48 protein-coding genes (2 of these 48 running past the window's edge) are annotated in these 57,671 nt (G+C 72.5%); 15 read left to right on the top strand and 33 right to left on the bottom strand.

What is annotated here, in order from left to right; genetic code table 11:
- On the top strand, positions 1–198 hold the 3' end of the coding sequence (locus CTZ28_RS02705) for a pyridoxamine 5'-phosphate oxidase family protein (RefSeq protein ID WP_121887539.1). 267 nt of this gene lie to the left of the window's left edge; only the last 198 of its 465 coding nucleotides appear in the window; its start codon lies beyond the left edge, outside the window; the stop codon is at positions 196–198.
- Positions 199–297: 99 nt separating this feature from the next.
- On the opposite strand, the gene guaA is transcribed toward CTZ28_RS02705, so the two are convergent.
- Positions 298–1,878: a glutamine-hydrolyzing GMP synthase gene (gene guaA / locus CTZ28_RS02710; protein WP_121887540.1), complete on the bottom strand. Its 1,581-nt coding sequence runs from the start codon at positions 1,876–1,878 to the stop codon at positions 298–300.
- 285 nt (positions 1,879–2,163) lie between these two features.
- Between guaA and CTZ28_RS02715 the strand changes: the two genes are divergently transcribed.
- Positions 2,164–2,484, top strand: coding sequence for a chorismate mutase (locus CTZ28_RS02715; RefSeq protein ID WP_259471443.1), 321 nt, complete (start codon positions 2,164–2,166; stop codon positions 2,482–2,484).
- Positions 2,485–3,303: 819 nt separating this feature from the next.
- Positions 3,304–4,332, top strand: coding sequence for an LAETG motif-containing sortase-dependent surface protein (locus tag CTZ28_RS02725; protein ID WP_183154221.1), 1,029 nt, complete (start codon positions 3,304–3,306; stop codon positions 4,330–4,332).
- A gap of 102 nt (positions 4,333–4,434) precedes the next feature.
- On the opposite strand, the gene CTZ28_RS02730 is transcribed toward CTZ28_RS02725, so the two are convergent.
- The 9 genes from CTZ28_RS02730 to CTZ28_RS02770 form a co-directional block, all read right to left on the bottom strand.
- Complete coding sequence (locus tag CTZ28_RS02730) at positions 4,435–6,213, bottom strand: GMC family oxidoreductase N-terminal domain-containing protein (RefSeq protein ID WP_121887544.1); 1,779 nt, start codon at positions 6,211–6,213, stop codon at positions 4,435–4,437.
- Positions 6,214–6,261: 48 nt separating this feature from the next.
- Positions 6,262–7,905 (bottom strand): succinic semialdehyde dehydrogenase, encoded by a 1,644-nt coding sequence (locus CTZ28_RS02735; protein ID WP_121887545.1) that lies wholly within the window; start codon positions 7,903–7,905, stop codon positions 6,262–6,264.
- Positions 7,906–8,009: 104 nt separating this feature from the next.
- Positions 8,010–8,963, bottom strand: a complete 954-nt coding sequence (locus CTZ28_RS02740) for a serine/threonine-protein kinase (RefSeq protein ID WP_121887546.1) — start codon at positions 8,961–8,963, stop codon at positions 8,010–8,012.
- Between the two features lie 86 nt (positions 8,964–9,049).
- Complete coding sequence (locus CTZ28_RS02745) at positions 9,050–10,699, bottom strand: serine/threonine-protein kinase (protein WP_183154222.1); 1,650 nt, start codon at positions 10,697–10,699, stop codon at positions 9,050–9,052.
- 143 nt (positions 10,700–10,842) lie between these two features.
- A complete protein-coding gene (locus CTZ28_RS02750) occupies positions 10,843–12,459 on the bottom strand; it encodes a serine/threonine-protein kinase (RefSeq protein WP_121887548.1) in 1,617 nt (538 codons plus the stop codon).
- A 58-nt stretch (positions 12,460–12,517) separates the two neighbouring features.
- Complete coding sequence (locus tag CTZ28_RS02755; RefSeq protein WP_121887549.1) at positions 12,518–14,173, bottom strand: serine/threonine-protein kinase; 1,656 nt, start codon at positions 14,171–14,173, stop codon at positions 12,518–12,520.
- Between the two features lie 143 nt (positions 14,174–14,316).
- Complete coding sequence (locus tag CTZ28_RS02760) at positions 14,317–16,953, bottom strand: protein kinase (protein ID WP_121887550.1); 2,637 nt, start codon at positions 16,951–16,953, stop codon at positions 14,317–14,319.
- Positions 16,954–17,119: 166 nt separating this feature from the next.
- Positions 17,120–19,192, bottom strand: coding sequence for a serine/threonine-protein kinase (locus tag CTZ28_RS02765; protein WP_121887551.1), 2,073 nt, complete (start codon positions 19,190–19,192; stop codon positions 17,120–17,122).
- Between the two features lie 315 nt (positions 19,193–19,507).
- The gene (locus CTZ28_RS02770; protein WP_121887638.1) at positions 19,508–21,214 is read right to left on the bottom strand and encodes a glycerol-3-phosphate dehydrogenase/oxidase; all 1,707 of its coding nucleotides are present in this window, start codon (positions 21,212–21,214) and stop codon (positions 19,508–19,510) included.
- A 283-nt stretch (positions 21,215–21,497) separates the two neighbouring features.
- Here CTZ28_RS02770 and CTZ28_RS02775 point away from each other — a divergent pair, with 283 nt between their 5' ends.
- On the top strand, positions 21,498–22,706 hold the full coding sequence (locus tag CTZ28_RS02775) for a nucleotide sugar dehydrogenase (protein ID WP_121887552.1): 1,209 nt from the start codon (positions 21,498–21,500) through the stop codon (positions 22,704–22,706).
- Positions 22,707–23,692: 986 nt separating this feature from the next.
- Here the strand turns inward: CTZ28_RS02775 and CTZ28_RS02780 are convergent.
- From CTZ28_RS02780 to CTZ28_RS02800, 4 genes are all read right to left on the bottom strand, one after another.
- Entirely contained in the window at positions 23,693–24,817 is a 1,125-nt protein-coding gene (locus CTZ28_RS02780; protein WP_121887553.1) for a GuaB3 family IMP dehydrogenase-related protein, read from the bottom strand.
- 197 nt (positions 24,818–25,014) lie between these two features.
- A complete protein-coding gene (guaB, locus tag CTZ28_RS02785) occupies positions 25,015–26,520 on the bottom strand; it encodes an IMP dehydrogenase (RefSeq protein ID WP_121887554.1) in 1,506 nt (501 codons plus the stop codon).
- Between the two features lie 155 nt (positions 26,521–26,675).
- Positions 26,676–27,263, bottom strand: coding sequence for a sigma-70 family RNA polymerase sigma factor (locus CTZ28_RS02790; protein WP_030641278.1), 588 nt, complete (start codon positions 27,261–27,263; stop codon positions 26,676–26,678).
- A gap of 495 nt (positions 27,264–27,758) precedes the next feature.
- Positions 27,759–28,370, bottom strand: a complete 612-nt coding sequence (locus CTZ28_RS02800; RefSeq protein WP_003948568.1) for a response regulator transcription factor — start codon at positions 28,368–28,370, stop codon at positions 27,759–27,761.
- Between the two features lie 381 nt (positions 28,371–28,751).
- Between CTZ28_RS02800 and CTZ28_RS02805 the strand changes: the two genes are divergently transcribed.
- The gene (locus CTZ28_RS02805; RefSeq protein ID WP_121887556.1) at positions 28,752–29,081 is read left to right on the top strand and encodes a WhiB family transcriptional regulator; all 330 of its coding nucleotides are present in this window, start codon (positions 28,752–28,754) and stop codon (positions 29,079–29,081) included.
- A 77-nt stretch (positions 29,082–29,158) separates the two neighbouring features.
- Here CTZ28_RS02805 and CTZ28_RS02810 read toward each other — a convergent pair whose 3' ends face one another.
- Positions 29,159–30,058, bottom strand: coding sequence for a LysR family transcriptional regulator (locus CTZ28_RS02810; RefSeq protein WP_121887557.1), 900 nt, complete (start codon positions 30,056–30,058; stop codon positions 29,159–29,161).
- An 80-nt stretch (positions 30,059–30,138) separates the two neighbouring features.
- On the opposite strand from CTZ28_RS02810, the gene CTZ28_RS02815 reads away from it, so the two are divergent.
- The 3 genes from CTZ28_RS02815 (at position 30,139) to CTZ28_RS02825 (ending at position 32,494) form a co-directional block, all read left to right on the top strand.
- Complete coding sequence (locus CTZ28_RS02815) at positions 30,139–30,819, top strand: MOSC domain-containing protein (protein ID WP_121887558.1); 681 nt, start codon at positions 30,139–30,141, stop codon at positions 30,817–30,819.
- A gap of 97 nt (positions 30,820–30,916) precedes the next feature.
- The gene (locus CTZ28_RS02820) at positions 30,917–31,690 is read left to right on the top strand and encodes an SDR family NAD(P)-dependent oxidoreductase (protein ID WP_121887559.1); all 774 of its coding nucleotides are present in this window, start codon (positions 30,917–30,919) and stop codon (positions 31,688–31,690) included.
- Between the two features lie 96 nt (positions 31,691–31,786).
- Entirely contained in the window at positions 31,787–32,494 is a 708-nt protein-coding gene (locus CTZ28_RS02825) for an ester cyclase (RefSeq protein ID WP_121887560.1), read from the top strand.
- A gap of 66 nt (positions 32,495–32,560) precedes the next feature.
- Here the strand turns inward: CTZ28_RS02825 and groL are convergent, their stop codons facing one another.
- From groL to CTZ28_RS02845, 4 genes are all read right to left on the bottom strand, one after another.
- The gene (gene groL / locus CTZ28_RS02830) at positions 32,561–34,186 is read right to left on the bottom strand and encodes a chaperonin GroEL (protein ID WP_121887561.1); all 1,626 of its coding nucleotides are present in this window, start codon (positions 34,184–34,186) and stop codon (positions 32,561–32,563) included.
- 117 nt (positions 34,187–34,303) lie between these two features.
- Positions 34,304–34,612 carry a co-chaperone GroES gene (groES, locus tag CTZ28_RS02835; RefSeq protein ID WP_121887562.1) on the bottom strand — a complete coding sequence of 103 codons (309 nt, stop codon included), beginning with the start codon at positions 34,610–34,612 and terminating at the stop codon, positions 34,304–34,306.
- A gap of 210 nt (positions 34,613–34,822) precedes the next feature.
- Complete coding sequence (locus CTZ28_RS02840) at positions 34,823–35,620, bottom strand: polysaccharide deacetylase family protein (protein WP_183154242.1); 798 nt, start codon at positions 35,618–35,620, stop codon at positions 34,823–34,825.
- Positions 35,621–35,763: 143 nt separating this feature from the next.
- Positions 35,764–36,699 (bottom strand): polysaccharide deacetylase family protein, encoded by a 936-nt coding sequence (locus CTZ28_RS02845; RefSeq protein ID WP_121887641.1) that lies wholly within the window; start codon positions 36,697–36,699, stop codon positions 35,764–35,766.
- A 90-nt stretch (positions 36,700–36,789) separates the two neighbouring features.
- Between CTZ28_RS02845 and CTZ28_RS02850 the strand changes: the two genes are divergently transcribed.
- The gene (locus CTZ28_RS02850; protein WP_259471427.1) at positions 36,790–37,983 is read left to right on the top strand and encodes a THUMP-like domain-containing protein; all 1,194 of its coding nucleotides are present in this window, start codon (positions 36,790–36,792) and stop codon (positions 37,981–37,983) included.
- 389 nt (positions 37,984–38,372) lie between these two features.
- Here the strand turns inward: CTZ28_RS02850 and CTZ28_RS02855 are convergent, their stop codons facing one another.
- From CTZ28_RS02855 to CTZ28_RS02865, 3 genes are all read right to left on the bottom strand, one after another.
- Positions 38,373–39,428 carry an LCP family protein gene (locus CTZ28_RS02855; RefSeq protein ID WP_183154223.1) on the bottom strand — a complete coding sequence of 352 codons (1,056 nt, stop codon included), beginning with the start codon at positions 39,426–39,428 and terminating at the stop codon, positions 38,373–38,375.
- Between the two features lie 116 nt (positions 39,429–39,544).
- Entirely contained in the window at positions 39,545–40,906 is a 1,362-nt protein-coding gene (locus CTZ28_RS02860; protein WP_121887563.1) for a glycoside hydrolase family 10 protein, read from the bottom strand.
- Between the two features lie 203 nt (positions 40,907–41,109).
- Positions 41,110–42,141: a LacI family DNA-binding transcriptional regulator gene (locus CTZ28_RS02865; RefSeq protein WP_121887564.1), complete on the bottom strand. Its 1,032-nt coding sequence runs from the start codon at positions 42,139–42,141 to the stop codon at positions 41,110–41,112.
- Positions 42,142–42,249: 108 nt separating this feature from the next.
- Here CTZ28_RS02865 and CTZ28_RS02870 point away from each other — a divergent pair, with 108 nt between their 5' ends.
- Genes CTZ28_RS02870 through CTZ28_RS02885 form a run of 4 tightly spaced genes read left to right on the top strand, consistent with a single transcriptional unit; the run spans position 42,250 to position 47,719 of the window.
- Positions 42,250–43,581: an ABC transporter substrate-binding protein gene (locus CTZ28_RS02870; RefSeq protein ID WP_121887565.1), complete on the top strand. Its 1,332-nt coding sequence runs from the start codon at positions 42,250–42,252 to the stop codon at positions 43,579–43,581.
- Positions 43,578–44,459, top strand: a complete 882-nt coding sequence (locus tag CTZ28_RS02875; protein WP_121887566.1) for a carbohydrate ABC transporter permease — start codon at positions 43,578–43,580, stop codon at positions 44,457–44,459. The genes CTZ28_RS02870 and CTZ28_RS02875 overlap by 4 nt, the downstream gene beginning before the upstream one ends.
- 4 nt (positions 44,460–44,463) lie before the next feature.
- Positions 44,464–45,363: a carbohydrate ABC transporter permease gene (locus CTZ28_RS02880; protein WP_183154224.1), complete on the top strand. Its 900-nt coding sequence runs from the start codon at positions 44,464–44,466 to the stop codon at positions 45,361–45,363.
- Between the two features lie 49 nt (positions 45,364–45,412).
- Positions 45,413–47,719: a beta-xylosidase/alpha-l-arabinosidase gene (locus CTZ28_RS02885; protein ID WP_121887567.1), complete on the top strand. Its 2,307-nt coding sequence runs from the start codon at positions 45,413–45,415 to the stop codon at positions 47,717–47,719.
- A gap of 24 nt (positions 47,720–47,743) precedes the next feature.
- On the opposite strand, the gene CTZ28_RS02890 is transcribed toward CTZ28_RS02885, so the two are convergent.
- The 4 genes from CTZ28_RS02890 to tsaB are packed head-to-tail and all read right to left on the bottom strand — an operon-like array spanning position 47,744 to position 50,286.
- Positions 47,744–48,010, bottom strand: a complete 267-nt coding sequence (locus CTZ28_RS02890; RefSeq protein ID WP_121887568.1) for a hypothetical protein — start codon at positions 48,008–48,010, stop codon at positions 47,744–47,746.
- The gene (gene tsaD, locus CTZ28_RS02895) at positions 48,007–49,128 is read right to left on the bottom strand and encodes a tRNA (adenosine(37)-N6)-threonylcarbamoyltransferase complex transferase subunit TsaD (RefSeq protein WP_121887569.1); all 1,122 of its coding nucleotides are present in this window, start codon (positions 49,126–49,128) and stop codon (positions 48,007–48,009) included. The genes CTZ28_RS02890 and tsaD overlap by 4 nt, the downstream gene beginning before the upstream one ends.
- Positions 49,121–49,633: a ribosomal protein S18-alanine N-acetyltransferase gene (gene rimI, locus CTZ28_RS02900; RefSeq protein WP_259471428.1), complete on the bottom strand. Its 513-nt coding sequence runs from the start codon at positions 49,631–49,633 to the stop codon at positions 49,121–49,123. The genes tsaD and rimI overlap by 8 nt, the downstream gene beginning before the upstream one ends.
- Complete coding sequence (gene tsaB, locus CTZ28_RS02905) at positions 49,630–50,286, bottom strand: tRNA (adenosine(37)-N6)-threonylcarbamoyltransferase complex dimerization subunit type 1 TsaB (protein ID WP_121887570.1); 657 nt, start codon at positions 50,284–50,286, stop codon at positions 49,630–49,632. The genes rimI and tsaB overlap by 4 nt, the downstream gene beginning before the upstream one ends.
- A gap of 114 nt (positions 50,287–50,400) precedes the next feature.
- On the opposite strand from tsaB, the gene CTZ28_RS02910 reads away from it, so the two are divergent.
- The gene (locus tag CTZ28_RS02910; RefSeq protein ID WP_183154225.1) at positions 50,401–50,958 is read left to right on the top strand and encodes a hypothetical protein; all 558 of its coding nucleotides are present in this window, start codon (positions 50,401–50,403) and stop codon (positions 50,956–50,958) included.
- A 416-nt stretch (positions 50,959–51,374) separates the two neighbouring features.
- Here CTZ28_RS02910 and CTZ28_RS46810 read toward each other — a convergent pair whose 3' ends face one another.
- The 6 genes from CTZ28_RS46810 to CTZ28_RS02935 all read right to left on the bottom strand — a co-directional run bounded on the left by CTZ28_RS46810 (position 51,375) and on the right by CTZ28_RS02935 (position 56,796).
- On the bottom strand, positions 51,375–51,548 hold the full coding sequence (locus CTZ28_RS46810) for a hypothetical protein (RefSeq protein WP_183154226.1): 174 nt from the start codon (positions 51,546–51,548) through the stop codon (positions 51,375–51,377).
- A 175-nt stretch (positions 51,549–51,723) separates the two neighbouring features.
- Positions 51,724–52,245, bottom strand: coding sequence for a tRNA (adenosine(37)-N6)-threonylcarbamoyltransferase complex ATPase subunit type 1 TsaE (gene tsaE, locus CTZ28_RS02915; RefSeq protein ID WP_121887571.1), 522 nt, complete (start codon positions 52,243–52,245; stop codon positions 51,724–51,726).
- A complete protein-coding gene (locus CTZ28_RS02920) occupies positions 52,211–53,461 on the bottom strand; it encodes an alpha/beta fold hydrolase (protein ID WP_121887572.1) in 1,251 nt (416 codons plus the stop codon). The genes tsaE and CTZ28_RS02920 overlap by 35 nt, the downstream gene beginning before the upstream one ends.
- A 123-nt stretch (positions 53,462–53,584) precedes the next feature.
- On the bottom strand, positions 53,585–54,751 hold the full coding sequence (gene alr, locus CTZ28_RS02925; RefSeq protein ID WP_121887573.1) for an alanine racemase: 1,167 nt from the start codon (positions 54,749–54,751) through the stop codon (positions 53,585–53,587).
- A gap of 171 nt (positions 54,752–54,922) precedes the next feature.
- Positions 54,923–56,362: an NAD(P)H-hydrate dehydratase gene (locus tag CTZ28_RS02930; RefSeq protein WP_121887574.1), complete on the bottom strand. Its 1,440-nt coding sequence runs from the start codon at positions 56,360–56,362 to the stop codon at positions 54,923–54,925.
- A 62-nt stretch (positions 56,363–56,424) separates the two neighbouring features.
- Positions 56,425–56,796 (bottom strand): holo-ACP synthase, encoded by a 372-nt coding sequence (locus CTZ28_RS02935; RefSeq protein ID WP_121887646.1) that lies wholly within the window; start codon positions 56,794–56,796, stop codon positions 56,425–56,427.
- Between the two features lie 204 nt (positions 56,797–57,000).
- Between CTZ28_RS02935 and CTZ28_RS02940 the strand changes: the two genes are divergently transcribed.
- A complete protein-coding gene (locus CTZ28_RS02940) occupies positions 57,001–57,315 on the top strand; it encodes a hypothetical protein (RefSeq protein WP_121887575.1) in 315 nt (104 codons plus the stop codon).
- Positions 57,316–57,370: 55 nt separating this feature from the next.
- Here the strand turns inward: CTZ28_RS02940 and glmS are convergent, their stop codons facing one another.
- Positions 57,371–57,671, bottom strand: the end of a protein-coding gene (glmS, locus tag CTZ28_RS02945) for a glutamine--fructose-6-phosphate transaminase (isomerizing) (RefSeq protein WP_121887576.1). The gene runs 1,547 nt beyond the window's last position; 301 of the gene's 1,848 nt are visible here — the last part of the coding sequence; the start codon falls outside the window, past its right edge; its stop codon occupies positions 57,371–57,373.

The following is a 57,671-nucleotide window of genomic DNA, read 5'->3' on the forward strand; positions in this document are numbered from 1 at the left end:
CGGGTCGGCGGACGCGCCGTCGAGGTGGAGGAGCCGGAACTGAAGGGGGCGTACGTGAAAGAGGTGGAGCCGCCGCAGCCGTTCCACCTCTTCCGCGCCGAGCTGACCGAGGTCGTCCGGACCTACATCGAGGACGACACGTATCTGGTCACCGAGATCTGGCAGCCCGGTCGGCCCCTGCGCACGCTCAGGCGCTGAACGCTCCGCCGGACGGGCGTGCCGCGCCGTCGGTCAGCTGCGGCGCCGTCGTGGCCGGTCGCGCTGTTCCCCGCGCCCCCTCGGGCGCTGCCCCGGGGCTCACTCCCACTCGATGGTGCCCGGCGGCTTCGAGGTCACGTCGAGGACGACGCGGTTGACGTCGCGGACCTCGTTGGTGATGCGGGTCGAGATCCTCGCGAGGACGTCGTACGGCAGCCGCGACCAGTCGGCGGTCATGGCGTCCTCGGAGGAGACCGGCCGGAGCACGATCGGGTGGCCGTAGGTACGGCCGTCGCCCTGGACGCCGACGCTGCGGACGTCCGCAAGCAGCACCACCGGGCACTGCCAGATGTCCCGGTCGAGGCCGGCCGCGGTCAGCTCCTCGCGGGCGATGGCGTCGGCCTCGCGGAGCAGGTCGAGACGCTCCTTGGTGACCTCGCCGACGATACGGATGCCGAGGCCCGGGCCCGGGAAGGGCTGGCGCTGGACGATCTCCGCGGGCAGCCCCAGCTCCTGGCCGACCATCCGGACCTCGTCCTTGAACAGCTTGCGCAGCGGCTCGATGAGCCGGAACTCCAGGTCCTCGGGGAGGCCGCCAACGTTGTGGTGGGACTTGATGTTGGCGGTGCCGGTGCCGCCGCCGGACTCGACCACGTCCGGGTAGAGGGTGCCCTGCACCAGGAACTCCACGGCCGGGCCCGCGTCGGCGATGATCTCCGCCTGGGCCTGCTCGAAGACCCGGATGAACTCACGGCCGATGATCTTCCGCTTCTCCTCGGGGTCCGAGACCCCCTGGAGAGCGGTGAGGAAGCGTTCCTCGGCGTAGACGACCTTCAGCTGGACGCCGGTGACGGCCACGAAGTCCTTCTCGACCTGCTCGGTCTCGCCCTTGCGCATCAGGCCGTGGTCGACATAGACGCAGGTCAGCTGGGAGCCGATGGCCCGCTGCACGAGCGCGGCGGCCACCGCGGAGTCCACGCCGCCGGACAGGCCGCAGATCGCGCGCTTGTCGCCGACCTGCTCGCGGATCGCGGCGATCTGCTCCTCGATCACATTGCCGGTGGTCCAGGACGGGGTGAGGCCCGCGCCGCGGTACAGGAAGTGCTCCAGCACCTGCTGGCCGTACGTGGAGTGCATCACCTCGGGGTGGTGCTGGACGCCGTACAGCCGCTTCTCGTCGTTCTCGAAGGCGGCGACCGGGACGACGTCCGTGGCGGCCGTGACCGAGAAGCCGGCCGGGGCGGCGGAGCAGGCGTCGCCGTGCGACATCCATACGGCCTGCTCGGCGGGGGTGCCCTCGAACAGGGTGGAGGACGGCCTGGAGACGTGCAGGTCGGTGCGGCCGTACTCACGGGCACCGGTGTTGTCCACCGTGCCGCCAAGGGCCTGGGCCATCAGCTGGAAGCCGTAGCACATGCCGAACACGGGGACGCCCGCCTCGAACAGTGCGCGGTCCACGGTCGGGGCGCCCTCCTCGTACACCGACGAGGGGCCGCCGGAGAGGATGATCGCCGCGGGGTTCTTGGCGAGCATCTCGGCGACCGGCATGCTGCTGGGCACGATCTCGCTGTAGACCCGCGCCTCGCGGACACGACGGGCGATGAGCTGGGCGTACTGCGCGCCGAAATCGACGACCAGAACGGTGTCGGTGATGGCGGCAGCGGGAGTCGCTGATGACACGGGGTGCCTTCCGGCGGGTCGGGCGGGGGTCTGTGGTCTCCGATTCTAACGGGGTGGCCGTGGGACACCTCGCCGCGTACGGGCCCCCTGCCTGGGGGCCCGGGCGGCCCGGGGCCGAGCCCGCCGGCCGTGGCATACTGGACGCATGCTCGCGCACTCGACGTTCGTCTTTACCTATGGCATCCGGCCCACCGGCTGCCATGGTCGTGCTGCTTGAGCAACTGACAAGCGACTTCCCAGGCGCCCCGGGCCGACAAGGTCCGGTGCGCCTGGCGTTTCCGGAGCCTGCCGGGCCGGGGCACACCGACAAGGAGCCCCGACATGACCGCCGCCACCGAGAAGACCGGCGCCCGTACCGCCGCTGCCGCCGACACCATCACCGACGCCCGCGAGCGCATCGACGCGCTCGACGACCGGATCATCGGGCTCGTCCAGGAACGCATGGCCGTGTCCGCCGTGATCCAGGAGGCGCGGATCGCCTCCGGCGGGCGGCGCGTGAACCTCTCCCGGGAGATGGAGATCCTCGGCCGCTACCGGCAGGAGCTGGGCAAGCCCGGTACCGCGCTCGCCATGACGCTCCTCGAACTGTGCCGGGGTCGCATCTGAGTTCGGTCCCCCTCTCACTCGTACGGAGCGTGACCGCTCCGCGCACCGCTTCGTTGGTCCCGGTGTCCGTGCCAGCCAGGGGCGGGCCCGAAGGACCACGCGTGGCTCGCTGGGGCGATGAGGCGTACGGATCGTGCCGTGCGTCGTGGGACCTCGCTCCAGGGAAGTGACCGGACTGCAGAGGACAGCGGCCCGGTCACCCAAGAGAACCGGTCGGCTCCGGGGACGCCCGGGGCCGACCGGCGGGAAACTCCACGATGCGCAGGGGTGGACCGGACGGTTGCGGTGGCCGTGTCCGTCCGGCTCGATGCGAGGAGCGTCCCCTAGGTCCCCGGCCGGACAACCGCATTGCGCGGATCCCCGCCGAGCCCACATCACCCGTCGTCCGCCTGCGACGCCGTCGTGGCCGGTCGCGCAGTTCCCCGCGCCCCCTGCGGGGCGCAACCGCACGGCGCAGGCGGTCACGCGCCGTCGTCCGTCTGCGGCGCCGCCTTGGCGGATCGCGCAGATCCCCGCCGAGCCCACATCACCCGTCGTCCGTCTGCGACGCCGTCGTGGCTGATCGCGCAGTTCCCCGCGCCCCCTTCGGGGGGCAGCCGGGAAGAATGGTGTGAGGTAGGCCACATAAGAATTCTGTGAGAGCCGGTGCAACCATTCGGTGGGCTCGCTGATCAAACCTGCTGACATCAACGAGATCAAAGGGTTCACCAAAACCCAGCGACACCAGCACGACCCAGGGACACACCCCGCGCCCCACACGCGGAGCCCGCCGGCCACAAGGTGCTGCCCGCCGCGGCACCCGGACTCCACGAGGTCTTCATGAATCTTCGCCGTGCCATGGCGGCAGCGGCCGCGACGGCTGTCATAGCGCCGCTGGCCCTGCTGTCCGCGCCCGCCGCGTTCGCGGACGAGTCGCCGTCGACATCGCCGGCCCCCACCGAGAGCGTGACGACCGGGCCGACCGACGAGGCACCGAGCGAATCCACCTCGCCGTCCGACACGGCGCTGCCGACCGACACCGCCCAGCCGAGCGAGAGCACGTCGCCGAGCGACACGCCCGCCCCGAGCGACAGCGCGAGCCCGACGGCCTCGCCCGAGCCCTCCGGGCCGGCCGGGCCGACCGAGACCCCGTCGGACCCCGAGGCGCCGTACTGCGAGGACCTCGACGACCACTACGGCGACGCCAAGGTGTCCGCGGACATCAAGGGCCTGCCGGGCAAGATCGTCGCGGGGGACGGCTTCCACCAGTTCAAGCTGGTCGTCACGAACGACTCCAAGACCGATGTCGAGGACGTCTACTTCTACGCCGAGATCGAGAACTACGAGTTCGACGACGAGGCGAAGTACCTGAGCCCGTACGTCGACCTGCAGTTCAAGAACCCCACGGACGGCTCCTGGGACCGGATCGGCGACAAGGAGTGGGCCGGTGACGTCTTCTTCCGCGCGGAGCAGCTGAAGGCCGGCGCCAGCAGGTCGATCGACCTGCGCGTCAGCATCGACGCCAAGGCCCCCGCGGGCGACGCCTACTCCTTCGGCTCCGGCGCCTACTTCGACAACGTCGACGGCAAGTCCTGCGTCGCCGAGGGCTGGGCGATGTACGACTTCGAGGTTCTGAAGGCCGGTTCCCCGAACCCCGACCCGGGTTCCGCCACCCCGAGCGACAAGGGCGGCAAGAGCTCGGTGAAGAAGCCGCAGGGCGACCTTTCCTCCGTGCCGACCGGCAACCTCGCCGACACCGGCGCCGACTCCGCGCTGCCCGTGATCGGGCTCGTCGCCGGCATCGCCGTCGTCGCCGGTGCGGGTGCGGTGTTCGCGGTGCGCCGGCGCAAGGCCGACGCGAACGCGTAAGAACGCGTAAGGCCGACACGGAAAGAGACCACGGAAGAGAGGGAGCTGCGCTCGGAGGGGGGCGCAGGTCCTTCTCTTTCGTCTTTTCCGGCCCGCTCCCGCCTACGGCTCGGGCGGCACCGCCGGCATCCCCAGGAACGGCAGGCGCAGGGCGCCGAAGGCATCCGCGGGGACCACGGGGGTGCGCGGCTCCACCGGCGTCAGCCGCTCGTAGGCCGCCCCCTGCGCCGGACGCGGATCCGCCTCGCCCTTGTTGGGCCAGTACGACATCGCCCGCTCGGCCTGCGCGGTGATGGTGAGCGAGGGGTTGACGCCCAGGTTCGCCGACACCGCCGCACCGTCCACCACCGAGATGCCGGGGTGTCCGTACAGCCGGTGGTACGGGTCGATCACACCCGTCTCGCGCGAGTCGCCGATCGGGCAGCCGCCGAGGAAGTGGGCGGTGAGCGGAGTGCCCATCAACTCGCCCACATTGCTGCCGGGGAAGCCGTTGATCTCCTGGGCGAGCGCGGACGCCGCCTCCGAAGCCGCCCTGATCTGCTGGGGGTTGGGCGCGCCGTGCCCCTGCCGGGCGGTGAGCAGCCCCTTGCCGAGCCCGTCCGGTTTCAGGTACGTCGTCAGGGAGTTGTCCAGGGACTGCATCACCAGGCCGATGATGGTCCGCTCCGACCAGCGCCGGTTGGACAGGGACCGGACCAGCAGCCACGGGTGCCGGGCGGCATTGGCCAGCCAGGCCAGGACGCGCGAGGAGCCCTCGGCGTAGGGGATCTGGAGGATCGACAGGCCGCCCATCGCGTTCGAGCCCTTGCCGTAGCGGACCGGCTCGATGTGGGTGGCGGCGTCCGGGTGGATCGAGGACGTGATCGCCACGCCCTGGGTGAAGTCGGCCTTCGCGGTGCCGTGCGCCTTGCGATAGCGGCGGTCGTCGGTCTGCGCGCCCACCAGCGCCTCCGAGTTGGTGCGGGTCAGCTCGCCCAACCGGTCGGAGAGATACGGCAGTTGCCCGTTCGCCCGCATGCGGTGCAGCAGGGTCTGGGTGCCGTAGGTGCCGGCGGCCAGCACCACCCGATGGGCCGTGAACGTCCGGCCCGCGCCCTTCCTGCGGCCGTCGGTCGGCAGGGTGGCCACCGCGTGGCCGCCCCGCGAGTCGTCGGTGACGGACACGACCGTCGTCATGGGATGCACCACCGCGCCGGCCCGCTCGGCGAGGTGGAGGTAGTTCTCGTTGAGGGTGTTCTTCGCCCCGTGCCGGCAGCCCGTCATGCACTCGCCGCACTCGGTGCAGGCCCTGCGGGCCGGTCCCGTGCCGCCGAAGTAGGGGTCCGCCACCTGCTCCCCGGGGCGGGCCTTCGCCGTCCCGTCCGCGTCCTCGCCGTCGCCGAAGAACACCCCGACCGGGGCCGGATGGAAGGTGTCGCCGACGCCCATCCGCTGCGCCGCGGCCTTGAGGTGCACGTCGGAGGGGGTCATGGTCGGGTTGAGCCGTACGCCGAGCATGCGCCGCGCCTGGTCGTAGTACGGCTTCAGCTCCTCCTGCCAGTCGGTGATGCCCTTCCACTGCGGGTCGTCGAAGAAGCTCTGCGGCGGCACGTAGAGGGTGTTGGCGTAGTTCAGCGAGCCGCCGCCCACGCCCGCGCCGGCGAGGACCATGACGTTGCCGAGCAGGTGGATGCGCTGGATGCCGTACATGCCGAACGTGGGCGCCCAGAGGTAGTTCTTGAGGTCCCAGGAGTTCTTGGGGAGCGTGTCGCGGGTGAAGCGGCGGCCGGCTTCGAGGACGCCGACGCGGTACCCCTTCTCGGTCAGGCGCAGGGCGGTCACGGCACCGCCGAAGCCGGAACCGACGACGATGACGTCGTAGTCGTAGCTGTCCTGGGGCACGAGTTCTCCTCATCGAGTGGTGCGTGCGGGCCGTCCGCGGCCGGTCGGCTAACGGAACCGGAATGCCTTCATGAGCCGCAGGCTCCTGCTCATGAACCGGGCGTACCGCTCGTCGTCCATCCCCAGCGAGGGAGCCAGCGGGAGCAGCCGCTGCTGGGCCACCGTCTGGGCCTCGGTGTACTTGAGGATGCCCTCGGAGCCGTGCCGCCGGCCGAGGCCGGAGTCCTTCATGCCGCCCATCGGGGACTGGACGCTGCCGTACGCGGACACATAGCCCTCGTTGACGTTGACCGTGCCCGTGCGCAGGCGCGCGGCGACGGCCCGGCCGCGCCGGCCGTCCTTCGTCCACACCGACGAGTTCAGGCCGTAGGGCGAGGAGTTGGCGCGCTCGACCGCCTCGTCCTCGGTCGTGAAGCGGTAGACCGACACGACCGGCCCGAAGGTCTCCTCGGCGCAGACGGCCATGGACGCCTCGACGCCGTCGAGGATGGTGGGTTCGAAGAAGTACGGGCCGATGTCCGGGCGGGCCACGCCGCCGGCGATCACCTTCGCGCCCTTGGCGACGGCCTCCGTCACATGCCGTCGTACGGTCTCCAGCTGGCGTTCCCCGACGAGCGACCCCATGTCGGCGCCGTAGGCGAGGGACCTGCCGAGCCGCATCGCCTTGGTGCGGGCGGCGAACCGTGCGAGGAAGGCGTCGGCGATCGACTCGTGGACGTACAACCGCTCGATGGAGACGCAGAGTTGGCCGGCGGAGGAGAAGCAGGCGCGGACGGCACCGGCCGCGGCCTTCTCGATGTCGGCGTCGGCGAGCACCAGCATGGCGTTCTTGCCGCCGAGTTCGAGGGAGACGCCGACCAGCCGGGCGGCGGCGCTCTGTGCCACCTCGCGCCCGGTGCGGGTGGAGCCGGTGAAGGAGACGTAGTCGGCGTGCCCGACGACCTCGGGGCCGACGACCGGGCCGTCGCCGAGGACCACCTGGAAGACGCCGGCGGGCAGCCCGGCCTCGATGAGCAGGTCGCGCGCCCACAGGGCGGTGAGGCAGGTCTCGGTGTCCGGCTTCATCACGACCGCGTTGCCGGCGACGAAGGCGGGCAGCGCGTCGCCGACCGACAGCTCCAGGGGATAGTTCCAGGGGGCGATCTGGCCCACGACCCCGCGCGGGTGGCGCAGTTCGGTGACCTTGGTGAGGGTGGGCATCGCGCCCGTGTGCCGCTGGGGCCTGAGACAGGCGGGCGCCTTGCGGCCGTAGTGGCGGGCGGTGACGGCGACGGACTGGACCTCCTCGTGGGCGTGCAGCCGCGCCTTGCCGGTCTCCAGCTGGATCAGGTCGAGCACCTCGGCCTGCCGTTCCAGCACCAGGTCGTGGAAGCGCAGCAGCACGGCGGCCCGCTGCCGCACCGGGGTCCGCTCCCATACGGCCTGGGCGGCGCGGGCGGCCCGGAACGCCTCGAGTACGTCCGCGGGCGTGGACTGCGGCAGGTCGGCGAGCTTCTCACCGGTGAACGGCGTGTGGTTGGCGGTGCGGCCGGAGCCGATGACGCCCTTGGTGAGCTGGGCGACCAGTTCCGGCGTGACCACGTCGGCGGCGGTCCGCGCGCCCTCGGGAGCGGGGGCGAGGGGGTTGGTGCCGGTGCCGGGCACGTCCGTGGTGGGTGCCGGAACCTGTTCCTGGGCCTGCGAGTCGGTCATGAGCCGCAGGGTATTCCGGAGCGGAACCTTTGGGTACCCGTCGGTAACAGGCATTCACCGGGTACTCACACGACGCCAGTGAACACTGGCGGTGAATGTGCTGATCAGGGCGTTGTGCCCAGGTGCGGGGCCGGACGGAGAAGCGGGGCGGACGACACGCGCGACCGTGTCACCCCCACCCCGTACCCCTCGCCCTCCCCCTCGCGCACCCCTTCGGCGAGGGCACGCAGCGCGGCGGCCACCTCGTCGGGCTCCGGCCGGTCCGCCGGTTCGCGGGCCAGCAGCCCGGTGAGCAGGGGACCGAGCGGACCGGCGCGATCGTAGGCGGGGGCCGTGGGCCCGGTGGGGCCGGACCCGGCTCCGGGCGCATGGCGGAAGGGTGAGCGGCCTTCTACGGCGACGTACAGCAGCACGCCCAGGGACCACAGGTCGGAGGCGGGTCCGGCGCCCGGCCGCGAGAGCTGCTCGGGGGCGAGGAAGTCGCGCGGGCCGAGCGGGTCGGCCGGACCGGCGGACGGGCCGGGGGGATCCGCGGGGCCGCCGTGGCCGGTGCCGAAGTCGGTGACGACGACGCGTCCCGTGCCCGACTCGATCAGGACGTTGGCCGGCTTGACGTCACGGTGCACGATGCCGACGGCGTGCGCGGCGCGCAGCGCGCCGAGGACGGCGAGCGCGATACGAGCGGCTTCGGCGGGCGGGACGGGGCCCCGGCGCAGCGCCGTGCGGAGCGACTCGCCGTGGACCAACTCCATGACGACCCAGGGGAGTCCGTCGTCGAGCAGCACGTCCAGGATGGCGACGGCGGACGGGTGGTCCACGCGCGCGGCAGCCCGGGCCTCGTGGTGCAGCCGGTTGGCGACCCGCGGATCCAGCGGCTGCGACGGCGGCAACAGCGGTTGTTTGACGGCGACTTCACGGCCGGTCGCCTCGTCGACGGCCCGCCACACCCGGCCGGTGGCGACGCCGTCGGCCGTGGCATCGGCGCCGATGCGCGCTGCCAGCCGGTACCGGCCGCCTATCAGACGCCCGTCGGCCGCGGGTGCACCGTCTCCACTCATGCACCATCAGTACCGCGTCGGGAACGTCCTTGTCGACGCGGGTACTCGCCGTGTCCCGATGCGGCCGGCCCTCAACACCCCTCGGTTCAGGGCTTGTCGACGCTCAGATGCTCGATGGCCGTCCTGGCCACCTCCCGGCCCCGGGCGGTGAAATCGCCCTTGCCCGGATAGCTGACGGTGAGCCGGTACATGTCCCCGGCCTGTGTCCGGTAGTAGAAGACCCGCACTTCGCGGGGGCTGGGACGCCGGCTGTCGGTGGTGGTGTACGTCACCGTGTTCTGGGCCGCAGGCCTGCCGTGAAACTCGGCGTTGTCATCGGGAGACGTCCTCGGACCCTCGGGCATGGCGAGGCCGTAGTCGCCGTTGTCCTTGAACTTCTCGTTCTCGGCGTACATCTGGGAGGCCGCGGAGTCCTTGATCCGGCGCAGGGAGTCGTCGGACTTCCTGGACAGGTTCAGGCCGATCCAGATGGCGCCGCTCGGATCGGAGTACGTGACCCAGTCCTGGTCCGTGTCGCTCTTGTCCGGGTGGGCGGCCTCGTACGCCGCCGGAACCGCCAGCGTCGCGCCCAGTCCCTTGTCCGCCTTCGTCTCCCAGTCCCCCGGCAGGGAACCCGCGAACGGGTCGGCGAGCAGCAGGTACCCCGCCACCGCCGCGGCGGCCACGGCCGCGCCCAGCCCCCACCAGGTCCCGCGGCCCGGCCGGAAGCCGCGGCCGGCCGGGACGGCGGGTGACGACGGCCCGGCGGGCACCGGAGCCGGAGGGCGGGCGGCCGCCTCCAGCAGGGCGCGGACCCGGGCCGCGTCCGGGCGGTGCGCGGGGTCTTTCTGCAGCAACCCGTTGACGGCCTCGGCGAGCGGGCCGTGCGCGGCGGCGGGCGGGGCGGGGGTCGCGTTGAGGACCGACTGGAGCGTGGCGGCCGTGTTGCTGCGGCGGAAGGGCGAGACGCCCTCCGTGGCCGCGTACAGGACCACGCCGAGTGACCACAGGTCCGAGGCGGGTCCTGGCCGTCTGCCCAGCACCCGTTCCGGCGCGATGTACTCGGGCGATCCGACGAAGCCGCCCGTGTCGGTCAGATTCGTCTCGCCCTCGATCTGCGCGATGCCGAAGTCGGTGAGGACGACCCGGTCGTGCCGGCCGAGCAGGACGTTGTCGGGCTTGACGTCACGGTGCAGAACGCCGGCCGCGTGCGCGGCCTCCAGCGCGCCGAGCACCTGGAGGCCGACCCGGGCCGCCTCGCGCGTGTCCAGGGTGCCCTCCTGGAGGGCGCTGCCCAGCGAACGCCCCTGCACCAACTCCATCACGATCCACGGCCGGCCGTCGACGACCGCCACGTCATGGACGTTCACCACCGCCGGGTGGTCGAGACGGGCCGCCGCGCGCGCCTCGCGCCGCATCCGCTCGAAGGCGTTCGCGCGTTCGTGCTCGGGAAAGTGGTCGGGAATCCGCGGCTCCTTCACCGCGACCTCGCGGTCCACCGTCTCGTCCTTGGCCCGCCACACCGTGCCCATGCCGCCGTCGCCGAGCCGGGACAGCAGCCGGTAACGCCCGCCGATCAGACGCCCGGCGCCCGGGTCCGGCGCGGGCCGCGGGGACTCGGGCGGTGTCGGCACCGTTTGGGTCGGCATCGCGTACGGATTGTCCGGATGCGGCACGTGCGCGGGTGGGTTGGGCGGTCGCAGACCAAAACTCGTCGGCTCGCCGGTGCGGTGGTGGGCTCCCCCGTTGCTGCTCATGCGTCCATCCATATCGCGCCATGCGCCGACACAGCCACACTCGGTGCGAACCGGTCACAGACCCGTGACCCGGCCGGATCCACGTACCCGTCCCGGGGGTGCGCGAAGTACGGCGAGCGGAGCGCAGGAGGCGGGGCGCGTCGTCAGTGCCGCAGGAACGTGCCGAGTGCCACGTCGAAGTGTTCCCGGGCCTCCCGGGCCATCCCCACCGGCGCCGACACCCATACGTCGTACAGCCGCCCGTCCTCCTCCCAGCACAGGTCGTAGGTGTGCCGGGGTCCCTCCACCGCGCTGAAGCCGCTCCAGCTGAACTCCCAGAGCGCGGCGGGTCGTCCGCGGTGCGTGGCCTCGGTGACCCGGCCGTCGCGGTACCCGGGGTTGGTGCGCGGGCCCTCGGCCGCCGCCCGGCGCATCACCCCGAGCGGGCCGCCAGGTCCGGGTGCGGTGACCTTGATGCCGAGCCGGAAGGTCTCCCCCGGCGACAGATAGAAGACGCGCTCGCCCTGCGGCTCGCGGGTGAAGCCCGCGGGCACGGCGAGAGAGAAGCCCGCCGGGTCCCGGGCGGTGCGATAGCCCGAGGGTGCCGGGCGGGTGCCGGAGGCGGGGGCGGTGGACGCGGTGGGCGACGGGACCGTGCTCGCCGGCCCGCCCGGCGCGGGACTCGTCGACGTGCCGGGCGCCCGACTCGCCGACGTGCCCGGTGCCGGGCTCGTCGGTGCGCCGCCGCCGTCCCCGTCGCGGTTGATCAGCAGCGCCGCAGCCGAGATGCCCGCCCCGGCCGTCGCCGCGACCAGCAGCACCGTCACCAGCACGGCCCGCCGGGACGGCCGTGACGACCGCCGGGCGGCCGGCACCGGCCGCGGCACGTCCCGCTGGGTCGGCGTGTACGGTGCGGCCGGCCGTGACACGCCGGCCGGCTGCGGCGTACGGCCGGTGTCCAGGAACGCGCGCAGCATCCGCTCCGCCTCGGCCGCCCCCAGCCGCCGGTCCGGATCCCGTTCCAGCAGGCCCCGGACGACCGGCAGCAGCGGCTCGGCCTGGACGGGCGGCCGGATCTCGGCGGCGACGACGGCGTGCAGGATGCCGCCGAGCGAGTCGCGCCGGAACGGCGACTCACCGCTGAGCGCCGCGCACAGCAGCGCACCGAGCGACCACAGATCGGACTCGGGCCCGGTCCGGGTCCCGGACATCCGCTCGGGCGCGGTGTATTCGGGCGAGCCGACGAAGGAGCCGGTCTCGGTGAGCGTGGTGGCGCCCTCGACCTGCGCGATGCCGAAGTCGGTGAGGACGACCCGGTCGGTACCGGACTCGATCAGGACGTTGGCGGGTTTGATGTCCCGGTGCAGGACACCGGCCTCGTGCGCGGTGCGCAGCGCGCCGAGCAGGGCGATGCCGATGCGGGCTGCCTCGGCGGCGCCGACCGGTCCGCGCTCCGCGATCCGGTCGGCGAGCGAGCGGCCGTCGATCAGCTCCATGACGATGCAGGAGCGTTCGTCGTGCTCCACGACGTCGTGCACGACGATGATGTGCGGATGGTGCAGCTGGGCCACCGCACGGGCCTCCCGCAGGGTGCGGTCGCGCTGCTGCCGGGCGTCGTCGTCCGGGAGGGAGCCGTCCTGGGTGAGTTCCTTGACCGCCACCCGGCGCCCCAGCAACTGGTCGGCCGCCCGCCACACGACGCCCATCCCGCCGCGCCCGAGCCGGGCCTCCAGGCGGTAACGGCCCGCGATCACACGGAAGGCGTCCCCCTCGGTCCCCATGGGGCCCATCATGCCGCACCGGACCCTTCCCTTCCGGGGCGCCGACCGGCCAAGCGTGTCAGCCCTCCGGCGGCTGCCAGCTCTGCAGCACCCAGGTGAACTGCCTGCTCGTCGTCGCCCAGTCCGCTGCGGGCGACGACATGTAGATCGCGTACTCGGCGCCGTTACGGCCGATGTACGTCTCCTCGATGGCGTGGCGCGGCCCTGGGACGTACGGCGGGTCCTTCTTCAGCGCGGTCCAGGTGTACTCCCACAGCGCGCCCTGGCGGTCGCGGTAGGTGTTCTCCTTCATCGTCACGCGCTCGTAGTCGACCAGCCGCTGCAACTGCTGTTCCAGGTCCTGCTGGTGCTGGAACGGGTCGGCGAAGTCCGGTGAGCCGTCGATGGAGACACGGACGAAGTGCAGGCCGCCGTCGGGCGTGTAGTCGACCTGCTTGAGGTCGCCCTCCATGCCGTACACCTGCCGTTTCCAGTCCTTCGGCAGGGACAGGGTGAAGCCCAGCGGGTCGTTGACGGTCTGCCAGTCGGCGGGGAGGGTCGCGTCCTCCGTGGGCGTGACGCTGGGGGTGGCGGTGGGAGTGGCGGTGGCCGAGTCCGTGGGGTCGGGGGTGGTCACGGTCGCGCCGTCGTTGTGCCGCCCGGTGCCCCACTGCTGCAGTGCCACCGCGGCGGCGCCGCCCGCGAGCGCGGCCACGACGACCACGAGCGCGAGGGTACGCAGCCGGCGGCGCGGGGGACGGGCGGGCGGCACGGCCGGCGTCGGCACCGTGGGCCCCGTGAGCGGCGGGGTCGCCGGGTCCGTCCCGTACGGGGCCCCGGTGGCGGAGCCGTACTCGATGTGCTCCGGCGGGTGGGACGCCACGTTCCGCGTCGGCACGAACGCCTGCGCCGCGCCGGGCCGCCGTCCCTCCGCCGCCTCGGCGAGCATCTGCTCCGCCGCCGCGGCGTCCGGCCGGTCCTCCGGGTCCTTGCGCAGCAGGGCGGTGATGACGGGGCCGAGCGGACCCGCGTACCGGGGTTCGGCGGCCTCGTCCTCGACGACCGCCTGCATGGTGCTCAGCGGTGAGGTGCGGCGGAACGGCGACCGGCCCTCCACCGCCGTGTACAGCGTGGCGCCCAGCGCCCACAGGTCGGAGGCGGGGCCCGGGTCGTGGCCGCGCACCCGTTCCGGGGCGAGATAGTCGACCGAGCCGACGACCTCTCCGGTGCGGGTGATGGTGGAGTCGCCCTCGATCTGGGCGATGCCGAAGTCGGTGAGCAGGACCCGGTTGTCCCGCCCGAGCAGCACGTTGCCCGGCTTGACGTCGCGGTGCAGGACGCCGGCGGCGTGCGCGGCGCGCAGCGCCCGCAGCACCCACAGCCCGATGCGTGCGGCCTCCTGCGGCTCGACCCGGTCCCGCTCCTTGACCGTGTCGGCCAGCGAGCTGCCCTCGACCAGCTCCATCACGATCCACGGGCGGCCGTCGTGTTCCAGTACGTCGTGCACGGTGACGACGGCGGAGTGGTTGATGCGGGCCGCCGCACGGGCCTCGGCCCGGGTGCGGGCGAGCAGGACGGCCTGGTCGCTGTCGGACACGTAGAGCGCGGCGGTCAACTCCTTGATGGCGACCGACCGGTGCAGCACCTCGTCGTGCGCGCGCCACACCCGGCCCATGCCCCCGCTGCCGATGGAGTCGACGAGCCGGTAGCGGCCCGCTATGAGCAGGCCCTGCATCTGATTCACGTTGCCCCGCAATGTTCTTGACAGGGTCAGCGTAGGGACCGTCAGTCGCTCATGGAACCGAAGGGGTGCCAAGGAGACCGCACTGTGACGGTTTTCGCTTCCGCAAGCCGACGGGAACCGAATGCGGCGGGGCGTCAGCGGGTGAATCGGTACGTCTGCGACGCCTGCTCGTACAGCCGTGTCACCTCGTCCCGTTCGGCCTCCGGGCCACGCACCTGCACCACGTGGTAGCGGCCGTCGAGGAGCATTGCGATGTTGCGGACGAACAGATCGCGCCCCTGGTCGTCGGTCCAGGTGAACTGCCCCTCCGCCATGGTCCGGCCGCCCACCTCGATGGTCCGCAGCCCGGTGGCGGTGGCCCAGCTGGAGTCGCGGTAGGGCTGCAACTCGCTCTCCCTGTCCCGCTGGTACGCCATGGGATCGCTGCCGTACTTGGCCGCGCCGTCCCGGCCCGGTACGACGATGAGCTGGAAGCCGCCGTGTGTGTAGAGCACCTGTCCGAGGCCGTTGCGGGGGGTGCGGTCCCAGCCCTTGGCGACGGCGATCCGGAAACCCTCGGGGTCCTTGCTCAGGGTGAAGCCGTCGGCGACGGCGGGTCCTTCGGTGGTCTGCGTCTCGGTGGAGGGCGCCGACGAGGACTCCTCGGAGGCGCCCGCCGAGGGCGTGGTGCTCGCCTTGTCCGAGGGCGCGGGCACCTGGCTCACCTGGCCGGCGGCCCCGGTCCGCTCGCCGCCCGCCGCGTCGGTGCTGTCCGCCTTCGGCAGGAACAGCATCGCGTACGCGATCGCGCCCGCCATCAGGAGCAGGACCAGCAGGAGCAGGGTGCGGCCCAGGCGGCGCGGGGAGGCGGTCTCCTGCCGGGCCCGCTTGTGCCGCCCGTGCGCGCTGTTCGCGGGCAGTCCTGCGCGCCGTCTGCGCACCAGTTCGCCGCGGCGCCGCACGATCGGCAGCCGCTTCGGGTCGGTGGGCGGCGCGGCGACCACATGTGTGCCGGCGTCCGGCTCGGGCGCGGACCGCACCAGGGAGCGCAGCCAGCCACGCAGCTCCTCGAAGTCCGGCCGTTCGGTGGGGTCCTGCCGCAGCAGCGACTCGACGACCGGGCGCAGCGGCCCGCACTCCTCAGCGAAGGCGGGCGGCTCCGCGCACACCAGCTGGACCAGTTCGGCCGTCGACTCCTCCGGGTACGGCGCGTGTCCCTGTACGGCCCTGAAGAGCAGCGCGCCGAGCGCCCACAGGTCGGTCGCGGGACCGATCGGGGCGGCCAGCTGCCAGTTCTCGTGCACCGGCCCGGCCTGCTCGGGTGCCCAGCGCTCGGTCACCGGTCCCACCACGGTCATCCGCACCTGCCGTGCCCGCTCCGCGGCAAGCGCGGTGGCGGGGCCCCGCCGGGCGGGGGCGCCGGCGGCCGGCTCACCCCAGCGGGCGGGCGGCAGCGGGGAGTCGGCCGGGGGCAGCGCACCGGCGGGCGGCAGCGGTGCACGACCGCCCGGCGAGGGCGCGCCGACGGCCGGGAGCGACCGTCCGTCCGCGGCGCCGGCCGGCGGCAGGGCGGGGGCCGGGCCGCCCTCCGCACCGGGAGCGTACGGGGTCGCGCGGGTGGCGCCGCCCGGCGGGAGCGCCGTCCGCTGCCGGTCCTCGCCCGGGGTGTTCCGGGGGGACGCCCCGTGCCACGGGGTGGCGCGCACGCCGTAGGGGTCGGCTATCTGACCGGGGGGTGCGCCGCCAGGGCGCTGCTCCGCGCCCTGGCCGTGGGCGTACGGCACCGGGGCGAAGCCGTTGGCCCGGGCGGCGGCGCCGGGGTCGCCCTCGACGGGCGGCTGGGCGCCGGGCAGCGCGGCCCGCCCGTTCTGCTGTGTCTCCTGCACCCGGGCGGCGGCGCGGGCGCCCGCCCGGTACGCGGCGATCGCCCCCGCGCGGGCGGCCCGGATGTCCCCGCCGCTCTCCAGCGCGGGGCGGCCCGGCGCGCCCTGGGTCCCGGCCCCGTCCGCCCCGCCCGTGGCCCGCGCCTGGATCGCGGCACGCCGTGCGGACTCGGGATCCGCACTCCCCGGCGCGCCGCCGACGGCGCCGCCGGACGGGCCGGGTGCCTCGGGCCCGCCCGGACCGCCGGGCCCGGCGAGCCCCTGCGGACCGGCGCCCTCCGGCTCCTCCGGAGCCGGTACCGGGTCGTAGCCGGACAGTGCCTCCTCGGCCGCGCCGACCGCGAGGCCGCTCAGCATCACGCGGCCGTCGTCGCAGACGAGGACCGTACGGGCGGTGATGTTGCGGTGCACCCAGCCGTGCGCGTGCAGCACCCGCAGCGCCATCAGGACGTCGGAGGCGACCTCGGCGGCCCGGTACGGCGTCAGCGGTTGCTCGGCCAGCAGCGCGGACAACGGGCGCGCCGCCACGCACTCGCTGACGATCCACAGCGAGCCGCCCTCGGCGAACACGTCGAAGACCTGGTCGAGCCGCGGGTGGTCGGGGACGCGGGCGGCGGCCTGCGCCGCCTCGACGGCGCGCCGCACCGCCGGATCCGTGGGCCGCCGCGTCGCCGCCCGGCCCGCCGGGGGCCGCCGGGAGCCGCGGTCACGGGCGGTGAAACCGTCGGGCAGCCCGTCCGCGTCGAGCACCTCCGCCTCGACGACCTCGGGCAACGGCACCTGCCGGACCAGGACTTCCTGCCCGCTGTAGGTGTCGAAGGCACGGGTCTCGGTGAGTTCGTACTCGTCGGAGGGCGGCAGCGGCAGCCGGTAGCGGTCGGCCAGCACCCGACCCGCATAGTCGTCCACGTTGCCTCCCCCGGCTGCCCTGTCGGTCAATTCCGTTCGCCTTACGGCCCGTTCGGTATGCGTTCCCGGATGCGTACGGTCCGCAACCACTCACGATACGTGCCGGAGGCAACCCGCATTGAGGGCTTGACCGGATTGTCACGCCCCAAAACCCGGACCGCTCACCTCACGCCTTGGGTTCGAAGGACTCCGTCAGCGTCTTCCAGGTACCCGAGCGCAACTCGCCGTCCCACTCGGCGGACTTCGCGGTGTACATCAGCGCGTAACCGACCCGCCCGTCGATGACGAACCCGCGGTCGACGGTCCGGTACTTCGTGCCGCCCTCGGTGTAGGTGAACTCCCAGTCGGCCGTGTTCCAGCCGCGGTAGTCCACCTTCTCGATCCGGATCCGCTGGTACTGCGAACGCGCCATGGAGCGCTCCTGGTTCTTCCAGTCCGCCACCGGGTCGTCCTTGGGCGTGCTGGTCCAGGCGACGAGGAGCTTCTGCCCGTCGGGCCCGGTGTACCGGTCCCCCGCGGAGTCCGAGGACCCGTACTTCCAGCCCTCGGGCAGCCCGATCGAGTACCCCTGGGCCCCCTTGCGGGTCTGCGCCACGGGCACACCGCCGCTGCCACTGGAGTTCGACTCGCCGGAACCGCCGTCGCCGGAACCGCTCGGCTCGCTCCCCGCCCCGGCGGTGGAGCCCGTCGTGGCATCCGCGGCCGCGTCCTTACCGGAGGATGCCGAGGCCTCGCCGTCCGTGCGGGTGCCGCCGCTGTCCTTGTTCTGCTTGGTGCCGGCGCTCGCGCCCGCGCTCGCCACCGGCTTGCCACCGTCGTCCTTGGCGCCGTTGGAGCCGTTGCCGTCACCGAGGGTGAGGGCCAGCACCGTGCCGACCACCGCGAGCACCAGCACCACCGCGATGATCACCAGCGTCCGCTTCGGCACCACGTCCGTGAGCGACGCCCGGGGCGCCGGCCGCGACGGCAGATCCGGCGGCGGCACCACGGGCCACCCGGAACTCGGCTTCGCCGCACCCGACTTGGTACCCGTCTCCGCTGCCGCCGAGCCCGCCGCAGCCGACGCGGAAGCAGTCCCGGCCGCCCCCGCGGAGCCGGCACCGGCGGCTCCCTTCCCGTTTCCGCCCGCGCCTGCGGAAGCCGCACCGCCGGAGGCCGGTGCGGACGCGCCCGCACCCGCCGCGGTGCCCTCGGTGCTCCCCGCCGTCCGGCCCGCCGCCCCGGCCGCGGCCGCCCCCGCGGCCTTGCGCACGGAACGCAGCGCCCCGCGCAGCTTCTCCCCGGCCTCCTCGCCCCGCTTGCCGGCGCCCGCAGCGGCCCGGTCCGCGGACCCGTCGGGCTGCGACGGAAGCGGCACGACCCGTGTGGCGTCCATCGCCTCCCGCTCGGGCGCGCGGATCACGGCGTCGAGCAGGGCCCGGGCGCCCGCGTCGTCCAGTCGCTTGGCCGCGTCCTTGGTGAGCAGCCCGTGGATGACGTCCTTGAGGGGGCCCGCGTTCTTGGGCTCCTCCAGGGGCTCGGTCATCACCGCGGTCAGCGTCGCGATGGCCGACCCCTTGTCGTACGGCGGGACGCCCTCGACCGCCGCGTACAGCAGGCCGCCGAGGGACCAGAGGTCGGCCGCCGGGCCCGGCTTGTGCCCGCGGGCCCGCTCCGGGGAGATGTAGGAGGGCGCGCCGACGAGCATGCCGGTGGAGGTGATGGACGGGTCGCCCTCGACCTGGGCGATGCCGAAGTCGGTGAGCACGACCCGGCCGTCCTCGGCGATCAGCACGTTGGACGGCTTCACGTCGCGGTGCAGGATGCCCTCGCGATGTGCCGAACGCAGCACGTCGAGGATCGCGAGCCCGACCTGCGCCGCGCGCTTCGGCTCCAGCAGGCCGTCCTCACGGATGACCTCGGCGAGGGACTTGCCCTCCACCAGCTCCATCACGATCCACGGCCGGTCGTCCTCGTCGACCACGTCGAAGACGGTGACCGCGCTGTTGTTGCGGATCCGTGCGATCGCCTTGGCCTCGCGCAGGGTTCGCGTGATCAGGCGCCGCTTCTCGTCCTCGTCGATGTTCGACGGGAACCGCAGCTCCTTGACGGCGACGGTCCGGCCGAGTGTCTCGTCCTCGGCCCGCCACACCGTACCCATGCCACCGCGGCCGAGCACTTCTCCCAGCCGGTACCGCCCGGCGAGGAGACGTCCGCTCTTGTCCTGACGGGATGTCCCCGCCCGCTCCGCCTCCGACATGCGTCCCCTCATGCAACCCGCCCTGACAGAGCCTCCATTGTCCCTCACCCGACAAGTGGCCGACGCCCAGGGTGCCCCTCCTTCTGCCCCGGGTCCCGCACTCCTCCTTCCCCTTCTGCTTTTCGCTTCTCTTCGCTTCCTTTCGCTGCCGCCGTTCCCCCGACCCGCCGCGCGCGTGCGGTCGCGATGACGGAACCGAGCCGCGAACCCGCCCCGCTCCCGGTCGAGTTCCGCCCTCGCACCTGTTGAAACGGGCGGGCCCCGCACGGAGATCCCGGATTACCACACCCGTTCGAGTGAACCGGCCCGGCCGGCTCAGAGCGGCACGATGTCCGGCGCCCCCAGCCGCGCCGCGTCCGCGGTGAGGTCGTCGGGCTGCAACTGGGACTCCCGCTCGGCCTCCACCCGCTTCTCGTAGTGCTCGACCTCACGCTCGATCTGATCCTTGTCCCAGCCGAGGACGGCCCCCATGAGCTCGGCGGCCTCACGGGCGCTGCGCGTACCGCGGTCGAAGGTCTCGATGGAGATCCTGGTCCGCCGGGTCAGCACGTCGTCCAGGTGCCGCGCGCCCTCGTGCGAGGCGGCGTACACCACCTCGGCGCGCAGATAGTCGTCGGCCCCTTGCAAAGGCTCGCCCAGCGAGGGGTCGGCGGCGACGAGGTCGAGGACCTCCTCCGCCATCGAGCCGTACCGGTTCAGCAGATGCTCGACACGGACCACGTGCAGCCCGGTGCGGGCGGCGATCCGCGCCCGCGCGTTCCACATCGCGCGGTAGCCCTCCGCGCCCAGCAGCGGGATGTCCTCGGTGACGCACTCGGCGACGCGCATGTCGAGTCCGTGCACCGCCTCGTCGACCGCGTCCTTCGCCATGACCCGGTACGTCGTGTACTTGCCGCCGGCGACCACGACGAGGCCCGGCGCCGGGTGCGCCACGGTGTGCTCGCGCGACAGCTTGCTGGTCGCGTCGGACTCGCCGGCGAGCAGCGGGCGCAGTCCCGCGTACACGCCCTGCACATCGTCGCGGGAGAGCGGCACCGCGAGCACCGAGTTGACGTGCTCCAGCAGATAGTCGATGTCCGCGCTGGACGCGGCCGGATGGGCCTTGTCCAGGTCCCAGTCGGTGTCGGTCGTGCCGACGATCCAGTGCCGCCCCCACGGTATGACGAACAGGACGGACTTCTCCGTGCGCAGGATCAGTCCGGTCGTGGAGTGGATGCGGTCCTTGGGCACGACCAGGTGGATGCCCTTGGAGGCGCGGACGTGGAACTGCCCCCGCTCCCCCACCATCGCCTGGGTGTCGTCGGTCCACACACCGGTGGCGTTGACGACCTGCTTGGCATGGATCTCGTACTCCCCGCCCGCCTCGACGTCCTGCACCCGGACGCCGACCACCCGCTCGCCCTCGCGCAGGAACGCGGTCACCCGCGCGCGGTTGGCGGCCTTCGCTCCGTAGGACACCGCGGTCCGCACGAGGGTCGCGACATAACGGGCGTCGTCCATCTGGGCGTCGTAGTACTGCAGGGCCCCGACCAGGGCGTCCTTGCGCAGGGCCGGGGCGATGCGCAGGGCGTGACGGCGGCTCAGGTGCCGGTGCATCGGCAGGCCCCGGCCGTGGCCGCGGGCCATCGACATGGCGTCGTAGAGCGCGACGCCCGAACCGGCGTACAGCCGCTCCCAGCCCTTGTGCTGGAGCGGGTAGAGGAACGGCACGGGCTTGACCAGGTGCGGGGCGAGACGCTCCAGCAGCAGCCCGCGCTCCTTCAGCGCCTCACGGACGAGCGCGAAGTCCAGCATCTCCAGATACCGCAGACCGCCATGGACCAGCTTGCTGGACCTGCTGGACGTACCCGACGCCCAGTCACGGGCCTCGACCAGGCCCGTGGACAGGCCGCGGGTGACGGCGTCCAGCGCGGTACCCGCGCCGACGACTCCGCCGCCCACCACCAATATGTCCAGCTCACGCTCGGCCATGCCCGCGAGCGACTCCGCGCGCTGCGCCGGCCCCAGTGTCGCTGTCCTCACCGCTGCCTCCCACTGTCGGTCGGTCGGCCGCACCCGGTGGGCGAAGCCCGGTTCGTCCCCTCCTCATGCCCAAATTCTGACCGGCTTGCCCGACTTCAGCCACCACTCACCCCTGGCCTGTGGACAACGACCGCGTGACCGGCGGAGGACCACCGGAAGACACAAGAAGACAATCCCACATAACGGTCATATTTACTCCTAGTGTGACATTGCGCTCGCCCATCCTGTCCGCCGGGCTTGCACACCTGTCCCGCTCCGGCTACTGGGAAGGACGGCCCACGCCATGCCCGCAGACCTCGCCGTCATCGGACTCGGTCCCTACGGCCTGCCCCTCGCCCAGGCAGCCGTCGCCGCCGGCATCCCCACGCTCGGCTACACCACCGGGCCGGAGACCGGCCCGCTCAGCCCCGCCGAACTGCGCCGGATGCTCTCGCGGGGCTTCCGGCCGGCCACCGACCCGGCCGGGCTCGGCCGGGTACGCACCGCGGTGATCTGCGCGCCGACCCCACGGGGCGTGGACGGCGGGCTCGATCTGAGCCAGGTGGAGGCCGCCGCCCGCACCCTGGCGGCCCGGCTGCGCCCGCACACCACGGTGATCCTGGAGTCGCCGGTGCGGCCTGGCACCACCGAGGACTTCCTGCGGCCCCTGCTGGAGAAGGGCTCGGGGCTGCGCGCGGGCCGCGACTTCCACCTCGCCTACGCGCCCAGCCGGGTCGACCCCGGCAACCGGGACCACACCCCGGCCAACACGCCCAAGGTCATCGGCGGCCTCACCCCGGCCTGCACCGAATCCGCCGCGGCGTTCTACTCACGGCTGACCGACAAGGTGGTACGCGCGCGTGGACCGCGCGAGGCCGAGACGGTGCAACTGCTGGAGACGAACTTCCGGCACGTCAACATCGCCCTCGTCAACGAAATGGCCGCCCTGTGCCACGACTTGGGCGTGGACCTGTGGGACGTCATCCGCTGCGCGGAGACCAAGCCGTTCGGCTTCCAGGCGTTCCGGCCGGGCCCCGGCGTCGGCGGCCATGGCGTCCCGCAGGACCTGACCGGCCACGCCGGCCGCCCGCTGCGCATGGTGGAACTGGCCCAGCAGGTCAACGGCCGCATGCCCCAGTACGTCGTCCAGCGCGCCGCGGCCCTTCTCAACGAGCACGGCAAGTCGGCCCGCGGTGCGCGTGTGCTCCTCCTCGGCGTCACCTACAAGGCGGACCTCGCCGACCAGCAGGGCACCCCGGCCCACGAGGTCGCCATCCGGCTGATGGAGCTGGGCGCGTCCGTCAGCTACCACGACCCCCATGTGGCTTCCTGGAGCGTCCTGGACCGCCCGGTCCCCCGCGCGGACTCCCTCTACGAGGCGGCGGCCGACGCGGACCTCACGATCCTCCTCCAGCAGCACCGCACGTACGACATGCAGGGCCTGTCGGTGAAGGCTCAACTGCTGCTGGACACAAGGGGCGCCACACCCACGGGAGCGGCGCACCGGTTGTGAAGGGGGGCGCGCGCGGCGGGGGCTCACTCCAGAGCCGGTGGCACGGGGCACCGGCCGACGGGTAGCGTACGAAACCGGACGGATCCCCATCGCAGAGGCCACTGCAGCGGGCTCCTGACCGGTTCACGGGTGTCCGCTCCTAGCCCTTATGGGGGCGGCCGCGCACCGGCCGTAAAGAGGTCGAGCCCGCCGTAGCGGGTACTACGACGAGCTCCTGAAGGTGAACGATGCGTCCACCCCTACGTCTCATAGGGGTGGCCGCTCGCTTCCGTGAGTCCGCAAGATCCACCTCCTCCGGAACCAGACCGCCCCACAGCAGATCCGGTACCGTACAAAAAGGTGGAGCCCGCCGTAGCGGGTACTACGACGAGCTCCTGAAGGTAAACGGTGCGTCCACCCCTATCTCTCATAGGGGTGGCCGCTCACCTTCCGTAAATCCGCAAGATCCACCTCCTCCGGAACCAGACCGCCCCACAGCAGATCCGGTACCGTACAAAAAGGTGGAGCCCGCCGTAGCGGGTACTACGACGAGCTCCTGAAGGTGAACGATGCGTCCACCCCTATCTCTCATAGGGGTGGCCGCTCACCTTCCGTAAATCCGCAAGATCCACCTCCTCCGGAACTTGACCAGCTGAAGCCGAACGCGGTCCCAGCGGGTGGGCTTGCGGTGACGGCCCATGGGCGCGCCCCCTTCCATGACGCCGCCCATAATCCCGGTGGGCGGTTCATTGGAGTTCGGGCCGGGCCCCGAGGGCCGGGGTCCGGAACCGTGTCCTTGGAAGGGGGCGCCCCAGAGAGCGGGGTCGCCGATCACTGACGCTACCTGCTGCGTTCGCCCGTTCGGCCCAGATTCGCCCCGAACGCAACCGCGCGCCCCGGGCACACAACACGCGCCCCCGCCAAGCCATTTGGGCATGCAGAAGGGCCCGGCCACCCGCACGGGCAGCCGAGCCCTCGTCCGCGCTCAGATCGAGCGCGGCGTCACCTCAGCGACGGTGCTGCGAGTCCGCCACCGTGACCTCCACCCGCTGGAACTCCTTCAGCTCGCTGTAACCGGTGGTCGCCATGGCCCGGCGCAGGGCGCCGAAGAAGTTCATCGAGCCGTCGGGGGTGTGGGACGGACCGGTGAGGATCTCCTCGATCGTGCCCACCGTGCCGAGGTCGACCTTCTGGCCGCGGGGCAGCTCCTCGTTGACCGCCTCCATGCCCCAGTGGTGGCCCCTGCCGGGCGCGTCGGTGGCGCGGGCCAGCGGGGAGCCCATCATGACCGAGTCGGCGCCGCAGGCGATCGCCTTGGGCAGGTCGCCGGACCAGCCGACGCCGCCGTCCGCGATCACGTGCACATACCGGCCACCGGACTCGTCCATGTAGTCGCGGCGGGCCGCGGCCACGTCGGCGACCGCCGTGGCCATCGGCACCTGGATGCCGAGCACATTGCGCGTGGTGTGCGCGGCTCCGCCGCCGAAGCCGACCAGCACACCGGCCGCGCCGCTGCGCATCAGGTGCAGGGCGGCGGTGTAGGTGGCGCAGCCGCCGACGATCACCGGGACGTCCAGCTCGTAGATGAACTGCTTCAGGTTGAGCGGTTCGTGCGCGGACGACACATGCTCCGCCGAGACCGTCGTACCGCGGATGACGAAGATGTCGACGCCCGCGTCCACCACCGCCTTGGAGAACTGGGCGGTGCGCTGCGGGGACAGCGCGGCGGCCGTGACCACGCCGGAGTCGCGCACCTCCTTGATGCGCGCGCCGATCAGCTCCTCCTGGATGGGGGCCGCGTAGATCTCCTGGAGCCGCCGCGTCGCCGCCTCGGCGGGCAGTCCGGCGATCTCGTCGAGCAGCGGCTGCGGGTCCTCGTACCGCGTCCACAGCCCCTCCAGGTTCAGCACGCCCAGGCCGCCCAGCTCGCCGATGCGGATCGCGGTGGCCGGGGAGACGACGGAGTCCATGGGGGCGGCCAGGAAGGGCAGCTCGAAGCGGTAGGCGTCGATCTGCCAGGCGATCGAGACCTCCTTCGGGTCCCGCGTACGACGGCTCGGGACGACGGCGATGTCGTCGAAGGCGTACGCCCGGCGGCCGCGCTTGCCGCGCCCGATCTCGATCTCAGTCACGTCTGTGGCCTTTCTGATGCGTTTCAGCGTCTTCCAGTATCGCCGACGGGCCGCACACCGCCCCCGTACAGGTTGCCGGACACCGTCCTCGCTCAGGTGTCGGACACCGCCTCCGCCCAGATGCGGCGAGGGCGGCCCCGGAAACTCCGGGACCGCCCTCGGCGACGTCCGTCACGCGCGGGGTACGCGCGCGTGCGTCACTTCTTGCTGTAGTTGGGTGCCTCGACCGTCATCTGGATGTCGTGCGGGTGGCTCTCCTTGAGGCCCGCCGAGGTGATCCGGACGAACCGGCCGTTGGACTGCAGCTCCGGCACGGTCCTGCCGCCGACGTAGAACATCGACTGGCGCAGGCCGCCGGTCAGCTGGTGGACGACGGAGGACAGCGGGCCGCGGTAGGGCACCTGGCCCTCGATGCCCTCGGGGATCAGCTGGTCGTCGGAGGCGACGCCCTCCTGGAAGTAGCGGTCCTTGGAGAACGACCTGCGGTCGCCGCGGGTCTGCATCGCGGCGAGGGATCCCATGCCGCGGTACGACTTGAACTGCTTGCCGTTGATGAACAGCAGCTCGCCCGGCGACTCCTCGCAGCCAGCGAGGAGCGAGCCGAGCATCACCGTGTCGGCGCCCGCGACCAGCGCCTTGGCGATGTCGCCGGAGTACTGCAGACCGCCGTCGCCGATGACCGGGACACCGGCCTCCTTGGCGGCGAGCGCGGCCTCGTAGATCGCGGTGACCTGCGGGACGCCGACGCCGGCGACCACCCGGGTGGTGCAGATCGAGCCCGGTCCGACACCGACCTTGATGCCGTCGGCGCCCGCGTCGACCAGGGCCTGGGCGCCGTCGCGGGTGGCGATGTTGCCGCCGATGACGTCGACGCCGGCGGAGTTCGACTTGATCTTGGCGATCATGTCGCCGACCAGGCGGGAGTGGCCGTGCGCGGTGTCGACGACGATGAAGTCGACGCCGGCCTCGATCAGCGCCTGGGCGCGCTCGAAGGAGTCACCGGCGACGCCGACCGCGGCGCCGACCAGCAGCCGGCCCTCGGCGTCCTTGGCCGCGTTCGGGTACTTCTCCGCCTTGACGAAGTCCTTGACCGTGATCAGGCCCTTGAGGATGCCCTCGTCGTCGACGAGCGGCAGCTTCTCGATCTTGTGCTTGCGCAGCAGCTGCACGGCGTCGTCGCCTGAGATCCCCACCTTGCCCGTGACCAGCGGCATCGGCGTCATGACCTCACGGACCCGCTGGCTGCGGTCGGTCTCGAAGGCCATGTCACGGTTGGTGACGATGCCGAGCAGCTTCTTGTTGCCGTCCGTCACCGGGACGCCGCTGATGCGGAACTTCGCACACAGCGCGTCGGCCTCGGCGAGCGTGGCGTCGGGGTGCACCGTGATGGGGTCCGCGACCATGCCGGACTCGGAGCGCTTCACCAGGTCGACCTGGTTGGCCTGGTCCTCGATGGAGAGGTTGCGGTGCAGAACGCCGACGCCGCCCTGGCGGGCCATCGCGATCGCCATGCGCGACTCGGTGACCTTGTCCATGGCGGCGGACAGGAGCGGGATGTTGACCCGCACGTTCTTGGAGACGTACGAGGCGGTGTCGATGTCGTCGGGTGCCATGTCCGACGAGCCCGGCAGCAGCAATACGTCGTCGTAGGTCAGCCCGAGTGTCGCGAATTTACCGGGCACTCCGTCGACGTTGGCAGTCATGACACCTTCCCCAAATGGCCTTGATCGGTGCGGATGCCCATGCTAACGGGAAGCACGGCAGTCACATTCCACGGTCCAGGTCGGCCCTGGGCTTCGTCTGTTCATACGGACCGCGCGTCCGGACCGTTCGGGGCCGGTCCGGGCCCGTGGGCGGCCTACTGCTCGGCCAGCGCCCGCAGCCGGCTGAGCGCCCTGTGCTGTGCCACCCGTACCGCGCCGGGTGACATTCCCAACATCTGACCGGTCTCCTCCGCGGTCAAGCCCACCGCGATACGCAGCAGCAACAGCTCGCGCTGATTCTCCGGAAGGTTGGCCAGCAGCTTCTTCGCCCACTCGGCGTCGCTGCTGAGCAGGGCCCGCTCCTCGGGACCCAGGGAGTCGTCCGGGCGCTCGGGCATCTCGTCGGAGGGGACGGCCGTCGAACCCGGGTGACGCATCGCGGCCCGTTGCAGGTCGGCGACCTTGTGCGAGGCGATGGCGAAGACGAACGCCTCGAAGGGGCGGCCCGTGTCCCGGTAGCGGGGCAGCGCGAGGAGGACGGCGACGCAGACCTCCTGCGCGAGGTCCTCGACGAAGTGGCGCGCGTCCCCCGGGAGCCGGGACAGCCGGGTGCGGCAGTAGCGCAGCGCCAGGGGGTGGACATGGGCGAGCAGGTCGTGCGTGGCCTGCTCGTCCCCGTCGACGGCGCGATGCACGAGCGCACCGATCGCCCCATGGGCCGTGCCCGCCTCGTCGTCGCGCATCGGTCCATGGTGCCCTGAGGCCGTCCGGTCCGTCGCATCGTGCTGGTGGTTGTGCATCGAAGCGTTATGAGCAGGTGCGCCGGCACTCATCTCCTGCGCCCTCCCCTTCCGCTCGACCGACTCGTCCCCGAGAGACTCCACACCTCCAAGGATGCGGCATCCGCGGCGAAACGAGCAGCGGGCACTCGCCGAACGGTGCCGCGCGGACCGGCGGCCGCGCCCCCGAGGGGGCGCGGGGAACTGCGTGACCAGCCACGGACGGCCCGCAGTTCACCGACCGAATCGCCTTGTGCGGCCCTTGGGCCACTCGGGCAACCACACGCCCGACAGGACCTAGGGTCTTTTGTTTGGATCAGGCCGGATCAGGGAGCGGGGTCTGGTGCCGTGGATCGCAAGGCGGAGGAGGGCGGCAGGGCGGAGCCCTGACAACCGACGACAACGCCGCGAGGCGCGGTGCCAGGGCCCGCGAGCCCGGCATGATCCAAACGAGAGGCCCTAGCGGACCAGACCCCAGCGGAAGCCGAGCGCCACCGCGTGTGCCCGGTCCGAGGCGCCGAGCTTCTTGAACAGGCGCCGGGCGTGGGTCTTCACGGTGTCCTCGGAGAGGAACAGCTCGCGGCCGATCTCGGCGTTGGAGCGGCCGTGGCTCATGCCTTCGAGCACCTGGATCTCACGCGCGGTGAGCGTGGGCGCTGCGCCCATCTCGGCCGAGCGCAGCCGGCGCGGGGCGAGCCGCCAGGTCGGGTCGGCGAGAGCCTGCGTCACCGTGGCGCGCAACTCGGCGCGCGAGGCGTCCTTGTGCAGATAGCCGCGGGCGCCGGCAGCGACCGCGAGCGCCACGCCGTCGAGGTCCTCGGCGACGGTGAGCATGATGATGCGCGCCCCGGGGTCGGCGGACAGCAGCCGGCGCACGGTCTCGACGCCGCCCAGTCCGGGCATGCGTACGTCCATCAGGATGAGGTCCGAGCGGTCGGCACCCCAGCGGCGGAGGACTTCCTCGCCGTTGGCCGCCGTCGTCACACGCTCGACGCCGGGCACGGTCGCAACCGCGCGGCGGAGCGCCTCTCGGGCAAGCGGGGAGTCGTCGCAGACGAGGACGGATGTCATGACCGCCCTCCGCAGCTGATGCGCGTCACCTTGAGCCTCCAGGCTGGTACGGAATCGTCACCTGTGCGGTCGACCGTCTCGGACGCCTGCCCGAGCGCTTGTGTTCTCAACCGCCTCCGCACTCTCAACGACGGTCACTCGAAAGAGTTACGGGGCTGCGTGCCATCTTCGGCACTCTACGTGAGGGCGCGCACACGGTGCATACATGCCCGACAGACTCTCAAGTTTTCATCACAACCTATGCCCCATTTAGACCCTTTTCTTCCCATTTCACGGTGTCTGGGGCTAGATTCGCAATGAGTCATATTTTCATCTTCTTAGACCGGACATGTACGGTCGTTGGCACCGTATCCGCCCAGAACGGCTACAAGGGGTCACGTAATGGCAGATTTCTCCCGCCTTCCCGGACCGAACGCTGACCTGTGGGACTGGCAGTTGCTGGCTGCCTGCCGAGGGGTCGACAGTTCGCTCTTCTTCCACCCGGAGGGTGAGCGCGGGGCGGCTCGGAGTGCTCGCGAGAACTCGGCCAAGGAGGTCTGCATGAGGTGCCCGGTCCGTGCGGAGTGCGCGGCGCACGCGCTGGCGGTGCGCGAGCCGTACGGCGTGTGGGGCGGCCTGACCGAGGACGAGCGCGAAGAGCTGATGGGACGGGCCCGGAACCGGCTGGTATCGGCTTCGTCGGCCGGCGGGGACACCGCCCACCACGCATGAAGGAACGTTTCTGCAACCACATATCGCCTCGCCGCGCCCACCCGACGCGGCCGTATGCGCATGCCCGCCCGCACCTCTCACTGCCGACGGGCGGCCCGTGCCAGCTGCTCCAGCGTCGCCGCCACCGCCGGCACCTGTGCCAGGTCGGGCAGTGTGAGGGCGACGATCTCCCGGCGTACCGCCGGTTCCAGCGCCACCGTGCGCGCGCCCCGGGGGCGCACCGACTCGATCGCGAGCTGCGGCAGGACGGCCACGCCCAGTCCGGCGCCGACCAGGCCGACCACCGCCGGGTAGTCGTCGGTGGCGAAGTCGATGCGCGGGGTGAAACCGGCGCCCTCGCAGACCTCCACCAACTGGCCGCGGCAGCGCGGACAGCCCGCGATCCACGGTTCCGCGGCGAGTTCGCCGATGGCGACGGACCGGGCGCCCGCGAGCCGGTGCCGCTCGGGCACCAGAGCGACCAGACGGTCCGTCAGCAGGGGCCGTACGACGAGGTCGTCCCACTCCTCGGCGCCCGCCGCGCCCTCGTAACGGAACGCGAGGGCCGCGTCGCAGTCGCCGGCGCGCAACAGGTCCACGGAGTGCGGGGGCTCGGCCTCCTCGAGGAAGACGCGGGTGCCGGGGTGGGCGGCGCGCAGCGCGGCGAGTGCGGTGGGGACGAGAGTGGAGCTGCCGCTGGGGAAGGACACCAGGCGGACCCGGCCGGCCCGCAGCCCGGCGATCGCGGCGACCTCCTCCTCGGCCGCGGTCAGCCCGGCGAGGATCCCCGAGGCGTGCCGGACGAGTGCCTCGCCCGCCTCCGTCAGACGCATCTCACGGCCGCTGCGGATCAGCAGCGGGGTGCCGACCGACGTCTCCAGGGCCTTCATCTGCTGGCTGATGGCGGGCTGCGTGCAGCCCAGTTCCCGGCCGGCCGCCGAGAAGGAGCCGGTGGTGGCGACGGCGCGCAGGGCGCGGAGATGACGGGCCTCGATCACCCTTCGAGCATAAGCCCGCCTTGGATGGGGCGCCCGATATCGCGTCGACGCTTTGACCGGGCTGACGTACCGTGCCGGACATGGAGCTTCTCTCGGTGAACCTGGGGCGCCCGAAGGCCGTCGACTACACGGACCAGCCGCAGGGGCTGACCGGCATCGACAAGCGTCCGGTGGACGGCCCGGTGCGGGTGGCCGCGCCGGGCCCGAAGGGGAGCGGCGCGAGCGGCCTCGCCGGGGACGCGGTCTGCGACCTGCGTCATCACGGCGGCGACGACCAGGCGGTGTACGCCCTCGCGCGCGAGGACCTCGACGACTGGGAGGGCGAGCTGGGCCGGACGCTCGCCAACGGCGCCTTCGGGGAGAACCTGACGACGCGCGGTCTCGACGTCTCCGGCGCGCTGATCGGCGAGCGCTGGCGGATCGGCCCGGACGTCGTGCTCGAAGTCACCTGCGGGCGGATCCCGTGCCGGACGTTCCAGGCCCACCTGGGCGAGCGGGCATGGGTGCGGAGGTTCACGCGGAAGGGTGCGCCCGGTGCCTACCTCCGGGTGATCGAGCCGGGCGAGATCCGGGCGGGCGACCCGGTGCGGATCGTGTACCGGCCGGACCACGACGTGACGGTCGCCGTGCAGTTCCGCGCGGAGACGACCGAGCGGGAACTGCTGCCCCGGGTCCTCGTGGCGGGCGCGGCCCTGCACCCGGAGGCGCTGGCCGAGGCCCGTGCGTACGTGGCGAAGTACGGGGGCGGCCAGGGGGCCTGAACAGCCGTCACGGGTGGTCCGCGGGCGGGCGCCGCACCGGCCGGAGGGCCTCGCGCACGGCGCGGATCGCGTCGCTCCGGGTAACTACTCTTGGGCCATGACAACGGCTCTGATTACGGGATCGACGGCGGGGATCGGCGCCGCGTTCGCGCGGCGGCTGGCGGCGGACGGGCATGACCTCGTCCTGGTGGCGCGGGACACCGCGCGGCTGCGCGAGCAGGCGACCGAACTGCACGACCGGCACGGCATCGAGGCGGAGGTGCTGACGGCCGACCTGGCGCAGGACGCGGGCATCGAGGCGGTCGCCGCCCGGCTCGGCGACCGCAGGAGCCCCGTCGATCTGCTGATCAACAACGCCGGCTTCGCCAACAGGGGCCGCTATCTCGACGTACCGATGGCCGATGAGCTGCGGATGGTCAAGGTGCACATCGAGGCGGTGCTGCGGCTGACATCGGCGGCGAGCGAGGCGATGCGGGAGCGCGGGCGCGGCGGGATCGTGAACGTGGCCTCGGTGGCGGCCTTCGTGCCGCGGGGGACGTACGGGGCGTCCAAGGCGTGGGTCGTGCAGTTCACCCAGGGCGCGGCGCAGGTTCTGGCCGGTACGGGCGTCCGCCTGATGGCGCTGGCCCCCGGGCTCGTGCGCACCGAGTTCCACGAGCGGGCCGGGATGGGCACGGACAACATCCCGGGGTGGATGTGGCTGGACGCGGACAAGCTGGTCGCGGCGGCGCTCGCGGACCTGGCGCGCGGCAAGACGCTGTCCATTCCCGATCCGCGGTACAAGGCGCTGATGGGGCTGGCCAAGATGGCCCCGCGCGCCCTGGTGGGCGGGATCACCTCACGGACCGGGCGCAGGTACGGCCCGCGGTGAGCCCCCGGCGAACCCGGCCGCGACGGGGTGCCCGTGCCGCTCCGGTGGGAAAATGGGCGGGACGGAACCGGACCCAGGGGGGCCGGAGGCGGTGTCATGACGTTCGTACAGCTCATCGAGTGCAGGACGAGCCGGTTCGACGAGCTGAACCGGTTGCTGGACACCTGGGTGGAGCAGACCCAGGGGAAGCGCACCGCGATCTACGACCTGGTCGGCAAGGACCGGTCCGATGCGTCGCACATCGTCGAGATCGTGGAGTTCCCCTCGTACGCGGACGCGATGCGGAACTCGAACCTTCCGGAGACGGACCGGGTCTTCCGGCAGCTGGTCGCCCTCTGCGACGAGATGCCCACGTTCATCGACCTGGACGTCGTACGCGACGAGCCGCTGGGCGCGGACACCGTGCGCCGCTTCTTCGCGACGCTGGCGGCGCCGGGCGAGCTGCCGCCGCTGAACGACCTGCTCGACGAGGACGTGCACAGCCACGATCCGCTCGGTCCGCAGGACACGATCGGGCTGGACTCGGTCCGGGGCGAGTTGCGGATGTGGCGGGCCGCGTTCGACTCCGCCTTCACCGTGGAGGACCTGATCGTCCAGGGCGACCGGGCCTGTGCCCGCTGGAGCTGGCACGCCACGCACAAGGGGGAGTTCCTGGGGATCGCGGCCACCGGCAGGCAGGTCACCACGACCGGCACCACCGTCTTCCGGTTCGGCGCGAACGGCCGGATCGCCGAGACGTGGTGGCAGCACGACCAGTTGGGGCTGATGGAGCAGCTGGGCGCGCTCGACCAGCTGGAGCAGTGACCGCGGCGGGCAGCGCGAAGGCCCGGCACCCTCCCGGGTGCCGGGCCTTCACTTCACTGCCGGGTGTCAGTGGGCGTGGCCGTGGCCGCCGCCCGCGGCGGCCGGCTCCTCTTCTTCCTTCTTCTCGACGACCAGGGTCTCGGTCGTGAGGAGGAGGGAGGCGATGGAGGCGGCGTTCTCCAGGGCGGAGCGGGTGACCTTCACCGGGTCGATGACGCCGGCCTTGACCAGGTCGCCGTACTCACCGGTGGCGGCGTTGTAGCCGTTGCCCTTGTCCAGCTCCTTGACCTTGGAGACGATCACGTAGCCCTCCAGGCCCGCGTTCTCCGCGATCCAGCGCAGCGGCTCGACGACGGCGTTGCGGACGACCGCGACACCGGTGGCCTCGTCGCCGGACTTGCCGAGGTTGCCCTCGAGGACCTTGGCGGAGTGGACGAGCGCGGAGCCGCCACCGGAGACGATGCCCTCCTCGACCGCGGCGCGGGTCGCGGAGATGGCGTCCTCCAGACGGTGCTTCTTCTCCTTCAGCTCCACCTCGGTGGCGGCGCCGACCTTGATCACGCACACGCCGCCGGCCAGCTTCGCGAGGCGCTCCTGGAGCTTCTCGCGGTCCCAGTCGGAGTCGGTGTTCTCGATCTCGGCCTTGATCTGCGCGATGCGGCCCTCGACGGCCGACTTGTCGCCGGCGCCGTCGACGATCGTGGTGTCGTCCTTGGTGACGGTGATGCGGCGGGCGGTGCCGAGCACGTCCAGGCCGACCTGGTCCAGCTTGAGGCCGACTTCCTCGGAGATCACGGTGGCGCCGGTGAGGACCGCCATGTCCTCGAGCATCGCCTTGCGGCGGTCGCCGAAGCCGGGGGCCTTCACCGCGACGGCGTTGAAGGTGCCGCGGATCTTGTTGACGACCAGGGTCGACAGGGCCTCGCCCTCGACGTCCTCGGCGATGATCAGCAGCGGCTTGGAGGAGCCCGCCTGGATGACCTTCTCCAGCAGCGGCAGGAGGTCCGCGATGGCGGCGACCTTGCCCTGGTTGATGAGGATGTAGGGGTCCTCCAGGACGGCCTCCATGCGCTCCTGGTCCGTCACGAAGTACGGCGACAGGTAGCCCTTGTCGAAGGCCATGCCCTCGGTGAAGTCCAGTTCGAGGCCGAAGGTGTTGGACTCCTCGACGGTGATGACACCGTCCTTGCCGACCTTGTCCATCGCCTCGGCGATCAGCTCGCCGACCTGCTGGTCCTGGGCGGACAGCGCGGCGACGGCGGCGATGTCGGACTTCTCGTCGATCGGCCGGGCCGAGCCGAGCAGGTCGTCGGAGATGGCCTTGACCGCGGCGTCGATGCCCTTCTTCAGGGCGGCCGGGGAGGCACCGGCGGCGACGTTCCGCAGGCCCTCGCGCACCAGGGCCTGGGCCAGCACGGTGGCGGTGGTGGTGCCGTCACCCGCGATGTCGTTGGTCTTGGTCGCCACCTCCTTCACCAGCTGGGCGCCGAGGTTCTCGTACGGGTCCTCGATCTCGACCTCGCGGGCGATGGTGACGCCGTCGTTGGTGATGGTGGGGGCGCCGAACTTCTTGTCGATGACGACGTTGCGGCCCTTGGGGCCGATCGTCACCTTCACCGTGTCGGCCAGCTTGTTGACGCCGCGCTCGAGGGCGCGACGGGCGTCCTCGTCGAACTTCAGGATCTTCGCCATGGCAGCGGGAGCCCTCTCGGAAATCTGATGGTAACGACGCTGCGCCCCGGGCTCCCGGCTTCTTATCGGTCCAGGGGCCAGGGGCGCAGCTTCACAGCAGGAGTGCTTCGGGGTGACTTACTTCTCGATGATCGCGAGCACGTCGCGAGCCGAGAGAACGAGGTACTCCTCGTTGTTGTACTTCACCTCGGTGCCGCCGTACTTGCTGTAGAGCACGACGTCGCCGACGCTGACGTCGAGCGGAAGACGGTTGCCGTCCTCGAAGCGGCCCGGGCCCACGGCCAGGACGACGCCCTCCTGGGGCTTCTCCTTGGCGGTGTCCGGGATGACCAGGCCCGAGGCCGTGGTCTGCTCGGCGTCGAGCGGCTGGACCACGATGCGGTCCTCAAGCGGCTTGATGGCAACCTTGGAACTGGTGGTCGTCACGATCCGACCTCCCCCTTCGGAGATCTCACGGGGTTAACTGTCTGAGGTGGCGACCAGGTCGATCCGTCGTCGCGGGTGCCGGACCTGCCCGTCGCGTTGTTGGCACTCTCCAGGGGGGAGTGCCAGAGCCGAGACTATGACTGCGATTAGCACTCGGTCAAGCGGAGTGCCAATCGACCGTGGCGCGTCCGCCCAGGTGCCCCCGTCGGCTCACAGGTAGTCCTCCAGGCGCGCCACCGTCAGACCCGCGGACTGGATCCGCCGCAGCAGGCGTGTCGTGCGCTCCCTGAGCGTGGGGCCGGTGGACTCGTCGGGGCCGACCAGGATGATGTCGCCGGGGCTCAGCCGCTTGTCGCCCCGGGCGTAGCCGAGGGTGTCGGCGCCCATCGCGGCCCGCCACAGGACCACCGCGGAGATGCCGCAGTCGGCTGCCGCGCGCAGGGTCGTCGTGTCGTACGTGCCGTAGGGCGGCCGGAAGAGGCGGGGGCGGATGCCGAAGCGGGACTTGAGCTTGTTCTGCTGGCCGCAGATCTCGGCGCGCTGCCCCGCGTAGGGCAGCCCGCGCAGGGCGGGATGGTCGAGGGTGTGGTTCTGGATGCCGGCGCCGACCGAGCGGAGGCGGGCGAAGTGGCCGTAGCCCGGGCCGACGACGCTGTCCGTGAGGAAGAAGCTGACCGGGAGCCGCAGGTCGCGCACCATGTCGATGAACCGCGGGTCCCGTTCGGCGCCGTCGTCGTAGGTGAGGAAGACGACCCGGTCGGACGTCGTCACACGGTCCACGACCGGGGGCAGGGGACGGCTCGCGCTGCCGGTCGGCAGGTGGTGCGCCGCGGGCGTGGGGGCGGGGGCGAGCGGGGCGCTCAGGCCCCAGTTGCGGTAGGGCTGCCGGGTGGCCGGGCCGTGCGGGTGCACGCCCTGGGCGGCCTTCTTGCCGAGCCGCTCGATGGGGTCGACGGACTGGGCGCAGCCGGCCAGGAGCAGGGCACCGGCCAGGGCGGTGGCGGTCAGCGTCCGGCACCGTGCCGCTCCGCCGGACGGGCCGTGCTGCGCCGTCGGCCGGCTGCGGCGCCGTCGTGGCCGGCCGCGCAGTTCCCCGCGCCTCTTTGGGCGCTGTCCCCGCCGCAGCGGGCTTCGGGGCCTCCCCGGACGCCTCACAGGTAGTCCTCCAGGCGTGCCACCGCGTACCCCTCGCGCGTGACCTTGTTCAGGAACCGCCGGACCATGTCGGTCATGGTGCCGTCCCAGTCGGAGCGGCCCCGGAAGTGGGTGAGCACGATGTCACCGGGGTGCAGGCTGCGGTCCCAGTCGCGGTACTCCCAGTGGTCGACGAAGACCTCCTCGTCCCAGATCGGCGCGTACTTGATCCCGCAGGACTTGGCGGCGACCAGGGTGTCCCGGTTGTAGTTGCCGTACGGCGGGCGGAAGAGGGTGGGGCGCTTGCCGAACTGCTCCTCCATGATGTCCTGCATGCCGCAGATCTCGTCCCGCTGCTCCGCGTAGCTCAGACCGGGCAGGTAGGGGTGGTGGAGGGTGTGGTTGTTGAGAGTGATCCCCTGCGACTGCATCTTCCTGAAGTAGCCGTAGTCGCCCTTGGCCAGGTAGTTGCTGAGGAAGGCGGTGTAGGGGATCTTCAGGTCGGCCATCATGCGCAGGAACGCCGGGTCCTTCTCGGCGCCGTCGTCGATGGTGAGGAAGACGACCTTCTGCCGGGTGGGGATCGTGGTGAAGACCGGGGGCAGGCCCAGCTCCTCCTGGCCGTCGACCTCGAAGCCGGCGCGGGCGGTGATCCGCGGCTTGTGCGCCGGGGGGCGCGGGGGCGTCAGGGGCGCCTGGTCCAGGCCCCAGCGCCGGGCGGCGGCGGCCAGGGCGGCCCGGTCGGTGCTCCGCCGGGCGTCGTAGTCGTCCAGGCGGGGGGCCGGGGGTGCCTGGTGCGGCTGCCGGCCCGCGGCGGGCCGGACGTCCGGGTCCCGGGCCGGCGCCGTGCAGCCGGAGACGACGGCGGCGGCGCCGAGCAGGGCGAGACCGCCCCGTACGGCGACTCTTCCACGCTGCGCCCCATTTTTGTCATTTTGTACTACTACTCGCATGGTGCCGGATCCTCGCAGGCACCGGCCGCCGATCCGGCCCGACACCGCCGCCCGCAGCGCAGCATCCGTCGACTGGCCCACAATGACCAGGTGAACGACCTGCTTCCCTTCCGCACGCTGCTCACCCCCGAGGGCCGCGCCCTCCTCGACGAGGTGCGCGACACCCGGCCGGACGACGAACTCGCCGTCGCCACCCGGCTGCGCCGCACGCACCCGGCCGGCCTGGTGTCGGCGGCCCTCGGCCAGGCCCGGCTGCGGCAGCGGGCGGCGGCGAAGTTCGGGGCCGCGGACGCGGGGCGGATGTTCTTCACGCCCGACGGGGTCGAGCAGTCGACCCGGACCAGCGTGGCGGCGTACCGGGCGGCGCGCCTGCGCGAGGCGGGCGTCCGCTCCGTCGCCGACCTGTGCTGCGGCGTCGGCGGGGACGCGATCGCGTTCGCCCGCGCCGGGATCCGGGTGCTCGCGGTGGACCGGGATCCGCTGACGGCAGAGGTCGCGCGGGCGAACGCGGCGGCGCTCGGCCTGGACGAGCTGATCGAGGTGCGGGAGGCGGATGTCACCGGGGTCGACACGTCCGGTTGGGATGCCGTGTTCGTCGATCCCGCCCGGCGCGGCAGCCGTGGCCGGTTGTTCGATCCGGAGGCCTACTCGCCGCCGCTGTCCTGGGCGGTGGGGGCGGCGGCGACGGCGCGCACGGCCGTGCTGAAGGTCGCGCCCGGGATCCCCCACGAGGCGGTCCCCGAGCGGGCCGAGGCCGAGTGGATCTCGGACGGCGGGGAGGTGAAGGAGGCGGTGCTGTGGTTCGGCACCGGGGCGCCGGGTGCCGTGCGGGCCACGCTGCTGCCCGGGCCGCGGACCCTGCTCGGCCGGGGGCTGCCGAATCCCGAGGTGCGGCCCGTGGGGCGGTACCTGTACGAACCCGACGGCGCCGTCATCCGGGCGCATCTGGTGGCCGAGGTCGCCGCGGAGCTGGACGGCGGGCTGATCGACCCCACGATCGCCTATGTGACCGCCGACGGACTGCGCGCGACGCCGTACGCCACGTCGTACGAGATCACCGACCAACTCCACTTCAACATCAAGAAGTTGAAGGCGCTGCTGCGGGAGCGGGAGGTCGGGACGCTGACCGTGAAGAAGCGGGGGTCGGCGGTGGAACCGGAGGAACTGCGCCGGAAGGTGAGGCCGCAGGGACCGAACGCGGCGACCGTGTTCCTGACCCGCGTCGCGGGGACACCGACCATGCTGCTCGGGACCCCCGCGCCGGCGACCGGTGGGCCGACCTGATCCACCGTGTCACGCGTTGCGCACCGACTCCTCGCGGCCGACGGCCCGCCGGGCAACAGGCGACAGCCACGCTGGAACGGGCTCGGCAGCGACCGACCGGGGCCGCGCCGGGCCCCGTCCACCGTGTCACGCCTTGCGCGCCGGCTCGGCCGCCCCTGCCGACTCCTCGCGGACGGCGGCCCGCCGGGCAGCAGTCCCGCTGGAGCGGGCTCGACGGCGACCGCCGGGGCCGTCCGCCGTGTCACGCCTTGCGTGCCGGCTCGGCCACCCCTGCCGACTCCTCGCGAGTCGCGAAATCGCCACGCACGCCGGGCAACAGGCGACAGCCACGCTGAGGCCGGCCCGGCGGCAAACGCGCCAATGACCGCCAGGGCCGCGCCCGGCTGCCGTCAGCGCAGGGAGGCCCACAGGTCGCTCGCCGCCGGTTCGCGGGCGACCACCCGGTTGCGGTCGTACGGCGCCGTCATCACCGGCATCATCACCGTCGTCACCCGGTCCGCGGTCAGCCCCTTCAGGCTCTGGCCGAGGCTCATCAGCTCGGGCAGGGAGTCGAGCCCGGTGTCCGTCGTGAGACTGGCGGTGACCGCGTTCGCGACCCGGTAGAGCCGGGTGGGGTCGCCGAGCAGGTTGGTGGCGGCCATCTGCTCCAGGAGGCCCTTCACCAGTTTCTGCTGGAGACCTATCCGCCCCAGGTCGCTGCCGTCGCCGATGCCGTGCCGGGTGCGGGCGAGGGCCAGCGCCTCGGTGCCGTCGAGGTGATGGGTGCCCTTCTTCAGGTGCAGATGGCTCTGGTCGTCCTCGATGTCCTCGTCGGTGGTGACCTCGACGCCGCCGAGGGCGTCGACCAGCTTGGCGAAGCCCGAGAAGTCGATCTCGACGTAGTGGTCCATGCGGACGCCGGTGAACGACTCGACCGTCTTCACGGCACACACCGGCCCGCCCACGGAGTAGGCGCTGTTGAACATCGCGCTGTACGCCACCGCCGTCGAACCCCCGGACCGCAGCGGGCAGGACGGCCGGTTGACCAGCGTGTCGCGGGGGATGCTGACGACGGTGGCCCGGGTGCGGCCCGCGTCGATGTGCACCACCATCGCCGTGTCGGAGCGGGCCCCCGAGCTGTCGCCGCCGCCGAGTTCCTGGTTCTCCTTGCCGCTACGCGAGTCCGAGCCCAGGACGAGGATGTTCAGGGCCTCGGTGGGCAGCGGTGACGCGGTCGGCTCGGCGGTGGCCGAGGGGGTGACGACCGGCTTCGCCGGGCGGTCGTCACCGAGCGCGCTGTTGATGTCGACGCTCTTGATGTTGTGGTCGAGGTGCCAGTAGACCCAGCCCGCCGCCGCGATCCCCAGCACCAGCGCGCCGGCCAGGGCGAGACCGGCGGCCTTGAGCGCCGTCGACCGCCGGCCCGTCTGTCTGTCCTCGTCGCCGTTCTCGTCGTGTCCGGTCACAAGAAGAACGTAAGTCTGAATTATTAGCGGACTGTTAGGGGAAGGGCCGTGAGACCGTTTTCTTCGGAAAATCTCACGATTCCGGACCTCGGTTCAGCCCCCGGACCGCTCTCCGCTCAGGTCAGCGTGACCGTGGGGAGCGGGTTGCTGCCGCTCCACGAGGCGTTGAAGCCGAACGTCACCGAACCGCCGTCCGGCACCGACCCGTTGTACGACGCGTTCGAGCAGCTGACCGCCGAACCGGACTGGGTGCAGGTGGCGTTCCACGCCTGGGTGATCTGCTGGCCGGCGCCGAACGCCCAACTCGCCCGCCAGGACGAGAGCGAGGCGCCGGAGCAGGAGATCGTGACCTGCCCGGTGAAGCCGGTGTTCCACTGACTGGTCACCGTGTACGCCGCCGAGCACGCGCCCGTCGGCGGATCCGTCGGGCCGCCGCTGCCGCCGAGTGCCTCCGCGATCCCGTAGTACGCCGGTTTGGGCGCGTAGTTCGCGTCGTACGGCGTCGCCGCACCGTAGCCCGGGAAGGTGCCCTCCACCCAGGAGTCGGAGTCGGTGAAGCCCCAGACGGTGAGGTTGACGCAGCGGGCCACGGCCGCGCAGGCGGCGACGACCGACTTGTAGTCGGCGGCCTGCTGGGCCAGCTTGGCGCTGTCGGCCGGCAGTGCCATCCGTATGTCCAGCTCGGTGATCGCCACGTCCACGCCCAGGTCGGCGAAGCGCTGGATGTTCTGCTGGAGGGTGGACGGGACCTGGCCGAGGATCAGATGGGCCTGGAGGCCGACGCCGTCGATCGGCACGCCCTGCTGCTTCAGGGACTTGACCAGGTTGTAGAGGGCGGTGCTCTTCGCGTTGACGCCCTCGACGTTGTAGTCGTTGATGTACAGCTCGGCGGCCGGGTCGGCGGCGCGCGCCCAGGTCAGGGCGTCGGCGATGTAGTCCGTGCCGAGGCCGTTGTACCAGAGGGTCGAGCGGTAGGTGCCGTCCTCGTTGAAGGGCTCGTTGACCACGTCCCAGGCGGCGATCTTGCCCTGGTAGCGCCCCACCTCCGTGCCGATGTGGTTCTGCAGCAGGCTGCCGAGCTGGGCGGGCGTCCAGCTGCCGGTGGTCAGCCAACTCGGGTTCTGGCTGTGCCAGACCAGGGTGTGGCCGCGTACCTGCTGGTCGTGGGCCTGCGCGAAGGCGACGATCTGGTCGGCCTCGGCCCAGTTGAAGTTGCCCTGGGTGGGCTCGACCGACCCCCACTTCATCGCGTTGCCCGGGGTGAGCGAGCTGAACTGGGTCCCGGCGATGTCGCCGTAGGTGCCGGTCAGCTTGGAGCCGGTGACCGCGGTGCCGATGGCCTTGCCCTTGGCGGCGCCGAGGTCGCGCAGCGGGGTGTCGGCGGCGTGTGCGGCGGGGGTCGCGGCCAGCAGGGCGCCGAGCGCCGCGATGCCGGTGAGCAGCGACCCCAGGGATAAGCCCGTTCTCAGAGATCTCATGCGGGCGCCTCCGAAAGTTTCGGTTCGATAACCGACTGGCTTCGGAGCAGTGTGCGGGCGCGGACACCACCCGTCAATACAACAACACCCCCACGAGTCACCCCACCTCGACGAACCAAGCCAGCAGCTCACCGCTCCGCGGAACGGAGGGCACTCCCGACTCCCTTGCCACAGCGCGCTGTTCGCCCCGCTCGTGTCCCCCGCTAAGCCGCCGGAGGCGGTGCTGTGCTGGTGCGTGGTATCAGGGTGGTGGCCAGTTCCACGCGGGTGGCCACCGGGGGTTCCTCCTCGCGGCCGAGGTCCAGGACCAGCCTGGCCGCGGCCTCGGCCATCTCCGTCAGGGGCTGGCGGACGGTGGTCAGCGGCGGGCCCACCCAGCGGGCCACCGGCAGATCGTCGAAGCCGACCACGCTGAGGTCCTCCGGAATGCGCAGGCCCAGTTCCCGCGCGGCCTCGTACAGCCCGAGCGCCTGGAGGTCGTTGCCGGCGAAGACGGCGGTGGGCCGGTCCGGGCGGCGCAGCAGCTCAAGGCCCAGCCGGTACCCCGCCTCGTGGTGGAAGTCGCCGGTGACGATCAGCGAGGGATCGACCGGCACGCCCGCGGTCTCCAGCGCCGCCCGGTACCCGTCGACCCTGGCCCGGCTGCACATCATCCGGGACGGCCCGCTGATCGCGCCGATGCGGGTGTGGCCCAGCTCGACGAGATGCCGGGTGGCGGCGAGGCCGCCCTGCCAGTTGGTCGCGCCGATCGACGGCACGTCGGCGCCCGGATCGCCCGCCGGATCCATCACCACGAACGGGATGGAGCGGCTGGTGAGCAGCGCGCGCTGCGACTCGTCGAGCCCGGACAGCACGAGCACCACACCGTGCGGGCGGCGCGCGGCGACCTGGTCGGCCCAGGTCCGGCCGGGCGTGAGCCGCCCGGCGGACTCGGAGAGCACCACGCTCAGACCGGCGTCCCTGGCCACGTTCTCCACGCCCCGGATGACCTCCATGGCCCAGGCGCTCTCCAGTTCATGGAAGACCAGGTCGATCAGGGGCGAACGGGAAGCCTCGGCCCGGCGGCGGCGGTAGCCGTAGGCGCGCAGCAGTTCCTCGACGCGGGTCCGGGTCGTCGGGGCGACATCGGCGCGGCCGTTGAGGACCTTCGAAACAGTCGGAGCGGACACCCCGGCCTCGCGGGCGATCTCGGCGAGCGTCGCCGTCTGCGTTTCTGCGGGCTTCCCAGGCTTCATGCCCGCGATCGTAATCCCTGCGCAATCTCTTGACGAAGCCTCAGCCGGGCCCTACGTTCCCGGAACATTCGATGTCCTACTCGAAACATTCGGCCGAGAGGTGCTGTCATGGAGTCCCAGACGTCCAACGGCGGGCGTACCTTCAGCAGGCGCTGGGTGCTCGGCGCCGGTGCCACCACCCTGCTCACCACCGGACTCTCGGCCTGCGGCTCCTCCGGCGGCTCCGGCAGCGGCGGCGGCACGCTCACCGCGTTCGTGTACGGCGACGACGCGGTCAAGGTGCAGACCAAGTCCGTCGACCGGTTCAACGCGTCGGCCGCCGCCGAGCGGACCAAGGGCAGGATCAAGCTGGAGAAGGTGCCGGGCGCCGACTACCCGGCCAAGCTGCGCACCGCGATGGGCTCGCCCAACGCCCCCGACGTGTTCTTCAACTGGGGCGGCGGCTCGATCAAGGCGTACGAGGAAGCCGGCCAGCTGGTCGACCTCACCGACACCGTCGCGTCCGACCCGGTCCTCAAGGACGGCTTCCTGCCCTCGGTACTGGCCGCCGGCGGCCTGAACGGACGCACCTACGGCATACCGATGCGCGGCATGCAGCCCGTGATCCTCTTCTACAACAAGGCCGTCTTCGCCGAGCACGAGCTCCGGCCGCCCACCACCTGGGACCAGTTGCTCGACCTCAACTCCCGGCTGAAGAAGGCCGGGATCACCCCGTTCGCGCTCGGCGGCGCGGACATCTGGCCCGAACTGATGTGGCTGGAGTACCTGGTCGACCGCATCGGCGGCCCCGAGGTCTTCGAACGCATCAAGAACGGGGACGCCGCCGGCTGGGGCGACCCGGCCGTCCTCAAGGCAGCCGAGACGGTCAAGCAGCTCATCGACGACGGGGCCTTCGGCAAGGGCTTCAGCTCGGTTGCCTACACCAACGGCGGCGCGCCCGCTGTCTTCGCCAAGGGCAAGGCGGCGATGCATCTGATGGGCTCGTGGGAGTACTCGACGCAGCTCGGCAAGTTCCCGGACTTCGCCAGGAAGAACCTGGGCTGGTTCGCCTTCCCGAGGGTCGAGGGCGGCGCGGGCGACATCCGCAACGTCGTCGGCAACCCCACCAACTACTGGTCCCTGAACGCCCGTACGTCCAACAGAGACGCCGCCATCGCGTTCCTGCGCGACTGCGCCTCGGAGGCGTACGCCAAGGATCTGGTCGCAGGCGGTGACATCCCGGCCACGTCGAACGCACAGAAGCTGCTGGCCGCCTCGCCGAACCCGGAGTTCGCCACGTTCCAGTACCAGATGGTGCGGCAGGCACCGGCGTTCACACTGAGCTGGGACCAGGCCGTGGACCCGAACGTCTCCACGCCGATGCTCACCGAGATCAACAAGCTGTTCGTCGGGAAGTCCTCGCCGGCCCAGTTCGTGTCGGCGCTGAAGGGACTGAAGTGAGCCCGAGCGCGGCCGGCGGCGGTCCGCCGACCGGGGCGGGCCGCCCGCACACCTCCTGGGCCCTGCCCGGCGTGCTGTTCTTCGCGTTCTTCGCGGTCGCCCCGATGGTCCTGGCCTTATGTCTGTCCTTCACCGAGTGGAACGGCCTGGGCGACCCGGAGCCGGTGGGCCTCGCCAACTGGCGCAGACTCCTGGGCGACGACCGGCTCACCCAGTCCCTGACGGTCACCGTCCTGCTCACCGTGGTGAGCTGGGTCTTCCAGACGGTGATCTCCCTGCTGCTCGGCGTCTGGGCGGCCGGCCGCGGGCGCAACCGCGCGATCCTCTCGGCGGTCTTCTTCGTGCCGTTCCTGCTCTCCTCGACCGCGATCTCGCTGCTGTTCTACGCCCTGCTCGACCCGAACTTCGGCATCGTCCACCGGGACACCCTGGGCTCCACCAGCGGCGCGTTCCTGGCCATCGTGTTCGTCGGCGGCTGGCAGTTCATCCCGTTCCACACCCTGATCTACCAGGGCGGGGCGCGGCAGATCCCCGAGGTGCTGTACCAGGCGGCGGCGATCGACGGCGCCGGCCGCTACCGCCAGTTCTTCTCGATCACGCTGCCCCAGCTGCGCAACACGGCGACGACGTCCGGCGTGCTGATGGTCGTCGGCTCGCTGACGTACTTCGAGACCGTGCTGATCCTCACCCAGGGCGGTCCCGGCACCGACACGGCGATCCTGCCGTACCTGATGTACCAGGCGGGCTTCAAGAGCTACGACTTCGGCTACGCGAGCGCCATCGCGACGTTCCTCGTGGTGGCCGCCACCGCACTGTCCCTGCTGCTCGTGCGGCTGTCCGGCTTCGGCGCGATGCGCAGTACCCGGGAAGGGATGTGACGCGGTGTCACACGATACGCTGCCGCGTCCCGCGCGGACCAGCCGGCCGCCGGCGCAGTCGCCCGCCGGACGCCGCCGCCGGCACTGGAGCAGGCGCCCCAACCCGCTCGCCGGCCTGGGCTCCGTGATCTGGCTGGTGATCGTGATCGTCCCGATCTACGCGATGATCTCGGCCTCGCTCACCCACCAGGACCAGGCGCTGGGCAACAACGCCCTGAAGCCGCCCGCCCGTCCGACCCTGGACAACTACAACACCGTCCTGCACAACGGCTTCGGCCACTTCCTGGCGAACACGGCGATCGTCGCGGCGGCGGTCGTGGTGATCGTCCTCGTGCTGTGCGTCCCGCTCGCCCATGTGGCCGTACGCACCCGGAGCCGGTGGTCGACGGCGGCCTTCCGGCTGTTTCTGCTCGGGGTGGCGATCCCGGCGCAGGCGGTCGTGGTGCCCCTCTATCTGATGATCGCGAAGCTCGACCTCTACGACAGCCTGCTCGCGATCATCCTGCCGACCGCGGCCTTCGCGATGCCGGTGTCGGTGCTGATCCTCACCGGCACGCTGCGGGACATCTCGGAGGAGCTGTACGAGGCGATGGCCCTGGACGGCGCCTCGGCCACCCGGATGCTGTTCCAGCTGGTCATCCCGCTGGCCAAGGGCGGCATCGGCACCGTGGTGATCTACTCCGCGCTCCAGGCCTGGAACGGCTTCCTCTTCCCGCTGATCTTCACCCAGTCCGACGGCCCGCGCGTGCTGACCCTCGGCCTGTTCACCTACGTGAGCCAGTTCGGCGTGAACATCCCCGCCCTGCTCGCCTCGGTCGTCCTGTCCGGCATGCCGATCTTCGCCGTGTACCTGGTGGCCCGGCGCGCCCTGGTGGGCGGCCTGATGGGCGTGGGCGGCAAGTGATCCCGACCGGCCCCCGGCAGCCCGATCCGCCCTCTCTGACAGGAGTTTCATGACCACCGCTCCCTGGCGGGACACCGCCCTGGCCGCCGCCGCCCGCGTCGACGACCTGCTCTCCCGGATGACGCTGGAGGAGAAGACCGCCCAGCTGTACGGCGTGTGGGTGGGCGCCGCCACGGACGGCGACGGGGTCGCGCCCCTCCAGCGCGAGATGACCGCCGACCACGACTGGGACGAGCTGATCACGCTGGGCCTCGGCCAGCTGACCCGCTCCTTCGGCACGGCCCCCGTGGACCCGGCGGTGGGCGCGCAGGCGCTGGCCCGCGCCCAACGGCGTATCGCCGCGGCGGGCCGCTTCGGCATCCCGGCCGTCGCCCACGAGGAGTGTCTGGCCGGCTTCACCGCCTGGGGCGCCACCGCCTACCCGGTCCCGCTCGCCTGGGGCGCGACCTTCGACCCCGCCCTGGTCGAGGAGTTGGGCCGGCGCATCGGCGACGACCTGCGCGCGGCCGGCGTCCACCAGGGCCTGGCGCCCGTCCTGGACGTGGTCCGGGACCCGCGCTGGGGCCGGGTGGAGGAGACGATCGGCGAGGACCCGTATCTGGTCGGCACGGTCGGCACGGCGTATGTGCGTGGTCTGGAGTCGGCCGGGGTGATCGCCACGCTCAAGCACTTCGCCGGGTACGCGGCCTCGGCGGGCGCCCGGAACCTGGCGCCGGTGCGGGCGGGTGTGCGGGAGTTCGCGGACGTCACGCTCCCGCCGTTCGAGATGGCGCTGCGCGAGGGCGGTGCCCGCTCGGTGATGGCGGCGTACACCGAGACGGACGGCGTCCCGGCGTCGGCCGACCCGCGTCTGCTGACCGAACTGCTGCGGGAGGAGTGGGGGTTCACCGGCACGGTGGTGGCCGACTACTTCGGCATCGGTTTCCTCCAGACGCTGCACCGGGTGGCCGGCAGCCCGGCCGAGGCGGCCCGGGTGGCGCTGGAGGCCGGCGTCGACGTCGAGCTGCCCAGCCTGAAGTGCTACGGAAAGCCGCTGGTGACCGCCGTACGCGAGGGGCTGGTCCCCGAGTCGCTGGTGGACCGGGCGGCCCGCCGCGTGCTGCTGCAGAAGTGCGAGCTGGGTCTGCTGGACGAGGACTGGCGGCCGGAGCCGGCCGGCCCGCTCGACCTGGACTCGGCGGCCAACCGTGCCCTGGCCCGCCGGCTGGCCGAGGAGTCGGTGGTGCTGCTGGACAACCCGGACGGCCTGCTGCCGCTGGCCCCGGACACCCGGATCGCGGTGGTCGGCCCGCGCGCGGCGGACCCCCTGGCGATGCTGGGCTGCTACTCGTTCCCCTCCCATGTGCTCCCCCACCACCCCGAGGTGCCGACGGGCATCGGCATCCCGAGCGTCCTGGAGTCGCTGCGCGCCGAACTCCCGGACGCCAAGGTGACGTTCGCGCAGGGGTGCGGGGTGTCGGACCCGGACCCGGCCGGCTTCGCGGAGGCGGTGGCGCGGGCCGCGGAGGCGGACGTGTGCGTGGCGGTGCTGGGCGACCGGGCCGGGCTGTTCGGCCGGGGCACCTCGGGCGAGGGCTGCGACGTGGCGGACCTGCAGCTGCCCGGCGTCCAGGGCGAACTGCTGGACGCGCTGGTGGGCACCGGCGTCCCGGTGGTCCTGGTCCTGCTGACCGGCCGCCCCTACGCGCTGGGCCGCTGGCAGGGCCGGCTCGGCGCGGTGGTGCAGGCGTTCTTCCCGGGCGCGGAGGGCGGTCCGGCCGTGGCGGGCGTGCTGTCCGGCCGGGTGAACCCGTCCGGCCGGCTCCCGGTGAGCGTGCCGCGGTCCCCGGGCGGCCAGCCGTGGACGTATCTCCAGCCGCCGCTGGGCCTGGCGGGCGAGGTCAGCAACCTGGACCCGACCCCGCTGTACGCGTTCGGCCACGGCCGCTCGTACACGGCGTTCGCCTGGGAGGACTTCGCGGGCCCGGACGCGGAGATCGGCACGGACGGCTCGTACGACGTGTCGGTGACCGTGCGCAACACCGGCGACCGGGACGGCACCGAGGTCGTCCAGCTGTATCTGCACGACCCGGTGGCCTCGGTGACCCGGCCCGACGTCCGTCTGATCGGCTACCGGCGGCTCGACCTGGCGCCCGGGCAGGCCCGCCGGGTGAGCTTCCGCTTCCACGCGGACCTCTCGTCCTTCACCGACCGCTCGGGCACGCGGGTGGTCGAACCTGGCGCCCTGGAGCTGCGGCTGTCGTCCTCCAGCGCGCAGGTGCGGCACACCGCGCGGCTGACCCTGACCGGGCCGGTCCGCACGCCGGGGCACGGCCGCCGGCTGCGCTGCGCGGCGGAGGTGTCGGACGTGGGGTGACCCGGGCCCGCCGGGCCGCGCAGGTCAGCGCGGGTCGTCGGCCCCGGCCGACTCGAACCGCCAGCGGTGCACCGGCCGGGAGACCAACTCCCCGTCGGGCTCCGGCAGTTCGGGCAGCTCGGCAGCGTACGGAGCGTCCCACCAAGTGATCACCAGGACCCGGTCCTCGGGCGCCCGAAAGGACTCACGACGCACGGGCCGCCGAGCCAGCCGCTGGACGCGGGCCCAGGCCAGAAGGTCGTCGCCGCGGCCCGGCACCGCCCGCGCCTCCCACATCAGTGCGACCGTCACGAGTACAGGTTCTCCTTGCTGATCTCGTGCACATGGTCGTGCGTGTGGGGGTGGGAGTGCGTGGGGCTGTGGGGGGCGCCCGGCACGTGCGGGTCCGTCACCGGCAGCGACGAGTCGGCCGACAGGTCCCAGCTGGACGCGGCCCGGTTGCGCGCCACCATCTCCGCGCCCAGCGCGGCCACCATCGCGCCGTTGTCGGTGCACAGCTTGGGCCGCGGCACCCGCAGCCGGATGCCCGCCGCCTCGCAGCGCTCCTGGGCCAGGACGCGCAGCCGGGAGTTGGCGGCGACCCCGCCGCCGATCATGAGGTGGTCGACGCCCTGGTCCTTGCAGGCCCGTACGGCCTTGCGGGTCAGCACGTCCACCACGGCCTCCTGGAAGGACGCGGCGACATCCCGCACCGGGACGTCCTCGCCGGCCGCGCGCCTGGCCTCGATCCAGCGGGCCACCGCCGTCTTCAGACCGGAGAAGGAGAAGTCGTACGCCGGGTCGCGCGGGCCCGTCAGACCGCGCGGGAAGGCGATCGCCTCCGGGTCGCCCTCGCGCGCGTACCGGTCGATGACCGGGCCGCCCGGGAAGCCGAGGTCCAGCACTCGGGCGATCTTGTCGAAGGCCTCGCCGGCCGCGTCGTCGATCGTCGCGCCCATGGGCCGGACGTCCGAGGTGATGTCCGTCGACAGCAGCAGCGACGAGTGGCCGCCGCTGACCAGCAGGGCCATCGTCGGCTCGGGCAGCGCGCCGTGCTCCAACTGGTCCACGCAGATGTGCGAGGCGAGGTGGTTCACGCCGTACAGGGGCTTGCCGAGCGCGTAGGCGTACGCCTTCGCCGCCGAGACGCCGACCAGCAGGGCGCCCGCCAGCCCCGGACCCGCCGTCACCGCGATGCCGTCCAGGTCCCGCGCGCTCACACCGGCGTCCTTCAGGGCGCGCTCGATCGTCGGGACCACCGCCTCCAGGTGCGCTCTGGACGCCACCTCCGGCACCACCCCGCCGAAGCGGGCGTGCTCGTCGACGCTGGACGCGACGGCGTCCGCGAGCAGCGTGCTGCCGCGGACGATGCCGACGCCGGTCTCGTCACAGGAGGTCTCGATCCCCAGGACCAGAGGTTCGTCAGCCATTGTTCTCGGTTCCTCGTACGGGAGTGGACGCGGACGGGTCGGTCAGGCGCATCACCAGGGCGTCCACGTTCCCCGGCTGGTAGTAGCCACGCCTGAAACCGATCGGTTCGAAGCCGAAGCGCTCGTACAGCTTCTGGGCGCGGGCGTTGTCCACGCGGCACTCCAGCATCACCTCGGCGCACTCGAAGGCGGTCGCGGCCCGCAGCAGCTCGGCCAGCAGCAGCCCGCCGAGTCCGGTGCCCCAGTGGTCGCGGGCGACGGCGATGGTCTGGATGTCGGCCAGTTCGCCCTGGGCGGCCAGGCCCGCGTAGCCGACGACCCGGTCGTCCTCGACGGCCACCACGTACCGCCGGGTCGCCTCCGCGCCGCGGGCGTGCGCCAGTTCGGACCAGAACATGCCGCGCGACCACGCGTCCTCGGGGAAGAGGTCCTTCTCCATGCCGAGGACGGCATCGATGTCCCACCAGCGCATCTCGCGCAGCGCGGGCTTCACGGACTCGGTCACTTCGGGGTGACCACCTTGTAGTTCTTGGGCACCTGGGCGTCGGGGCGGCGCAGATACAGGGGCCGGGGTTCGGGCAGCGGCTCGCCTGCGGCCAGCCGCTCGGCGGCCAGCGAGGCGAGGGCCGCGGCGGAGACGTGCTCGGGCTCGTGGGCCTGCGGGAAGGCGCCGGGGTACAGCAGCGCGCCCGCGCCGACGGCGGGCAGCCCGGCCACCCGCTCGGCGATGTCCGCCGGCCGGTCCACGGCCGGGCCCGTCAGCCGTGTGCGCGAATCGGCGTACGTCGCCCAGTAGACCTCCTTGCGCCGGGCGTCGGTCGCCACGACGAAGGGGCCCTTCTCGATGTCGGCCGCGTAGGCGAGGCCGTCGAGGGTGCACACGCCGTGCACCGGGACGCCCAGGGCGAGGCCGAAGGTGTCGGCGGTCATCAGGCCCACGCGCAGCCCGGTGTAGGGGCCGGGTCCGATGCCGACGACGATCCCGGTGACGGCGTCCAGCCGGAGCCCGGCCTCGGCGAGGACACGGTCCACGGCAGGCAGCAGCAGCTCGCCGTGCCGGCGCGCGTCGACCTGACTGGAGGAGGCGATGACGGCGTCGCCGTCGTGCAGGGCGACGGTGACGGCGGGGGTGGCGGTATCCAGAGCGAGCAAGAGCACGCGAACAGCCTACGGCTCCGCGGGGCCCGTGCACGCCCGGCCGGGTCGGGCGGTCACCGACTGCTACGGTCTGCACGAAGTACGACATAGGGTGCGAAGCAGAGGTGGGCAGACGTGGCAGGGACCAGCTCGTCGATCGTGGCCGGGCTCACCGCGGTGGCCGTGGGGACGGTCGGCCTCCTCGCCTACCAGGCGTCCGCGAACGTCCCGCCCGGGCTCGGCGGCAGGTCCGGCGCGAGCGCCTCGCCCACGCCGGCCACCGCCAAGGCGCCCCAGGGCAAGAAGAGCCAGGCCGTCCTGCCCGGCGGCTCCGGCAGGGGCGAACGGGTCGTGTACTCGGTGGACGACGACCGGGTGTGGCTGGTCGGCGCGAACGGCGGGGTGGAGCGCACGTTCAAGGTGACCCCGGGCACCGTGGACCCGAAGCCGGGTCCGTACACGGTGACGTCCCGTTCGAAGGCCATCACCGGCACGGACGGCGCCCTCGTCGAGCACGTCGTGCGCTTCGCGACCGTGGACGGCGTGGTCATCGGCTTCAGCGCCGCGGTCAAGGAATCACCCTCGCTCCCCGACCCGTCGGTCAGAACGGGCGGCATCCGCGAAACCCGCCGAAACGGCGAGGCCATGTGGAAATTCGCCACGATCGGCGTCCGAGTCATGGTGATCCCCTGACCCCCGAGGGCGACGCCCCCAAAGGCGCGCGGGGAACGGCGCGACCAGCCACAACGCCCCCATGGGAAAACCCGCAACGATCAGACGCCCCGATAGGGGCGCGGGGAACTGCGCGATCCGCCACAACGCCCGCCGCACACGCCCGACAACCCACCACACCCCCGCGACGGGAAAGCCCGCAACGATCAGGCGCCCCGAAAGGGGCGCGGGGAACTGCGCGATCAGCCACAAAAGCTCCCGCACCCGCCCGACAACCAATCCCGACCCCACCGAGACCGCGCCCACGCCGCCACTCACGAACACCCGCGTGGAAATACCTCGACGACCGCCCCCACAGGGGCGCGGGGAACTGCGCGATCCGCCACAACGCAGCCGCACACGCCCGACACCCCGCCACGCCCCCTGCGAAGGGCCCGCTAAGCCGCCCGGGGGCGCTCGTGATCGGGGCTGGAGGCCGGTCGAGGGGAGCGTGGCTCCGGATGCCGGGGCGGGTTGGAGATGACCGCCGCGGCCGCACAGGCGGCCAGCAGGTCACGCATGGACACCGAGACGGGCTCGCGCCGCGGTGCCGTGGATTCCGAGGCCGACATGGACGCCTCCTGACGAACGGGGGCGGACGCAGCGAGGCACTACCAGATACTTAGGTACACCTAACTACGGGCTGGGTACCATGTGAACACACCGAACGCGTCCGGGGCAACATCTTCCCGACATGTTGTCGGAACCTTCGAATCCACCCCACACGCCAGGTCAGCGCCGCTCCGCTCAGGCGGCGAGCACGCTGAGGTCCACGGTCTGCCACCGCTCCCCGAGCCCGGCCAGCGTCACGTGCCGCACCTCGTCCGTCGTATCCCCGACGGCCCGGTGGATCACGACCTGCAACCGGTCCTCGGTCAGCTCCTCGACCTTGCCCTCGCCCCACTCCACGACGACCACCGAATCGGGCAGCGAGACATCGAGGTCGAGGTCCTCCATCTCGTCCAGACCGCCGGACAGCCGGTAGGCGTCGACGTGGACGAGCGGCGCGCCGTCGCCCAGCGACGGATGCACCCGGGCGATCACGAACGTCGGCGAGGTGACCGCCCCACGCACCCCGAGCCCCTCGCCGAGCCCGCGGGCGAGCGTCGTCTTGCCCGCGCCCAGCTCCCCGCTGAGCATCACAAGATCGCCGGCACGCAGCAGCTTGGCCAGCTTGCGGCCCAACTCCCGCATCTGTTCGGGCGAGTTGACGGTGATCTCCACGGTACGGGGGTCAGCCGCGTCGTGCGGCGCTGCTGGTGCTTCCATAGCCACTTACCGTAGCCCCTGCCGGGACGGCTCCCACGCGGGTGAGCAGGTCGGCGAGCCGGTCGGTCACGACTTCCGGGTGCTCCAGCATGACCAGGTGCCCGGCGTCCGGGACCAGCACCAGCTCCGCCTCCGGGAGCAGGTCGGCGATGGCCTCGCTGTGCTCACTGGGCGTGATCAGATCCCGCACCCCGGCCAGCACCAGCACGGGCATGTCCTCGAAGTAGGTGAGCGCCTCGGTCTTGTCGTGGTCGGTGAAGGCCGGATAGAACTCGGCGACCACGTCGATCGGGGTGGACTCGATCATCCGCTCGGCGAACCGCTCGACCGCCGGATCGACGTCCCGGGACGCGAACGAGTACCGCTTGATGATCCCGGCGAACAGGTCGGCCGTCGCCCGGCGCCCCTTCTCCACCAGCGCCGCCTGCTGCCCGAGCGCCTTCAGCACCCCCGGCAGGACCCGGCGCACCGCGTTGACGCCGGCCAGCGGAAGCCCGAAGTTGACCTCGCCGAGCCGCCCGGACGACGTACCGACCAGGGCGGTGGCGACCACCCGCTCGCGGATCAGCTCCGGGTACTGGGCGGCCAGCGCCATCACCGTCATGCCGCCCATGGAGTGCCCGACCAGCACCATCGGCCCCTCCGGCACGGCCGCCTCTATGACGGCCTTCAGGTCGCGGCCGAGCTGCTCGATGGTCAGCGGCACATCGTCCCGCCGCTGTGCCACGCCCCGCGCGGACCGGCCGTGGCTGCGCTGGTCCCAGTACACGGTCCGCACGACGCCCCGCAGCGCGGCCCGCTGGAAGTGCCAGGAGTCCTGGCTGAGGCAGTAGCCGTGGCTGAAGACGACGGTGACCGGGGCGGGCGCCTTGCGGCCGAAGAGCCGGCGCCGCCGGGGCGCCGGACCGCCCTCGGGTTCGGCGTCGTCGACCTCGTAGTACAGCTCGGTGCCGTCGTCGGCGTACGCCTTGCCCGGGGTGCCGCGCAGCGCCCCGTACGGCCCCGTCGAGTCCAGCGCCAGCCGCGCCTTGCGGCGCACCCCGCGCCCCACGGTCATCCGCTCGATCGCGACACCGGCCGCCGCGCCCGCGGCGAGCACGCCTATCGCGGCGCCCGCGAGGCCGGTCGCCCGGCGCCAGCCGCCGGCCTCCCCCGCGACGGAGGCGACGGCCGCCGCGGCGGCGTCCGCGACGGCCTTCGCGCTGCTCTCGCTCACGTACCGCTCCTCTTCGCCGTACTGCAGTTCGCTGGGTGGGTGCTGCGGGTCTGCGCGTGCCGCCGACGCGGGCGTCACCGGGCCGGGTTCACCGGTACAGGTGAACCCGGGCCCCTGAGCGGACTACCCGTCCCGGTCCTCGTTCACGTAGACGCGGGGGACACGGGTTCCGATGCGCGTGACGATCTCGTACGCGATGGTGCCGGCGGCCTGCGCCCAGTCCTCGGCGGTGGGCTCACCGCGGTCGCCGGGCCCGAACAGGACCGCCTCGGTGCCGGTCTCGGGCTCGTCGCCGCCGAGGTCGACCACGAACTGGTCCATCGCGACCCGCCCGGCGATCGTCCGCCACTTGCCGCCGACCAGGACCGGGCCGCTCCCGGAGGCGTGCCGCGGGATGCCGTCCGCGTAGCCGACGGGCACCAGGCCGAGGGTCGTCGCGCCGGGGGTGAGGTAGCGGTGGCCGTAGCTGATGCCGTGTCCGCCCGGCACGTGCTTGACCAGCGCCAGCGACGCCGCCAGCGTCATCACCGGGCGCAGTCCGAAGTCGGCGGGGGTGCCGATCTCCGGGCCGGGCGAGAGGCCGTAGACCGCGATCCCGGTGCGCACCAGGTCGAAGTGGGCCTCGGGGAGGGTGAGCGTGGCCGGCGAGTTGGCCATGTGCCGCACCTCGGGGCGTACGCCCCGGTCCTCGGCGTACGCCGTCATCTCCCGGAAGCGGGTGAGCTGGGCGGCGATCGACGGATGGCCCGGCTCGTCGGCGCAGGCGAAGTGCGACCAGAGCCCGGTGATCCGGACCAGCCCGGCCGCCTCGGCGCGCAGGGCGGCGCCCACCAGTTCGGCCCAGTCGGCGGGCTGGCAGCCGTTGCGCCCGAGCCCGGTGTCGGCCTTGAGCTGCACGCGCGCGGGCCGGCCCGCCGCCCGCGCCGCTGCCGTGACCTCCCGCAGCGCCCACATCCCGCTGACCGACACGTCGACGTCGGCCTCGATCGCCTGCCGCCAGGGGCCGCCCGGGGTCCACAGCCAGCACATGACGCGCCCCGGCAGCCCGGCCGCGCGCAGCGCCAGGGCCTCCTCGGGCGTGGCCGTACCGAGCCAGGTCGCCCCCGCGGCGAGGGCCGCCCGGGCGCACGGCACCGCCCCGTGGCCGTACGCGTCGGACTTCACGACGGCCATCAGGGCGGCGCCCGGCGCGAGGGTGCGCAGGGCGCGCACATTGGACCGCAGGGCGGCCAGGTCGATCTCGGCACGGGCTCGCAGGGGCGCCGTCGGCGCGGGTGCTGTGTCGTTCATGGCGCCCCCAGTGTCTCAGAGGCGACCGGTGGCATTGGGGCGCAGGCCCCGCGCCCGATCGCCGCCACGCGCCCCGCGCCCGGTCGCGCGCCCCCTACGGACCACCGGTCGCGTCCGGCGGGTACGCGCCCCGCACACGCACCCCCTGTCCGGCGTGTCGGTCAGGGGCCGCTAACCGGCCTCCGCCCGCACATCCCGCCAGGCCCGTGGGATCGCCCCCGCCACGTCGTGCGCCCCCGCCGGCGCACCGTCCGCCGCGAACCGGCCCGCCAGCCCGTGCAGATACGCGGCCACGCTGCCCGCGTCCCGGGCGGAGAGCCCCGAGGCCAGCAGGGATCCCGCGAGCCCGGACAGCACGTCCCCGCTGCCCGCGGTGGCCAGCCAGGCCGTGCCCGTCGCGTTGACGCGTACGGTGCCGCCGTCCGGGTCGGCGACCAGCGTGGTCGAGCCCTTGAGCAGGACGGTGGCGCCGTACCGCGCGGCCAGTTCGCGCACCGCCGGCAGCCGCGCCCCCTCGACCTCCTCGCGGTCCACGCCCAGCAGCGCGGCGGCCTCCCCGGCGTGCGGGGTCATCAGGGTCGGCGCGGTGCGGGCCCGTACCGCGTCCCGGTCGGCGAGCCGCAGCCCGTCCGCGTCGATGAGCACCGGCACGTCCTCCCCGACCACCTCCGCGACGGTCCCGGCGTCGTCCCCGGCGCCGGGACCGGTGACCCAGGCCTGCACCCGCCCCGCCTTGTGCGGGCCCTGGTCGGAGACCAGGGTCTCGGGGAAGCGGGCGATGACGGCATCCCCGGCGGGCCCGACGTACCGCACGGCCCCGGCGCCGCCGCGCAGCGCGCCCGACACGGCGAGCACGGCGGCCCCCGGATAGCGCGCCGACCCGGCCGCGATCCCGACGACCCCGCGCCGGTACTTGTCGCTCTCCGCCCCGGGCACCGGCAGCAGCCGGGCCACGTCCGCGTGCTGCAGGGCCGCCAGTTCCGGCTCGGCGGGCAGGTCGAGCCCGATCTCGACGAGCCGCACGGAACCGGCGTGCTCGCGGGCGGGGTCGATCAGCAGCCCGGGCTTGTGCGTCCCGAAGGTCACGGTGAGGTCGGCGCGGACCGCGGCCCCCAGCACCTGGCCGGTGTCCGCCTCGACCCCGCTCGGCAGATCGACGGCGACGACGGCGGCGCGGGACCGCTCGGCGACGGCGGCCAGGGCCGCGGCGTCGGGCCGCAGCCCGCCCCGGCCGCCGATCCCGACGATGCCGTCGACGACGAGGTCGGCCCGCTCGATCGCCGCCTCGCCGCCGCCCGGCGCGGCCACGGTGCCGCCCGCGCGGCGCAGTGCGGCGAGTCCTGCGGGGTGGGTGCGGTCGGCCGCGAGCAGTACGGCCGTCACCCCCGCACCCCGTCGCGCGAGCCGCGCCCCGGCGTACAGGGCGTCACCCCCGTTGTCCCCGCTGCCCACCAGCAGCACGACCCGGCTGCCGTAGACGCGTCCGAGCAACTGGGCGCAGGCGGCCGCCAGTCCGGCGGCGGCACGCTGCATGAGCGCCCCCTCCGGCAACCGCGCCATGAGGTCACGCTCGGCGGCCCGCACCGTCTCCACGCTGTACGCAGTACGCATGGGTCCGAGTCTGCCCCGGATGCCCCCGCGCCCGCACCCGCGCCACATGGGGCGGCGGGCCGTCACCCCTCCGCGATCACCACCGCCGACGCCACCCCCGCGTCGTGGCTGAGCGAGACGTGCCAGGACTTCACGCCGAGTTGGGCGGCCCGGGCCGCGACCGTCCCCGTCACCCGCAGCCGGGGCTGCCCGCTGTCCTCCACGTACACCTCGGCGTCCGTCCAGTGCAGGCCGGACGGGGCACCGAGCGCCTTGGCCAGGGCCTCCTTGGCGGCGAAACGCACGGCGAGCGAGGCCGCACCCCGGCGCTCACCGCTCGGCAGCAGCAACTCGCTCTCCAGGAAGAGCCGTCCGACCAGCCCGGGCGTCCGCTCCAGCGAAGCCTCGAACCGTTCGATCTCAGCCACATCGATCCCAACCCCGACAATGCCCATGCCGAGCACCCTACGGCGAACAGCCCCCACAACAGCGCCCTGAGCCAACCAGCCCAGCGTCACCCCCGCCTCGGGCTCCACACCCTGGACGGCCAGAACACACCCAGTTGGTCCTGGGGCCCGACACCGTTCCGCGGATCTCCGACGAGTCGGACGTGGCGAGGCAGGCCATACTGGGGCCGCTGATGGAGGGAACTGGAGAAGATGGTCGTCACGTTCTTCCCCGGCAGGGGCACGGTCTTTGAAGAGGCATTCCTGGACGGCCAGGCCGAGGGCCAAGCGGCTGGGTTGGCCGAGGGTCAAGCCGCTGGACTGGCCGAGGGTCAGGCGAAGGGGGTGCTGCGGATCCTGGAGGTGCGCGGGATTCCCCTCTCTGACGAGGTGCGCGAGCACATCACCGGCTGCACCGACCTCGCCCGTCTCGACGACTGGCTCGACCGGGCGGGCACGGTCGAGCGCGCGGAGGACCTGTTCAGCGAGACCCCGGCGGCAACGCAGGAGACCCCCACCCCGGAATGAACCGCCCGCGCCGGCCGGGGTCTTCGCGAGTTCCACGGAGTCGGGCTGCGGCTGGCTACTCCACTGTCACCGACTTTGCCAGGTTTCTTGGTTGGTCCACCTCGTTGCCGCGGGCCGTTGCGAGTTCGCAGGCGAAGACCTGGAGCGGGACCGTCGCCACCACCGGCTGGAGCAGGGTCGGTGTCGCCGGGATGCGGATCAGGTGGTCGGCGTACGGGGCCACCGCCTCGTCGCCCTCCTCCGCGATCACGATCGTCCGCGCGCCCCTCGCCCGGATCTCCTGGATGTTGGACACGATCTTGTCGTGCAGCACCGACCGCGCCTGCGGCGACGGCACGACGACCACCACCGGCAGA

Origin of the sequence: Streptomyces shenzhenensis (genome assembly GCF_003688995.1) — a bacterium.
Classification (GTDB): Bacteria; Actinomycetota; Actinomycetes; order Streptomycetales; family Streptomycetaceae; genus Streptomyces; species Streptomyces shenzhenensis_A.

What these genes read in the sequence shown, in the direction of transcription:
- CTZ28_RS02725 (WP_183154221.1), top strand. Translation starts at nt 3,304, where the DNA reads ATGAATCTTCGCCGTGCCATGGCGGCAGCGGCCGCGACGGCTGTCATA.
- CTZ28_RS02735 (WP_121887545.1), bottom strand. Translation starts at nt 7,905, where the DNA reads ATGACCGACTCGCAGGCCCAGGAACAGGTTCCGGCACCCACCACGGAC.
- CTZ28_RS02740 (WP_121887546.1), bottom strand. Translation starts at nt 8,963, where the DNA reads ATGAGTGGAGACGGTGCACCCGCGGCCGACGGGCGTCTGATAGGCGGC.
- CTZ28_RS02745 (WP_183154222.1), bottom strand. Translation starts at nt 10,699, where the DNA reads ATGAGCAGCAACGGGGGAGCCCACCACCGCACCGGCGAGCCGACGAGT.
- CTZ28_RS02750 (WP_121887548.1), bottom strand. Translation starts at nt 12,459, where the DNA reads ATGGGGACCGAGGGGGACGCCTTCCGTGTGATCGCGGGCCGTTACCGC.
- CTZ28_RS02755 (WP_121887549.1), bottom strand. Translation starts at nt 14,173, where the DNA reads ATGCAGGGCCTGCTCATAGCGGGCCGCTACCGGCTCGTCGACTCCATC.
- CTZ28_RS02765 (WP_121887551.1), bottom strand. Translation starts at nt 19,192, where the DNA reads ATGTCGGAGGCGGAGCGGGCGGGGACATCCCGTCAGGACAAGAGCGGA.
- CTZ28_RS02775 (WP_121887552.1), top strand. Translation starts at nt 21,498, where the DNA reads ATGCCCGCAGACCTCGCCGTCATCGGACTCGGTCCCTACGGCCTGCCC.
- guaB (WP_121887554.1), bottom strand. Translation starts at nt 26,520, where the DNA reads ATGACTGCCAACGTCGACGGAGTGCCCGGTAAATTCGCGACACTCGGG.
- CTZ28_RS02790 (WP_030641278.1), bottom strand. Translation starts at nt 27,263, where the DNA reads ATGCGCGACGACGAGGCGGGCACGGCCCATGGGGCGATCGGTGCGCTC.
- CTZ28_RS02800 (WP_003948568.1), bottom strand. Translation starts at nt 28,370, where the DNA reads ATGACATCCGTCCTCGTCTGCGACGACTCCCCGCTTGCCCGAGAGGCG.
- CTZ28_RS02805 (WP_121887556.1), top strand. Translation starts at nt 28,752, where the DNA reads ATGGCAGATTTCTCCCGCCTTCCCGGACCGAACGCTGACCTGTGGGAC.
- CTZ28_RS02815 (WP_121887558.1), top strand. Translation starts at nt 30,139, where the DNA reads ATGGAGCTTCTCTCGGTGAACCTGGGGCGCCCGAAGGCCGTCGACTAC.
- CTZ28_RS02820 (WP_121887559.1), top strand. Translation starts at nt 30,917, where the DNA reads ATGACAACGGCTCTGATTACGGGATCGACGGCGGGGATCGGCGCCGCG.
- CTZ28_RS02825 (WP_121887560.1), top strand. Translation starts at nt 31,787, where the DNA reads ATGACGTTCGTACAGCTCATCGAGTGCAGGACGAGCCGGTTCGACGAG.
- groL (WP_121887561.1), bottom strand. Translation starts at nt 34,186, where the DNA reads ATGGCGAAGATCCTGAAGTTCGACGAGGACGCCCGTCGCGCCCTCGAG.
- CTZ28_RS02845 (WP_121887641.1), bottom strand. Translation starts at nt 36,699, where the DNA reads ATGCGAGTAGTAGTACAAAATGACAAAAATGGGGCGCAGCGTGGAAGA.
- CTZ28_RS02860 (WP_121887563.1), bottom strand. Translation starts at nt 40,906, where the DNA reads ATGAGATCTCTGAGAACGGGCTTATCCCTGGGGTCGCTGCTCACCGGC.
- CTZ28_RS02865 (WP_121887564.1), bottom strand. Translation starts at nt 42,141, where the DNA reads ATGAAGCCTGGGAAGCCCGCAGAAACGCAGACGGCGACGCTCGCCGAG.
- CTZ28_RS02870 (WP_121887565.1), top strand. Translation starts at nt 42,250, where the DNA reads ATGGAGTCCCAGACGTCCAACGGCGGGCGTACCTTCAGCAGGCGCTGG.
- CTZ28_RS02885 (WP_121887567.1), top strand. Translation starts at nt 45,413, where the DNA reads ATGACCACCGCTCCCTGGCGGGACACCGCCCTGGCCGCCGCCGCCCGC.
- tsaD (WP_121887569.1), bottom strand. Translation starts at nt 49,128, where the DNA reads ATGGCTGACGAACCTCTGGTCCTGGGGATCGAGACCTCCTGTGACGAG.
- CTZ28_RS46810 (WP_183154226.1), bottom strand. Translation starts at nt 51,548, where the DNA reads ATGTCGGCCTCGGAATCCACGGCACCGCGGCGCGAGCCCGTCTCGGTG.
- tsaE (WP_121887571.1), bottom strand. Translation starts at nt 52,245, where the DNA reads ATGGAAGCACCAGCAGCGCCGCACGACGCGGCTGACCCCCGTACCGTG.
- alr (WP_121887573.1), bottom strand. Translation starts at nt 54,751, where the DNA reads ATGAACGACACAGCACCCGCGCCGACGGCGCCCCTGCGAGCCCGTGCC.
- CTZ28_RS02930 (WP_121887574.1), bottom strand. Translation starts at nt 56,362, where the DNA reads ATGCGTACTGCGTACAGCGTGGAGACGGTGCGGGCCGCCGAGCGTGAC.
- CTZ28_RS02935 (WP_121887646.1), bottom strand. Translation starts at nt 56,796, where the DNA reads ATGGGCATTGTCGGGGTTGGGATCGATGTGGCTGAGATCGAACGGTTC.
- CTZ28_RS02940 (WP_121887575.1), top strand. Translation starts at nt 57,001, where the DNA reads ATGGTCGTCACGTTCTTCCCCGGCAGGGGCACGGTCTTTGAAGAGGCA.